The sequence below is a fragment of the Pseudomonas serboccidentalis genome, assembly GCF_028830055.1.
GTDB classification, from domain to species: Bacteria; Pseudomonadota; Gammaproteobacteria; order Pseudomonadales; family Pseudomonadaceae; genus Aquipseudomonas; species Aquipseudomonas serboccidentalis.
In genome coordinates, this window is the sequence record NZ_CP101655.1 from 5,849,816 (window position 1) to 5,892,451 (window position 42,636).

31 protein-coding genes and 2 pseudogenes are annotated in these 42,636 nt (G+C 61.2%); 18 read left to right on the top strand and 15 right to left on the bottom strand.

Translation table 11 applies throughout. The features are described from left to right. Nucleotides 1-70: 70 nt before the first annotated feature. Entirely contained in the window at nucleotides 71-589 is a 519-nt protein-coding gene (locus tag NN484_RS26650) for a GNAT family N-acetyltransferase (protein WP_274658322.1), read from the top strand. A gap of 1 nt (nucleotide 590) precedes the next feature. Here NN484_RS26650 and NN484_RS26655 read toward each other — a convergent pair whose 3' ends face one another. Further along, nucleotides 591-1,283, bottom strand: a complete 693-nt coding sequence (locus tag NN484_RS26655; protein ID WP_274658323.1) for an aspartate/glutamate racemase family protein — start codon at nucleotides 1,281-1,283, stop codon at nucleotides 591-593. A gap of 203 nt (nucleotides 1,284-1,486) precedes the next feature. Here NN484_RS26655 and NN484_RS26660 point away from each other — a divergent pair, with 203 nt between their 5' ends. Then, nucleotides 1,487-1,978, top strand: coding sequence for a hypothetical protein (locus NN484_RS26660; RefSeq protein ID WP_215500265.1), 492 nt, complete (start codon nucleotides 1,487-1,489; stop codon nucleotides 1,976-1,978). A gap of 123 nt (nucleotides 1,979-2,101) precedes the next feature. Here the strand turns inward: NN484_RS26660 and NN484_RS26665 are convergent, their stop codons facing one another. Beyond that, complete coding sequence (locus tag NN484_RS26665; protein ID WP_127646983.1) at nucleotides 2,102-2,323, bottom strand: cbb3-type cytochrome c oxidase subunit 3; 222 nt, start codon at nucleotides 2,321-2,323, stop codon at nucleotides 2,102-2,104. Nucleotides 2,324-2,338: 15 nt separating this feature from the next. Beyond that, a complete protein-coding gene (gene ccoN / locus NN484_RS26670) occupies nucleotides 2,339-3,766 on the bottom strand; it encodes a cytochrome-c oxidase, cbb3-type subunit I (RefSeq protein ID WP_127646985.1) in 1,428 nt (475 codons plus the stop codon). A 350-nt stretch (nucleotides 3,767-4,116) separates the two neighbouring features. Here ccoN and NN484_RS26675 point away from each other — a divergent pair, with 350 nt between their 5' ends. The 4 genes from NN484_RS26675 (at nucleotide 4,117) to NN484_RS26690 (ending at nucleotide 8,429) form a co-directional block, all read left to right on the top strand. Then, nucleotides 4,117-5,790, top strand: a complete 1,674-nt coding sequence (locus NN484_RS26675; RefSeq protein ID WP_215500264.1) for a nitrite/sulfite reductase — start codon at nucleotides 4,117-4,119, stop codon at nucleotides 5,788-5,790. Beyond that, nucleotides 5,787-6,266: a DUF934 domain-containing protein gene (locus NN484_RS26680; RefSeq protein WP_274658324.1), complete on the top strand. Its 480-nt coding sequence runs from the start codon at nucleotides 5,787-5,789 to the stop codon at nucleotides 6,264-6,266. The genes NN484_RS26675 and NN484_RS26680 overlap by 4 nt, the downstream gene beginning before the upstream one ends. Nucleotides 6,267-6,575: 309 nt before the next feature. Next, the gene (locus NN484_RS26685; protein ID WP_274658325.1) at nucleotides 6,576-7,550 is read left to right on the top strand and encodes a hypothetical protein; all 975 of its coding nucleotides are present in this window, start codon (nucleotides 6,576-6,578) and stop codon (nucleotides 7,548-7,550) included. Between the two features lie 201 nt (nucleotides 7,551-7,751). Then, nucleotides 7,752-8,429, top strand: coding sequence for a DUF3313 domain-containing protein (locus NN484_RS26690; protein ID WP_127646995.1), 678 nt, complete (start codon nucleotides 7,752-7,754; stop codon nucleotides 8,427-8,429). A 14-nt stretch (nucleotides 8,430-8,443) separates the two neighbouring features. Here NN484_RS26690 and NN484_RS26695 read toward each other — a convergent pair. The 6 genes and pseudogenes from NN484_RS26695 to NN484_RS26720 all read right to left on the bottom strand — a co-directional run. Continuing rightward, nucleotides 8,444-8,661 (bottom strand): annotated as a pseudogene (locus tag NN484_RS26695) (AAA family ATPase); the annotation flags it as partial. Between the two features lie 23 nt (nucleotides 8,662-8,684). After that, nucleotides 8,685-9,635: a SphA family protein gene (locus tag NN484_RS26700; RefSeq protein ID WP_274658326.1), complete on the bottom strand. Its 951-nt coding sequence runs from the start codon at nucleotides 9,633-9,635 to the stop codon at nucleotides 8,685-8,687. 12 nt (nucleotides 9,636-9,647) lie between these two features. Continuing rightward, a complete protein-coding gene (locus tag NN484_RS26705) occupies nucleotides 9,648-11,051 on the bottom strand; it encodes a DUF1254 domain-containing protein (protein WP_274658327.1) in 1,404 nt (467 codons plus the stop codon). A 12-nt stretch (nucleotides 11,052-11,063) separates the two neighbouring features. Continuing rightward, nucleotides 11,064-12,515, bottom strand: a complete 1,452-nt coding sequence (locus NN484_RS26710; RefSeq protein WP_274658328.1) for a DUF1254 domain-containing protein — start codon at nucleotides 12,513-12,515, stop codon at nucleotides 11,064-11,066. A gap of 10 nt (nucleotides 12,516-12,525) precedes the next feature. After that, nucleotides 12,526-12,903: pseudogene (locus NN484_RS26715) on the bottom strand (hypothetical protein). A gap of 304 nt (nucleotides 12,904-13,207) precedes the next feature. Beyond that, nucleotides 13,208-13,636, bottom strand: a complete 429-nt coding sequence (locus NN484_RS26720; RefSeq protein WP_127647003.1) for a YciI family protein — start codon at nucleotides 13,634-13,636, stop codon at nucleotides 13,208-13,210. 385 nt (nucleotides 13,637-14,021) lie between these two features. Here NN484_RS26720 and tpx point away from each other — a divergent pair, with 385 nt between their 5' ends. The 7 genes from tpx (at nucleotide 14,022) to NN484_RS26755 (ending at nucleotide 27,162) form a co-directional block, all read left to right on the top strand. Continuing rightward, nucleotides 14,022-14,522 (top strand): thiol peroxidase, encoded by a 501-nt coding sequence (gene tpx, locus NN484_RS26725; RefSeq protein WP_127647005.1) that lies wholly within the window; start codon nucleotides 14,022-14,024, stop codon nucleotides 14,520-14,522. Nucleotides 14,523-14,697: 175 nt separating this feature from the next. Next, complete coding sequence (locus NN484_RS26730; protein ID WP_215500254.1) at nucleotides 14,698-16,005, top strand: MdtA/MuxA family multidrug efflux RND transporter periplasmic adaptor subunit; 1,308 nt, start codon at nucleotides 14,698-14,700, stop codon at nucleotides 16,003-16,005. Further along, nucleotides 16,002-19,103, top strand: coding sequence for an MdtB/MuxB family multidrug efflux RND transporter permease subunit (locus NN484_RS26735; RefSeq protein WP_215500253.1), 3,102 nt, complete (start codon nucleotides 16,002-16,004; stop codon nucleotides 19,101-19,103). The genes NN484_RS26730 and NN484_RS26735 overlap by 4 nt, the downstream gene beginning before the upstream one ends. Nucleotides 19,104-19,245: 142 nt before the next feature. Further along, a complete protein-coding gene (locus NN484_RS26740; protein WP_127647011.1) occupies nucleotides 19,246-22,353 on the top strand; it encodes an efflux RND transporter permease subunit in 3,108 nt (1,035 codons plus the stop codon). Next, the gene (locus NN484_RS26745) at nucleotides 22,350-23,810 is read left to right on the top strand and encodes an efflux transporter outer membrane subunit (RefSeq protein WP_215500252.1); all 1,461 of its coding nucleotides are present in this window, start codon (nucleotides 22,350-22,352) and stop codon (nucleotides 23,808-23,810) included. Before NN484_RS26740 ends, NN484_RS26745 begins: the two co-directional genes overlap by 4 nt. Before the next feature lie 272 nt (nucleotides 23,811-24,082). Next, complete coding sequence (locus NN484_RS26750; protein WP_274658329.1) at nucleotides 24,083-26,164, top strand: putative bifunctional diguanylate cyclase/phosphodiesterase; 2,082 nt, start codon at nucleotides 24,083-24,085, stop codon at nucleotides 26,162-26,164. 251 nt (nucleotides 26,165-26,415) lie between these two features. Next, nucleotides 26,416-27,162, top strand: coding sequence for an SDR family oxidoreductase (locus NN484_RS26755; protein WP_127647017.1), 747 nt, complete (start codon nucleotides 26,416-26,418; stop codon nucleotides 27,160-27,162). Between the two features lie 116 nt (nucleotides 27,163-27,278). Here NN484_RS26755 and mapR read toward each other — a convergent pair whose 3' ends face one another. The 3 genes from mapR to NN484_RS26770 form a co-directional block, all read right to left on the bottom strand. Beyond that, nucleotides 27,279-28,688 carry a GntR family transcriptional regulator MpaR gene (mapR, locus tag NN484_RS26760; RefSeq protein WP_008087199.1) on the bottom strand — a complete coding sequence of 470 codons (1,410 nt, stop codon included), beginning with the start codon at nucleotides 28,686-28,688 and terminating at the stop codon, nucleotides 27,279-27,281. A gap of 108 nt (nucleotides 28,689-28,796) precedes the next feature. Then, nucleotides 28,797-30,227 carry a cytochrome c oxidase accessory protein CcoG gene (gene ccoG / locus NN484_RS26765; RefSeq protein ID WP_274658330.1) on the bottom strand — a complete coding sequence of 477 codons (1,431 nt, stop codon included), beginning with the start codon at nucleotides 30,225-30,227 and terminating at the stop codon, nucleotides 28,797-28,799. Between the two features lie 195 nt (nucleotides 30,228-30,422). Next, complete coding sequence (locus NN484_RS26770) at nucleotides 30,423-30,671, bottom strand: DUF3203 family protein (RefSeq protein ID WP_274658331.1); 249 nt, start codon at nucleotides 30,669-30,671, stop codon at nucleotides 30,423-30,425. Nucleotides 30,672-30,793: 122 nt separating this feature from the next. On the opposite strand from NN484_RS26770, the gene NN484_RS26775 reads away from it, so the two are divergent. Then, entirely contained in the window at nucleotides 30,794-31,306 is a 513-nt protein-coding gene (locus NN484_RS26775; protein ID WP_127647025.1) for an MgtC/SapB family protein, read from the top strand. Between the two features lie 102 nt (nucleotides 31,307-31,408). Here NN484_RS26775 and NN484_RS26780 read toward each other — a convergent pair whose 3' ends face one another. Beyond that, entirely contained in the window at nucleotides 31,409-31,567 is a 159-nt protein-coding gene (locus NN484_RS26780) for a hypothetical protein (protein WP_164747810.1), read from the bottom strand. A gap of 217 nt (nucleotides 31,568-31,784) precedes the next feature. Between NN484_RS26780 and NN484_RS26785 the strand changes: the two genes are divergently transcribed. The 3 genes from NN484_RS26785 to glgB all read left to right on the top strand — a co-directional run bounded on the left by NN484_RS26785 (nucleotide 31,785) and on the right by glgB (nucleotide 39,497). Then, nucleotides 31,785-33,782: an alpha-1,4-glucan--maltose-1-phosphate maltosyltransferase gene (locus NN484_RS26785; protein WP_274658332.1), complete on the top strand. Its 1,998-nt coding sequence runs from the start codon at nucleotides 31,785-31,787 to the stop codon at nucleotides 33,780-33,782. Nucleotides 33,783-33,921: 139 nt separating this feature from the next. Further along, the gene (gene treS / locus NN484_RS26790; RefSeq protein ID WP_215500247.1) at nucleotides 33,922-37,263 is read left to right on the top strand and encodes a maltose alpha-D-glucosyltransferase; all 3,342 of its coding nucleotides are present in this window, start codon (nucleotides 33,922-33,924) and stop codon (nucleotides 37,261-37,263) included. A gap of 2 nt (nucleotides 37,264-37,265) precedes the next feature. After that, nucleotides 37,266-39,497, top strand: a complete 2,232-nt coding sequence (glgB, locus tag NN484_RS26795) for a 1,4-alpha-glucan branching protein GlgB (protein ID WP_274658333.1) — start codon at nucleotides 37,266-37,268, stop codon at nucleotides 39,495-39,497. Between the two features lie 128 nt (nucleotides 39,498-39,625). Here glgB and NN484_RS26800 read toward each other — a convergent pair whose 3' ends face one another. Together NN484_RS26800 and NN484_RS26805 are read right to left on the bottom strand one after the other, a co-directional pair. Continuing rightward, complete coding sequence (locus NN484_RS26800) at nucleotides 39,626-40,696, bottom strand: autotransporter domain-containing protein (RefSeq protein ID WP_274658334.1); 1,071 nt, start codon at nucleotides 40,694-40,696, stop codon at nucleotides 39,626-39,628. A gap of 403 nt (nucleotides 40,697-41,099) precedes the next feature. Continuing rightward, complete coding sequence (locus tag NN484_RS26805; protein WP_215500244.1) at nucleotides 41,100-41,882, bottom strand: endonuclease/exonuclease/phosphatase family protein; 783 nt, start codon at nucleotides 41,880-41,882, stop codon at nucleotides 41,100-41,102. Between the two features lie 469 nt (nucleotides 41,883-42,351). Here NN484_RS26805 and NN484_RS26810 point away from each other — a divergent pair. Then, nucleotides 42,352-42,636: DUF6124 family protein (locus NN484_RS26810; protein ID WP_274658335.1), on the top strand; the 285-nt coding region annotated here is incomplete at its 3' end.

Consider the following 42,636-nt stretch of genomic DNA (forward strand, 5'->3'; position numbering starts at 1 on the left):
TACAGTTTGTATGCGTCGGACTTTGCAGTTTAGAGTGTCTGGCCACACAACGATCCAGGAAGGATCCGCCATGCCTGACCACACTCCCGCCATCAAAATCGAACGCTTCAACGAATCGCACATCGACGGCGTTACCGCGCTGTACAACGACCCGGCCGTGACCCGGCAGGTGTTGCAGATGCCGTTTCAGTCCACGGAAGTCTGGCGCCAACGGCTAATGGCGGACAACGAGCGGGCGTTGAAGCTGGTGGCGCTGCATCAGGGGCAGGTGATCGGCAATCTGGGCCTGGAAGGCTACTCGCGGATTCGCCGCAGCCACGCCGGCAGCATCGGCATGGGCGTCGCCGTGGCGTGGCAGGGCAAGGGTGTCGGCTCGACGCTGCTGGCGGCGGCGCTGGATGTCGCCGACAACTGGATGAACCTGCACCGCGTCGAGCTCACGGTCTACGCCGACAATGAAGCGGCCATCGGTTTGTACCGCAAGTTCGGCTTCGAGGACGAAGGCCTGTTTCGCGACTATGCAGTGCGCGACGGGCAATGGGTCGACACCCTGAGCATGGCCCGCCTGCGCACGCGCGGCAAAACCTGACTCAGTCGTCTAAGGCGAACGCCACCGCCGACTGCGCATGCAGTTCGGTGGTGTCGAGCAGGGGCAGGGCGCTGTGTTCGGGTTTGACCAGCAGGCCGATTTCCGTGCAACCGAGGATGATCGCCTGGGCGCCGCGTGCGGTCAGCGATTCGATCACCCGTTGATAGATTTTGCGCGACTCGTCGCTGATTACCCCGACGCACAATTCGTCGTAGATGATCCGGTGCACGTCGTTGCGCTCGGCGGCGTCCGGCACCAGCACCGTCAAGCCCTTGGCCGTCAGGCGCTGCTTGAGAAAATCCTGCTCCATGGTGAACGCGGTGCCGAGCAGGCCGACCGTGTGCGCATCGATATCCAGCGCGGCCTGTGCTGCCGGTTCGGCGATGTGCAGAAACGGGAGGCTGATCGCTGCCTGAATCTGCTCCGCCACCTTGTGCATGGTGTTGGTACACAGCACCACGCATTGCGCCCCGCCGGCCTCCAGCTTGCGCGCCGCATCCACCAGAATCGCCGCCGCCTCGTCCCAGCGCCCGGCGTGCTGGGCCTGTTCCACCGGGCCGAAGTCGACGCTGTGCATCAGCAGTTGCGCCGAACGGAGCGGGCCAAGCCGATCGCGAATCTGTTGATTGATCAGACGATAGTATTCAGCGCTGGACTCCCAGCTCATGCCGCCGATCAGGCCGATGGTGCGCATTGAAACTCCTCAGGCAATGGCCCGGGCCGGAAAGTCGGGCTCCGGCTGAGTGTCCTTCGGTTCAAAGACGGATGCCAGCGCAAACCAACTGTACCGTTGATCCTTTTGCCAAGTGTCACGGTGCCGGCGTTCGAGGATTAACGTACGCCGGCGCCTCGATCTGTCACTATCGACTATCGCAGGCTCTCCCGAGGAACGTACCGATGAACGACGTACAACAACTGGGCGAAATGCTTCGTCACTATGCCGAGAGTGAAGCGCACAAGAAGCAACTGTTCGAAACGCAGTCGCAGGCGTGGGCCAGCCGGATCACCGAGCTGTTCGGCCATATTCAGCAATGGCTGGAGCCGGTGCAGGCGCCGAACCTGCTGGAGGTGAGCCGCGAGGCTTACGTCGCGTTCGGGCCGAGCACACCGGTGGAAACCTCGACCTTCAAGACCGAGAAACTGAGCATCGTGATTGCCGGCAAACCGGTGGAATTCGTGCCGGACGTGATGGGCAGCGCCGGGCAGATTTCCCTGGCGGTGATGGGCCTGACGGCGGCGCGCTATGGCAGCATTTCGCTGGTGGGGCTGCCGAGCGGCGAGTGGCAGTGGCGCAAGACCAACGGCTTGAAGGATCCCGACACGTTTGTGTTCGATGCGGACTTTTTGGCGCAGCAGCTGCAGAGCCTGATTCCCCGCGATCGCAACTAGATCCCGAAAACACCCTCAACCCTGTAGGAGCTGCCGCAGGCTGCGATCTTTTGATCTTGTTTTTAAAAAATCAAAGGCAAAAGATCGCAGCCTGCGGCAGCTCCTACAGGGGCCGTGGTGGTTCTACATGTCGAGGTTGATCCAGCCCGGTTTTGCCTCTTCCGGCGCCACCGCATTCACGGTTTTCCCGGTCGCCAGCTCCACGCGCCGCGCCACCTCCGGATCATCGGCAAACGGCACCATGCTCGCATCATCCAGGCTTTGCGCTGTTTGATGGCGCAGGCAGTATTCGACCGCCAACCACAGAAACACCACCCCCAGCACATTCAAGAAAAGTTCGAACATCATCAGCTCCCTGACTCAGGCGATCTGCGCTTGACTGCGCGCCAGCGCCACGTCGGCCACCCGCACCGTGCGCCAGACGTTGTAGGCCATCAGCAGCATGCCGCTGAGGAAGAACACCCCGCCGGCAAAGCGCACGATGAACCCCGGATGACTGGCCTGCAGTGCTTCGACGAACGAATAGGTCAGCGTGCCGTCCTCGTTGATCGCACGCCACATCAGGCCCTGGGTGATGCCGTTGACCCACATCGAAGCGATGTACAGCACCGTGCCGATGGTCGCCAGCCAGAAGTGCAGGTTGATCAGCGGCGTGCTGTACATCTGCTCGCGGCCAAAGACCTTCGGCACCATGTGATAGGTCGCGCCGAAGGTGATCATCGCCACCCAGCCCAACGCCCCGGCGTGGACGTGGCCGATGGTCCAGTCGGTGTAGTGGGAGAGGGCGTTGACGGTCTTGATCGCCATCATCGGGCCCTCGAAGGTCGACATGCCGTAGAACGCCAGTGACAGCACCAGAAAGCGCAGGATCGGGTCGGTGCGCAACTTATGCCAGGCGCCGGACAAGGTCATCATGCCGTTGATCATCCCGCCCCAGCTTGGTGCCAGCAGAATCAGTGACATTGCCATGCCGAGTGACTGTGCCCAGTCCGGCAGCGCGGTGTAGTGCAGGTGGTGCGGGCCGGCCCAGATGTACAGGGTGATCAGCGCCCAGAAGTGCACGATCGACAACCGGTACGAATACACCGGGCGGTTGACCTGTTTCGGCACGAAGTAATACATCATCCCGAGGAACCCGGTGGTCAGGAAGAACCCCACCGCGTTGTGCCCGTACCACCACTGCACCATGGCGTCAGTGGCCCCCGAATACACCGGATAGGACTTGAACCAGTCCACCGGGATCGACAGGTGATTGACCACGTGCAGCATGGCGATCACCAGAATGAACGCGCCAAAGAACCAATTGCCGACGTAGATGTGCTTGGTCTTGCGCTGCACCACGGTGGTGAAAAACACGATGGCGTAGGCGACCCAGACCACCGCCATCCACACCGCGCCGGAGAATTCGATTTCGGCGTATTCCTTGGTGGTGGTGTAGCCCATCGGCAGGGTGATCAGCATGATCACGATCACCGATTGCCAGCCCCAGAAGGTGAAGGCCGCGAGCTTGTCGGAGTACAGCCGCACCTGGCAGGTGCGCTGTACGGCGTAGTAGCTGGCGGCGAATTGCGCACTGCCGGCAAAGCCGAAAATCACCAGACTGGTGTGCAATGGCCGCAAGCGCCCGAAGGTGGTCCAGGGCAGGTCGAGGTTCATCTGCGGCCACACCAGTTGCGAGGCGATCCATACGCCCATCGCCATGCCGACGACACCCCAGAAAACTGTCGCGATAACGAATTGGCGGACGACCTTGTAGTTATAAGCTTGTCCGATTGTTGCTGTGCTCATGGTCAGTTCATCCACGGTTGCAAAGTCTTGCCAGGCCACCCTGGTCTGGCACGAGTTGCACTGTAGGAACACCGCCAGAAACAAAACAGGCTCAGGAATCCTTCATTTGTACGGATCAGATTGAAGTGCTGCCTGCGGCGTTCTGCCGCGCCCTGATACGGTTTTTATCGTTTCAGGTGAATCTGTAACGTGCTGCGCTGTTCCGCCATAGTGCTTTTAAAATCTGTAGGAGTGAGCCTGCTCGCGATTGCGGTGTGTCAGCCAACATCCCCGTTGCCTGACACACCGCAATCGCGAGCAGGCTCACTCCTACAGCAATTGCGCACAATTTCTGATGGGGTAGCCGCTGCATGTATCAATACGATGATTACGACCGGGCACTGGTGTTCGAGCGCGTTGCGCAATTCCGCGATCAGGTCGAGCGCTTCATGGCCGGGGAGTTGAGCGAAGAGGAGTTCCTGCCGTTGCGCCTGCAGAACGGTCTGTATATGCAAAAGCACGCGTACATGCTGCGGGTGGCAATTCCCTACGGCACCCTGAGCGCCGAACAGATGCGCACCCTGGCGAGCATCGCCGCCGACTACGATCGCGGCTACGGCCACTTCACCACCCGGCAGAACCTGCAATTCAACTGGATCGAACTGAGCGAAGTGCCGGACATTCTCGAGCGCCTGGCGCAGGTCAACATGCATGCGATCCAGACCTCCGGCAACTGCGTGCGCAACATCACTACCGAGGCGTTCGCCGGGGTCGCGGCGGACGAGATGATCGACCCGCGTCCGTTGGCGGAAATCCTCCGCCAGTGGTCGACGATCAACCCGGAATTCCTCTTTCTGCCGCGCAAATTCAAGATCGCCATCTGCTCGGCGAAGCAGGATCGCGCGGCGATCATGATGCATGACATCGGCCTCTATCTTTACCCCGGGCGCGACGGACAAATGCTGCTGCGGGTGATCGTCGGCGGCGGACTGGGGCGCACACCGATTCTGGGTCTGCAGATCCGCGAAGGGTTGCCGTGGCAGCATCTGTTGTCCTACGTCGAGGCGATCTTGCGGGTCTACAATCGCCATGGCCGGCGTGACAACAAGTACAAGGCGCGGATCAAGATTCTGGTCAAGGCGCTGGGCATCGAAGCGTTCGCCCGGGAAGTCGAAGAAGAATGGCAACACCTCAAGGACGGCCCGGCGCAGTTGACCGACGCTGAGTACGAACGGGTCGCCAGTGCGTTCGTGCCGCCGATCTACCACACCCTGGCCGACACCGATCTGGACTTCGGCACGCGTCTGGCCGAGAGCCCGGCGTTCGCCCGTTGGGTCGCGCGCAACGTGCAACCGCACAAGAAACCCGGTTACACCAGCGTGGTGCTGTCGACCAAACCGGGCCTGGCTGCGCCGCCGGGGGATGTCAGCGGGGTGCAGATGCTGGCCGTCGCCGACTGGTCGGAGCGCTTTGGCTTTGGCGAGATCCGCATTGCTCATGAGCAGAATATCGTCCTGCCCGATGTGCAAAAATCCGACCTGTACGCCCTCTGGCAACTGGCCTGTGAGCAGGATCTGGGCAGCGCCAACGTCGGCCTGCTGACCGACATCATCGCCTGCCCGGGCGGCGACTTCTGCGCGCTGGCCAACGCCAAGTCGATCCCGATCGCCCAGGCGATTCAGGCGCGTTTCGACAACCTCGATTACCTGCACGATCTGGGCGACATCAGCCTGAACATCTCCGGCTGCATGAATGCCTGCGGGCACCACCACATCGGCAATATCGGCATCCTCGGCGTCGATAAGAACGGCAGCGAGTGGTACCAGATCACCCTCGGTGGCGCCCAGGGCAAAAACAGCGCACTGGGCAAAGTCATCGGCCCGTCGTTCAGCGCCGCCGAAGTGCCGCAGGTGATCGAGCGGATCATCGGCACGTTCGTGCGTTACCGCGAAAGCGAGGAGCTGTTTGTCGACACCCTGGCGCGCATTGGCCTGGAACCGTTCAAGGAACGGGTCTACCCGAAAGCACTGGAGGGGACGGCATGAACAATCTGTTGCGGTTGGAGCAGGGCGTGGCGCGGCTGGTCGAGAACGATCCGTGGTCGCTCATTCGCGCGCCGGAGCAGGGCAGGCCGCAAGGATTGCTGATTCTGCCGCTGGCGCACTGGCTGCAATCGCCGTCGACCCACGCGGTGTGGCTGGGCCCGGACGATGAGGTCGAAAGCGTGGTGCCATGGCTGGCTTCGCTGCCGTTGATTGCCCTGGACTTCCCGAGCTTTCGCGACGGCCGCGCCTACAGCCAGGCGTATCTGCTGCGCAGCCGTTTTGGCTGGGCAGGCGAGTTACGCGCGATTGGCGATGTGTTGCGTGATCAACTCAGCCACATGCGCCAATGCGGGTTCGACAGCTTTGCAGTGCGTGAGGACAAATCGGCTGAGGATGCGCTCAAGGGTTTGGCGGGGATGAGCGTGCTGTACGGCCGCTCCGTCATTGAGCCGCGCCCACTGTTCCGCAGACGCTGAGCTATTCAATGCCTGACAAATAACTTTGTGGTGAGGGGGCTTGCCCCCGTTCGGCTGCGCAGCAGTCGCAATTCTGTGCATGCTGTCTGTCTGACCTGGCGCGACAGCCTTTGTGGGGGCCGCTTCGCTGCCCAACGGGGGCGAGCCCCCTCACCACAGTATTGCGCACCGGCGTTTCAATACAGGGGAAACCCTTACATCCCACGCCATCCCCGGATTTTCCCTTGGGTCGATGCTGGCCTTTTGGTAGAGTCCCCGACGCCAGCGGGTTTTCGGCTGGACGACGGAACGAAGAAGGGAGTCTGGGTAGTGAATGCGGGCAAAAAGATTTTGGGCCTCACGGCGATGCTGTTGATGCTGACGCTGTGGGCCAGTTACTTTTATGTGATCAAGGAAAACCGCGACGGCCAGTTGGGCGGCGCCGGCGAAAGCACCGCGTGGTGCGGCACGCCGCCGTCCACCGAAGCGGCGCTGTTGGGCAAGGATCAACTGACCTTGCGCGTGACCAACAACCTGCGCGGCGAGTTCATGCTCAGCGGCTCGCTGGTGGTGTCCGAACGCACCTTCAACCGCTACGACCTCGGTCGCAATGAACTGCGTCTGCGCCTGGAACCCTTGCAGTGGTCGTACGGCGTCACGCCGATCTTTCTGGAACAGGTCAAGGTCCAGCCCCTGAGTCGCAACCTCGCGTCGCCGACCAAGAGCGCTTACGCCGAACTCGAGCCACGGCCGATCGGAGTACAGGGCCAGGTCACCGAATTCCCCTTCGACACCTATCGCTACGGCTATAAACCGGTGCTGTATTACCTCAAGGGCAGCGAGCGCATCGACCTGCGCTTCAAGAACATCACCACGCTGATGGACATGTCCAACACCTTCACGCCGATCCAGAAGTACAACCGCGTCGAGTACATCAACGAGAAAAACTCGATGATCCGCGACGAGGACTACAAGGCCTACGGCCCGCACGAATGCGCATTCAGCGTCGAGCGCAAAGGCTCGTTCAAGGTCGTGGTGCTGTTGTTGCTGCTGGTGCTGTGCCTGCCGTTGCTGCATGTGTTCTATCGTGACGAACCGGGGGTCGACTTCCTCGCCACACTGGTCGTGATTGCCGTGGTGCGCGTGGTGCTGGTGGGCCCGGTGCAGGACTTCCAGCTGTACAACATCGACTTCCTGTTCGGTGCGGCGATCCTGCTGGTGGGCTCGGTGTCGCTGATCAAGGCGATGCGCGCCAACAGTCGGCGGGAGATGGCGTTGAAGAGCGGGGCGACATCGTCCTGGTGATACCCGGCGCTTGAGTTCAACACTGACCCTGTGAGCGAGCCTGCTCGCTCTCACAAGGGATCAACGACTTTCTGGACCGGCCAACGCCGCGCCAATAATCTCCGCTGAATTTGTCTCTGCGGATCGCAATTGCCGAAGTTTTAGCTATACCTGTAGCTCCCCCTATACAAAAGTGTTCGGCCTTCTGACAGGAGTTACAGCATGAAGCTTGCAGTGATGATGGGCACACTGTGTATTGCCACCCTTGGCGTGGTCGGTTGTTCCAGCAAAACCGTCGCTCCCGATGAGTATTCCGGCTTTCTCAAGGACTACAGTCAGCTCAAGGAGGCCAAGTCCCCATCCGGTGCCGAAGTGATGCGCTGGATCGATCCGAAGGTGGACATCAACAAATTCACCAGTGTCTACATCGAGCCGACTCAGCTCTATCCGAAACCACAAGCGACCGCGAAGATCTCCCAGCAAACCCTCAATGGCATCACCTCCTACTACGATCAGGCGCTCAAGCGTGAAATCGGCAAAGAATTGCCGTTGGCCACCGGCCCCGGCCCGGGTGTGATTGTGGTGCGTGCGGCGATCACCGCCGTGAGCAGCAAGACCGAAGGTCTGCATGGGTATGAAGTGATCCCGATTGCTCTGGTAGCTGCTGCGGTCAGCACCGCGAGCGGTATCCGCGATCAGGAAACCACTCTGGCCACCGAAGCGGTATTCCTCGATGGCGCGAGCAACAAGGTCGTGGCGCAAGTGGTGCGCAAAGGCACTGGCAAACCCTTGGAAAACGAAACGCAGGCAATGAAGGCAAGCGACGTCAAGCCAGTGATCGACGGCTGGGCCAATGACTTGATGCAGATGTATCGCAAGCTGAAGTCCGAATCCCGGTAGTCCGACGGGTCTTACAGCAAGTCCGGGGCGAACTGGATCGGCTCATCTTCGCATCGAGGTGTTTGGCCAGGGCCTTGACCGTGTGGGTCTTGGCCAGCCCCGGCAGGCTTTCCAGCAGCAAGTGCCCGTTGGCCAACAGGCCGAGGTGGATCTGCCGAATGACCCGAGCCTGGCCAGGTACCGCTTCGGCGATGCTGGCTTGCAGGGCGTTGAGATCGGTGAGAGCGGTCATGGGACAGCCCTTTGTTGGCCGGTCTAGAAAAACGCCAGGGTCAGGTTGACGGCGAAACCATTGCCTTCGGGGCGATTCCTGGTGTCGAACTCCGGCACCCAACGCGCGCTGATGTTGGCCTGGGCGTCGGCGAACTTGCCGGCCCAGCCGATCACCGGACCGGCGCCCACCGAGCGGCCACGGAAGCCATTCAGTGCGTCGGCGGTCTGGCCCTTGTCGTCGGTAACCTGCTGGATATAACCGGCCGCGAGACCTGCGCTCCAGCCATTGCCAAAACCGTGGGTCCACAACGCATCGAGGGTGAAGATGTTGCCGTTGCGATAATCCGTGGTGGTGTTTTCGGTATAGAACTCCAGACCGCTGGACAGGGTGAACTCGCCACCCTTGCCATCCAGGTGGGTGAAGGCCACGGTCGGCATGAATGTGTAGTTGTTCTGCCCCGGGTTGGCCAGGCGGTTCTCGTTGTAGGCACCGGTCGGCACGTAGATCGGCAGGGAAAACGCGATGTGATTCAGTTCATCGAAGTGGTAACCGGCGGCAATCGGCGTCACCAGTGCATCGGCAAACTGAGTGCCGGAATCGCCGGTGCCGAGGGTCCGCCCACGCGGGCCGGTGATGGCCGCGTCGATGTCGGTGTACTGCAGCGGAATGCCGATCGCCGAGGCGAAGTTCCACGGACCTTTGCCGGTGTCCCAGATGCGGGTCAGATTGGTCATGGTGTAGGAGACTTTCATGTCGATCCCGGCACTGATTTCACCGGAAATCGGCGCGCCACGATTGCCTTTCAGCGAGCCGTCGTACCAGATGCTCGTCACCGATACCACCCAGCCTGGCTCCGGCGGGATGATCCCGGCGTTGGAGTAGACCTGTTGCCCGGTGATCGGCCGGCCAATACCACCCTCGGTTGCGTAGAGTTGAGTACTGCCGATCATGCACAGCGCCAACAGCGAACGCACAACACAAGGCTTGACCATCAATGGCTCCGCTTATTGTTTTGAACTGACGGGGGTGAGCTGCGGCATCCTCCATTCGCCGTTGGTCACTTCCGGTTTGGGCAGATAGAGCCGCAAGATCCCGTAGAACGGCCCGTTCGGCGCCGGCAGCCAATTGGCCTGCTGGTCCTTGCCCGGGTTCTTGTGCTGCACATACAGGGTCAGACCGCCGTCGGCATCGAGCGTCAGCCCGGGCAGCATCCGCGAGTTGATCAGGTAGCGGTTGAGCGGGTTGGCTACCAGCAATTTGCTCTTGCCGTCGTACATCGTCAGCGACCAGAACGCATCGGCCGGGGGCAGGGCACCCTTGTCGAAATGCAGGGTGTAATCGTGTTTCGAGGCGTCGACCGGTTGCCCGTCCTTGTCAACGAAGTAGCCGATGTAGTTCGCCTCTTCGGCGGAGTTGCCGAAGATACCCATATTGGCCCCGGCGTAGCGGTACAGGTAGTTGCCCTTGAGGTGATCGCGGGTGCCGAACAGGTCACCGCTGCTGAGCTTGTGCGCGTCGACCTGGTCTTTCTTGAACGCGGCGAACTCGGCCTTGGCGTCGCTGATGCCGTCTTCCAGCGCCTTGCGTTGTTGGGCGCTGAGTTTGCCCGGATCAAAGGGCTGGCCGGCACCGATGCCGATTTTGGCGAAACGCGCGAGCAGGTCTTTCTCGACGTCCTGCGGCGGCGTGAAGGCGAGCAGGAAGTTCAGGTAACGGAACAGGTCCGGGGTCTCACTCATGGTCGGCGTGGGTTTCGGCCAACTGACTTTTGGTGCCGGTGCCGGGGCTTTCTGTTTCAGGTAATGGCTGAGGGGTTCGACCTTGTAGCCTTTCTGGATCTGCTTGACCTTGCCCAGATCCTTTTCATCGAACAGCTGCGTGCGGTACAGCGCGTAAGTGATGTTGCTTTCGCTGCGCAGCAGGCGATCGATATTCACCGGTTGCTGGCCCTGCCATTCCGGCCCGGCAATCATGAAATGGCCGCCATTGTTGCCGGTACTGCGGGTGCCCAGATAAGCGAAGTTCTGCGTGTAGGCGTCGATCAACTGCACCGAGTAGTAACGGTGTTCCTCGATCGGCGGCAGGGTCAGGATCAGCGGCTCGGCGCGCAGGTCCATCCAGACGAACGAGTAGGGCGTGTCGGCATTCGGCGTGACGAAGGCGGTGTCCTTGGCGGTGAAGGCCTTGGCAGTGTTGCCGATCTGGTTGAACGGCGCCTTGAAGTTCGGGCTCTTGCGGTCGACGGCCTGGATGTAGAGGGTCTTGTACATCTCCACCACCGGGAAGCCATACAGATAGGCCTCTTTGGCAATGCCCCGGGCTTCTTCAGGGCTGGCGCTGAAATCGGCCCAGGCGCTGCAGCTCAGAGTCAGGGCAAGGCTGGTCAGTAACAGATTGCGTGTGTGCATGGCGCTTCCTTGTCATTGTGCGAGCGTGATGTCGTCGAGTTTCCAGCTCTTGTCGAAATACGCTTCGGTCGGCGCGTACAGACGGAAATAACTGAACCAGTGTTTGCCCGGCAGGGTTTGCACCCAGTTGTTTTCAAAGCCCTTGGGCGCGGTCGGGCCGAAGTACAGATCCACTGAGCCGTCGGGGTTTTTCTTCAGGTCTTGACGCGAGGACAGGTCGGCCTTGCGCTGCGGGTTATCGATCAGACAGCGGCTGGCGATGTCGTAAACGGTCATTGACCAGAACTGTTTGGCCGGCGGGTTGGCGCCAACGTGCAAGCGATAATGCTTGCCGCCGTCGAGCCAGTCGCCCTTGGCGTCGGTGTAGGCGCCGAGATAGGTCTGGCCCAGCCCTGGTGTTTTGGAAACCATGCCCTTGGTGTTGGTGACCGCCTCGTAGAACCACGCGCTGCGTTCCCACAGCTGGTCGTAATAGGCCACGCGTTGTGACGGCTCGGCGATGTTCAGCACTGTGTCCCAATGCCGGTCGGGCCAGTACTGGGCGTCGGGGAAACGCTTGGCGAAGGTGTTGGCCTTGGCGATCAATTCGCCGACCTCGACCCCTTGCTCCAATGCCTTGCGTTGCCGGGTGTTGGGGTTGAAGGGTTTGTCCTTTTCGATGCCCAGACTGGCAAGCATCGCCATGTAGAAACGGTCACGTTCATTGACCGGTTCTTTCTGGATGATCTGGTGCAGGCGTTCCCAGTAGGCAATGCCCCCCGGCTGTGTGCCCGACCACGGCTTGCCTTGCGGCGAGAGCAGGCGGGTGTCGCCCGGATTACTGCGCTGGGCGTACGGGTACATCTTGAATTTCCCGACCAGCGCCTTGCCCTTGGCCGGGTCCGGATCGAGCACGCGCAAACCTACCAGCACATTCATGGTTTCCGATTTGGCCAGGTAGTACTGGCCGGCATCCGCCGGTGGTTCGGCACCCGGTGGCAGTACCAGGTATTTACCGCCCTGGCCCTTGTCGGGGCCGGTCTGGCCCATGTCGATGATCGCCCGCTGCCAGAAATCACCGATGCCGCCAGCGGTAGGCCCCGGTGGCAACTCGATCACCAGCGGCCCGGTTTCACCCAGATCGACGAACCCGAGAATGTAAGGGGTGGTGGCATTGGCGGTGATCACCCCGAGCTTGTCTTCGTAGCTGTTGAGGATCATCAGATCGCCGCTGCGTGCACCGAGCTTGTCGCGAAACGCTTCCTGCCACTGGGCGTAGGACACCAGCGGCAAGGCCCACAGATAACTCTGGGTCGCCTGCTGGAAATCCAGTTCGGCGTACAGTTTGGCAATCGAGTCATGGGTCGGCAGCTCGCCCTCCATGGCGATCTTGCCGATGCGTGTATCGAGGTCCTGGGCGCCGACACCACAACTGGCGAACAACGTCATCAGGCTGAAACCGGCGGCGCGAAGTGCAATGTGCATTGCAATATCCTTATTTTCCAAACGTCACGTTGATGCCCGTGTACAGGGTGAATTGCGGCAGACCGTCACCCTTGCGGTCCACAGCGGCTCGATGAAGGCGTTGAGGATGTGGCTGCCGGACTTCCAGACCTTGCCCACGCCCGGGCCGATGGGTATTGCTGTAGCCATTATGCGGATCGGGGCGGGGGCTGATCGGCACGGTGGCGCGCAGCAACACGTCGTTGGTGTGGGCGTTGGAGTCGTAGAGTCGGGGCGGGTACTTGTCCTGCAGGTTCGCACCGGGTGCGATATTGCTTTTATTGGAGTCTTCGGCGTTATTCGCCTGCGCGCACGTGGCGGCCAGCAAACCGGTCAGAAAAAGAGTCTTCCCCACTCGATTGAACGTCATCCCCGATTCTCTGGTGGCTCATAGACAACTCGGCACTTGGCGGCCGTTAGGGCGTAATCCCTTCCTTATCAAGAAGGTAGGACGCGCCCGATTGACGCTAGCAGCTAATGGGGCGTTAGCCAGTGGAATGAATTAATTCTTTGGTTCTGTGTAAGGCTTCGCAGGAAGTTGTGTACTGAAGCGTTAATGCCAAGACAACGCCCCTCTGTAGGAGCTGCCGCAGGCTGCGATCTTTTGATCTTGTTTTAGTCGATCAACATCAAAAGATCGCAGCCTGCGGCAGCTCCTACAGAGGATAGTGGGGTCAGGCGTTTTTCTTCGCCTGCTCGCGAATTCGCTCCTCCTGCGCACGCGCTTCCGGGGTGAACTCGGCACCGAAGTCCTCGGCGGAAAATATCTGTCGAATCTCGATTTCTGCCTCGGTGCCCGGCATCGGGTTCGGGCAGCGCTTGACCCACTCGATGGCTTCTTCCTTCGACTTCACTTCCCAGATCCAGTAACCGGCCACCAGCTCCTTGGTCTCGATGAACGGGCCGTCGATGACCGTGCGTTTATCTCCGGAAAACCGCACGCGCGCGCCTTTGCTGCTGGGGTGCAGGCCGTCGGCGTCGATGAGGATGCCGGCCTTGACCAGTTCTTCGTTGAAATTGCCCATGGCGGTGATCAGCTCTTCGCTGGGCATGATGCCGGCTTCGGAGTCGGCGCTGGCTTTGACAAGGATCATGAATCGCATGGTGGTTGCTCCAGGGAATGGGGTGGATTCATGGTTTAGTCGAACGGGCCGCGCATGAATCGACAGGTCTTCTAAATAAAGATGCAGACCTGCGCTTTAACCAGCATCAACCCTTACGAGATGTGTCCGCCATGGGAACATGCTGCAACTATTTGTAGGCGTGAGCCTGCTCGCGATGGCGGTGTATCAGGCAACAATCAGGCGACTGACTTGACGCAATCGCGAGCAGGCTCACTCCTACAGGGGGAACGACGGCGGCTTTGTATACAATTCTCTGTTCGCTCCCCTGACAATTTCAATCAGGGCATAGGTCGTCGGACAATTTCGTGGTTAACTTCGGCCTCTTGCATGCTTTTCAACCAAAAACGCTAGAAGGACTCAAGTCATGGCTCAAGTCACCCTTAAAGGCAACCCGGTTCAAGTCAACGGCCAGTTGCCACAAGCCGGTTCCAAGGCGCCAGCCTTTTCCCTGGTTGCCGGCAATCTGTCCGACGTCACCCTGAAAGACTACGCCGGCAAGCGCAAAGTGCTGAACATCTTCCCAAGCGTCGACACCCCGACCTGCGCGACTTCGGTACGCAAGTTCAACGCTCAGGCCAACGACCTCGCCAACACCGTGGTGCTGTGCATCTCGGCTGACCTGCCATTCGCCCAGGCCCGTTTCTGCGGCGCTGAAGGCCTGGAAAACGTACAAAACCTGTCGACCCTGCGCGGCACCGAGTTCATCGAGAACTACGGTGTGGCCATCGCAGACGGCCCGCTCAAAGGCCTGACCGCCCGTGCGGTGGTGGTTCTGGACGAGAACGACAACGTTCTGCACAGCGAGCTGGTCAAGGAAATCGCTGAAGAACCCAACTACGAAGCAGCACTCGCCGTACTGAAATAAGCGCTTTTACAATTGTTAACGGCCTGGCTCTGTCCAGGCCGTTTTCATTTGTGTATCAGTGTTTTGCCTCATACCTTGAAACGTAAGTTGAAGGTAAATTGCCGGTAAAGCTGCTTTGCTTAAATCCTGCCAGTGCTTATCGTTCAGCCTCCCGTAAAAGAAGCCCACGCGCCCAATGGTTAATCACTCCATGCAATCGTCCCCTCGCAACTCCCGTCGCTGGCTGATCAGCCTGCTCGTCCTGTTGGTCATCGCCGTGCTCTGCTGGAAATTCTGGCCCGCCGGTTCGGCCCTCAAGGAGGGCGGCGAGAAAGCCGCGACCGGCCATGCCGGACGTTCGGGGGTGATGCGCCCAGGCTTCGGCGGCGCGGCCGGGCCGATTCCGGTGCGGGTGGCTGCGGCGGTCACCGGTGACTTCCCGCTGTACTACAAGGCGCTGGGCACGGTGACCGCGCTCAACACCATCAACGTGCGCAGCCGGGTCGGCGGGGAGCTGGTGAAGATCAATTTCGAGGAAGGGCAGATGGTCAAGGCCGGTGACCTGCTGGCAGAAATCGATCCGCGTCCGTACCAGAACGCCTTGCTGCAGGCTGAAGGCACCTTGCTGCAGAATCAGGCGCAGCTGAAAAACGCTCAGGTCGATGTCGAGCGTTATCGCGGCCTGTACAAGGAAGACAGTATCGCCAAGCAGACCCTGGACACCGCCGAAGCGCTGGTCGGCCAGTACCTGGGCACGGTCAAGACCAATCAGGCGGCGGTCAACGACGCCAAGCTCAATCTCGAATTCACCAAAATCCGCGCACCGATTGCCGGACGCGTCGGCCTGCGTCAGCTCGACGTCGGTAACCTGGTGGCGGCCAACGACACGACCTTCCTCGCAGTGATCACCCAGACCCAGCCCATCAGCGTGGTATTCACCCTGCCGGAAAACAACCTCGAAACCGTGCTCGCCCGCTACCACAGCGGCGCCAGACTGCCGGCCGAAGCGTGGGACCGTGGCGACACGAAAATCCAGGCCAGCGGCGTGCTGCAAAGCCTCGACAACCAGATCGACGTCGCCACCGGCACCCTGAAATTCAAAGCCCGTTACGACAACCGCGATCAAGCGCTGTTTCCCAACCAGTTCGTCAACGTCCACCTGCTGGCCGACACGCTCAAAGGCGTCGTGCTGGCCCCGTCGGCGGCGATTCAGTTTGGCACCAACGGCACCTTCGTCTACGCCCTGGACGGCGACAAGAAAGTCACCATCCGCCAATTGAAGATCGGCGCGAGCGACGGCAACAACACCGTGGTTACCGAAGGTCTGGCCGCAGGCGACCGCGTGGTGCTCGAAGGGACTGATCGTCTGAAAGAGGGCAGTGAGGTGGAAGTGGTCAACGACAGCAATGACGTGCCGACCACCCCGACCGGGCACCTGCAGGGCAAGCCTGCCGCCAATACGCCGGACGCCGCCGTGACTGACAAGGCCAAGAAGGGCGCATGAACATTTCGCGGCTGTTCATCCTCCGTCCGGTAGCCACTACCCTGAGCATGCTGGCCATTGTTCTGGCCGGCCTGATTGCCTATCGCCTGCTGCCGGTCTCGGCCTTGCCGCAGGTCGATTACCCGACCATCCGCGTCATGACCCTGTATCCCGGCGCCAGTCCGGACGTGATGACCAGCGCCGTGACCGCGCCGCTCGAGCGTCAGTTCGGGCAGATGCCGGGCCTGACGCAAATGGCCTCGACCAGTTCCGGTGGTGCGTCGGTGCTGACCCTGCGCTTCAGCCTCGACATCAACATGGACGTCGCCGAGCAGCAGGTGCAGGCCGCGATCAACGCTGCGACCAACCTGTTGCCGACCGACTTGCCGGCGCCGCCGGTGTACAACAAGGTCAACCCGGCGGACACCCCGGTGCTGACCCTGGCAATCACCTCGAAAACCATGCTGCTGCCCAAACTCAATGATCTGGTCGACACGCGCATGGCGCAGAAAATCGCCCAGATCAGCGGCGTCGGCATGGTCAGCATTGCCGGCGGTCAGCGTCAGGCGGTGCGGATCAAGGTCAACCCGGAAGCGCTGGCGGCCAACAGCCTGAACCTGGAAGACGTGCGCACCCTGATCGGCGCGTCCAACGTCAACCAGCCCAAGGGTAACTTCGACGGCCCGACCCGGGTCTCGATGCTCGATGCCAACGACCAACTGACCTCGCCCAAGGACTACGCCAACCTGATTCTTGCCTACAAGAACGGCGCGCCGTTGCGGCTCAAGGACGTGGCGGAAATTGTCGACGGCGCCGAAAACGAGCGTCTGGCCGCGTGGGCCAACCAGAATCAGGCGGTGCTGCTGAATATCCAGCGTCAGCCGGGCGCCAACGTGATTGAAGTGGTGGACCGGATCAAGGCCTTGCTGCCGAGCATCACCGACAACCTGCCGGCCGGCCTCGACGTCACCGTACTCACCGACCGGACCCAGACCATCCGCGCCTCGGTCACCGACGTGCAGCACGAACTGCTGATCGCCATCGCCCTGGTGGTGATGGTGACGTTCCTGTTTCTGCGTCGCGCCAGTGCGACGATCATTCCGTCCGTGGCGGTGCCGCTGTCGCTGATCGGTACGTTTGGCGTGATGTACCTGGCCGGGTTTTCGGTCAACAACCTGACATTGATGGCATTGACCATCGCCACCGGTTTCGTGGTCGACGATGCGATCGTGATGCTGGAGAACATTGCGCGCTTCATCGAGGAGGGCGACAGCCCGATGCAGGCCGCGCTCAAGGGCGCCAAGCAGATCGGCTTTACCCTGATTTCCCTGACCCTGTCGCTGATCGCCGTACTGATTCCGCTGCTGTTCATGGCCGATGTGGTCGGGCGACTGTTCCGCGAGTTCGCCATCACCCTGGCGGTGGCGATCCTGATTTCTCTGGTGGTCTCGCTGACGTTGACCCCGATGATGTGCGCGCGCCTGCTCAAACGTGAGCCGCAAGCCCACGAACAGGGCCGTTTCTACCGGGCCAGCGGCGCCTTCATCGACTGGATGATCGCTGCCTACGGGCGCAAGTTGCAGTGGGTGCTCAAGCACCAGCCGCTGACCCTGCTGGTGGCCATTGGCACGCTGGCGCTGACCGTGTTCCTGTACATGGTGGTGCCCAAGGGCTTCTTTCCGGTGCAGGACACCGGGGTGATCCAGGGCATTTCCGAGGCGCCGCAGTCGATTTCCTTTGCCGCCATGGGTGAGCGTCAGCAGGCGCTGGCGAAGGTGATTCTGCAAGATCCGGCGGTGGAGAGTCTGTCGTCCTACATCGGTGTCGACGGCGACAACGCTACGCTCAACAGCGGCCGTCTGCTGATCAACCTCAAATCCCACGGCGAGCGTGACCTCAGCGCCACCGAAGTGATCGCACGCCTGCAACCGCAACTGGACAAGCTGGTCGGTATCCGCCTGTTCATGCAGCCGGTGCAGGACCTGACCATCGAGGACCGGGTCAGTCGTACCCAGTATCAATTCAGTATGTCGTCGCCGGACGCCGAACTGCTCAGCCAGTGGAGCGGGCGTCTGGTCGAGGCGCTGGCGCAGCGTCCGGAACTGACCGATGTTGCCAGCGACTTGCAGGACAAGGGGTTGCAGGTCTATCTGGTGATTGATCGCGATGCGGCCTCGCGCCTCGGCGTTTCGGTGCAGAACATTACCGATGCGCTGTATGACGCGTTCGGTCAGCGGCAGATTTCCACCATCTACACCCAGGCCAGCCAGTACCGCGTGGTGCTGCAGGCGCAGGCCGGGGAGAAGATCGGCCCGCAGGCGCTGGACCAGATTCACGTCAAGACCACTGACGGCGCGCAGGTGCGTCTGTCGAGTCTGGCCCACGTCGAGGAGCGTCAGGCGCAACTGGCGATCACCCACATTGGCCAGTTCCCGGCGGTGATGATGTCGTTCAACCTCGCGCCCGGCGTGGCGCTGGGGCACGCGGTGGACATCATCGATCAGGTGCAGAAGGACATCGGCATGCCGATTGGCGTGCAGACCCAGTTCCAGGGCGCGGCCGAAGCATTCCAGGCCTCGCTGTCGAGCACCTTGCTGCTGATTCTGGCGGCGGTGGTGACCATGTACATCGTGCTCGGCGTGCTCTACGAGAGTTACATCCACCCGATCACCATTCTCTCGACCTTGCCCTCGGCGGCCGTGGGTGCCTTGCTGGCCTTGCTGCTCAGCGGCAATGACCTGGGGATGATCGCGATCATCGGCATCATCCTGCTGATCGGTATCGTCAAGAAGAACGCGATCATGATGATCGACTTCGCCCTCGACGCCGAACGCACCCAGGGCATGGCGCCGGAGCAGGCGATCTACCAGGCAGCGTTGCTGCGCTTCCGGCCGATCCTGATGACGACGCTGGCGGCATTGTTCGGTGCGGTGCCGTTGATGCTGGCCACCGGTTCCGGGGCTGAATTGCGTCAGCCGCTGGGTCTGGTAATGGTTGGTGGCCTGCTGGTGAGCCAGGTGCTGACCCTGTTTACCACGCCAGTGATCTACCTCTATTTCGACCGCCTGGGTCGGCGCTTCGGCAAGACCAATGCCGATAGCGATGAGGTGCCGGTATGACAGTTCGTACACATAACCCCTGTAGGAGTGAGCCTGCTCGCGATGAGGCCGGCACATTCAATATCAGTGGAGGCATACACACCGCTATCGCGAGCAGGCTCACTCCTACAGGGGATTGCGGTGAAGTCGGGGATCGTGGTCAATGAACCTCTCCGGTCCTTTCATCAAGCGCCCGGTCGCGACCATGCTCCTGAGCCTGGCGATCATGCTGCTCGGCGGTGTCAGCTTCGGTTTGCTGCCGGTGTCGCCCCTGCCGCAAATGGATTTCCCGGTGATCGTGGTCCAGGCCAGTCTGCCCGGCGCCAGTCCCGAGGTGATGGCGTCCACGGTGGCGACGCCGCTGGAACGCTCGTTCGGCGCGATTGCCGGCGTCAACACCATGAGCAGCCGCTCCAGCCAGGGCTCGACCCGGGTCATTCTGCAGTTTGACCTCGACCGCGACATCAACGGCGCGGCACGCGAGGTGCAGGCGGCGATCAACGCTTCGCGCAATCTGTTGCCGAGCGGGATGCGCAGCATGCCGACCTACAAGAAGGTCAATCCGTCGCAGGCGCCGATCATGGTGCTGTCGCTGACCTCGGACGTGCTGGAAAAAGGCCAGCTCTATGACCTGGCCTCGACCATCCTGTCCCAGAGCCTGTCGCAGGTGCAGGGCGTGGGCGAAGTGCAGATCGGCGGCAGTTCGTTGCCGGCGGTGCGCATCGAACTCGAACCGCAGGCGCTGAACCAGTACGGCGTGGCGCTCGACGATGTGCGCAAGACCATCGCCGGGGCCAACGTGCGCCGGCCCAAGGGCTCGGTCGAAGACGGCGAGCGCCTGTGGCAGATCCAGGCCAACGACCAGTTGGAGAAGGCCAAGGATTACGAATCGCTGATCATCCATTACAACAACGGCGCGGCCCTGCGCCTGAAGGACGTGGCCAAGGTCAGCGATGGCGTCGAAGACCGTTACAACAGCGGTTTCTTCAACGATGACGCGGCGGTGCTGCTGGTGATCAACCGCCAGGCCGGCGCCAACATCATTGAGACGGTCAACGAGATCAAGGCCCAGTTGCCGGCCCTGCAAGCGGTGCTGCCGGCCAGCGTGAAGCTGAATCTGGCGATGGACCGCTCGCCGGTGATCAAGGCCACCCTGCATGAAGCGGAAATGACCCTGCTGATCGCCGTGGCGCTGGTGATTCTGGTGGTGTTTCTGTTCCTCGGTAACTTCCGCGCCTCGCTGATTCCGACGCTGGCGGTGCCGGTGTCGCTGGTCGGCACCTTTGCGGTGATGTACCTGTATGGCTTCTCGCTGAACAACCTGTCGCTGATGGCGCTGATTCTGGCCACCGGGCTGGTGGTGGACGATGCCATCGTGGTGCTGGAGAACATTTCCCGGCACATCGACGAAGGCATCAAACCGATGCAGGCCGCGTATCTCGGGGCCAAGGAAGTCGGCTTCACCTTGCTGTCGATGAACGTGTCGCTGGTGGCGGTATTTCTGTCGATCCTGTTCATGGGCGGGATTGTCGAGAGTCTGTTCCGCGAGTTTTCCATCACGCTGGCGGCGGCGATCGTGGTGTCGCTGGTGGTCTCGCTGACCCTGACGCCGATGCTCTGTGCGCGCTGGCTCAAGCCGCACACACCGGGGCAGGAAAACCGTCTGCAACGCTGGAGCCGCAAGACCAACGACTGGATGGTCGGCAAGTACGCCACCAGCCTCGACTGGGTGCTGCGCCATCGGCGCCTGACCTTGCTCAGCCTGATCATCACGGTCGGGGTCAACGTCGCCCTGTACGTGGTCGTGCCCAAGACGTTCATGCCGCAGCAGGACACCGGTCAGTTGATCGGTTTCGTGCGCGGCGACGACGGCCTGTCGTTCAACGTGATGCAGCCGAAAATGGAAACCTTCCGCCGCGCCGTGCTCAAGGACGAAGCGGTGGAAAGCGTGGCCGGGTTCATCGGTGGCACCAACGGCACCAATAACGCCTTCATGCTGGTGCGCCTGAAGCCGATCAAGGAGCGCAACCTGTCGGCGCAGAAGGTCATCGAGCGGCTGCGCAAGGAAATGCCCAAGGTGCCCGGCGCCCAGTTGATGCTGATGGCGGACCAGGACCTGCAGTTCGGCGGTGGCCGCGAGCAGACCACCTCGCAATACAGCTACATCCTGCAGAGCGGTGATCTGGGGGCGTTGCGCGAGTGGTATCCGAAAGTGGTCACCGCGCTGCGCGCACTGCCTGAACTGACGGCCATCGATGCCCGCGAAGGGCGCGGTGCGCAGCAGGTGACGCTGATTGTCGACCGCGATCAGGCCAAGCGCCTCGGCGTCGACATGAACATGGTCACGGCGGTGCTGAACAACGCCTACAGCCAGCGGCAAATCTCGACCATCTACGACAGCCTGAACCAGTATCAGGTGGTGATGGAGGTCAATCCGAAGTACGCGCAGGATCCGGTGACCCTCAAGCAAGTGCAGGTGATCACCGCTGATGGCGCACGGATTCCGCTGTCGACCATCGCCCACTACGAAAACAGCCTGGAAGACGACCGGGTCAGCCACGAAGGCCAGTTCGCCTCCGAAAGCATCGCCTTCGACATGGCCGAAGGGGTGACAGTGGAGCAGGGCAGCGCCGCGATCGAGCGGGCGATTGCCAAGGTCGGTTTGCCGGAAGAGGTGATTGCGAAAATGGCCGGCACCGCCGACGCCTTTGCCGCGACCCAGAAGAGTCAGCCATTCATGATCCTCGGCGCGCTGCTGGCGGTGTATCTGGTGCTCGGGGTGCTCTATGAAAGCTACATTCACCCGCTGACGATTCTTTCGACGTTGCCGTCGGCCGGGGTCGGTGCGTTGCTGTCGATCTATGCGCTGGGCGGCGAGTTCAGCCTGATCTCGTTGCTCGGGCTGTTCCTGCTGATCGGTGTGGTGAAGAAAAACGCGATCCTGATGATCGACCTGGCGCTGCAACTGGAGCGCCATCAGGGCCTGTCGCCGCTGGAGTCGATCCGCAGCGCCTGCCTGCAACGACTGCGGCCGATTCTGATGACTACCCTGGCGGCGATTCTCGGTGCCTTGCCGTTGCTGCTCAGCCGGGCCGAGGGCGCAGAGATGCGCCAGCCGCTGGGCCTGACCATCATCGGCGGGCTGATCTTCAGCCAGGTGCTGACCCTTTACACCACCCCGGTGGTTTACCTCTATCTCGACAAGCTGCGCCACCGCTTCAACAAGTGGCGTGGCGTGCGTACTGACGCTGCTCTGGAAACTCCGCTATGACTGACCGTTCGCTTATCAATCTGGCCACTGTGCGGGGCTCGCGTCTGTTGAGTCTGTCGCTGTGCGTGGCGATGCTCAGTGCCTGCGCCGTCGGCCCGGACTATCAGCGCCCGCAGACCGCCGAAATCGCGCAATACAAAGAGGCCAAGGGCTGGCGTCAGGCCAACCCCAGCGACTCGCTGGCCCGCGGCGCCTGGTGGGAGCTGTATGGCGATCAGCAACTCAACGCACTGGTCGAGAAACTCAACAGCGCCAACCAGACCGTCGCCCAGTCCGAGGCTCAGTACCGTCAGGCCCAGGCTTTGGTACGCAGTGCCCGCGGGGCGTTTTACCCGAGTGTCGACCTGAGCGTGGGCAAGACCCGCTCCAGCCAGGGCACTGGTAGTAGCAGTTCGAGCCTGAGCAGTTCTTCCAGCGGCATTCGCGACACCTACAATGCGCAGTTGGGCGTGAGTTGGGAGGCGGACATCTGGGGCAAGTTGCGTCGGGGACTTGAGGCCGACGAAGCCAGCGCCCAGGCCAGTTTTGCCGATCTGGCGGCGATGCGTCTGAGCCAGCAATCGGAACTGGTGCAGAATTACCTGCAATTGCGCGTGATCGATCAACAGAAACGCTTGCTCGAGTCGACGGTGGCGGCTTACGAAAAATCGCTGCAAATGACCCAGAACCAGTACCGCGCAGGGATCTCCGGACGTGATGCGGTAGCGCAGGCGCAGACCCAGCTGAAAAGCACCCAGGGCGATCTGGTGGACCTGATCTGGCAGCGGGCGCAATTCGAAAACGCTATCGCGGTGCTCACCGGACAGGCACCGGCCGAGTTCAGCATCGCCGAGACCCAGAACATTCCGAACCTGCCGCAGATTCCGTTGAACCTGCCGTCGCAGTTGCTGGAACGGCGTCCGGACATCGCTTCGGCGGAACGCTCGGTGATCGCCGCCAACGCCAACATCGGTGTGGCAAAAGCGGCGTACTACCCGGACCTGACCCTGAGCATGAGCGGCGGTTACAGCAGCAGTACATCAAAAAACCTCCTGACGCTGCCCAACCGTTTCTGGTCGGTTGGCCCGAAACTGGACTTGCCGATCTTCGATGGCGGGATCCGTTCCGCCGAAGTCGATCGCACCGAGGCGGTGTATGACCAGACCGTCGCCAAGTATCGCCAGACCGTGCTCGACGGTTTCCGCGAGGTGGAAAACTATCTGGTGCAATTGAAGGTGTATGAGAACGAGGCGGTGGTGCGTCAAGAAGCGCTGGACGCCGCGCGCGACTCGTTGCGCCTGACCCAGAACCAGTACAAGGCCGGGTTGATCGCCTACCTCGACGTGGTGGTGGTGCAGGCCACGGCGCTGAGCAACGAGCGCACCGTCCTCAACATTCTGCAGAACCGCTTGATTGCCAGCGTGCAGTTGATCGCGGCGCTGGGCGGTGGCTGGGATGGGCAAGTGCCTGCCGAATAAACTGTGTAGGAGCTGCGGCACGCTGCGATCCTTTGATCTTGATCTTCAAAAGCAAAGTCAAAAGATCGCAGCGTGCCGCAGCTCCTACAGGGTATTTGAGTAGCCTGTGAAGGCTGTTTCAGAGCCTTGCAGAGCGATCAAACAAGCGTTTCATCGGCTTGATGGCAAAATGATTACTTTGTCAGTGCGTTCTTCTGCGCAATCAGTACAATCGCCGCATTTTCCCGGCCGAGAATGGACGCAGTACGGCGCGGGTGGCTGCGAGAATCCCCATGCTCATCGGTAATTATTCCTTCACTCTGGTTTTCATTTCGCTGTGCGTGGCGATTCTGGCGTCGTATACGGCGCTTGATCTGACCGGGCGCATCGCCACCGCCCGTGGGCGCGCAGTGCATTTCTGGACCGCGGGCGGCGCACTGGCGATGGGCGTCGGCGTGTGGTCGATGCACTTTATCGGCATGCTCGCGTTCAAACTGCCGATCACCCTCGGTTACGACACTTCGATCACCGCGTTGTCGCTGTTGATCGCGGTGCTGTCCTGCGGGTTTGCCCTGTGGTTGGTCAGCCAGCCGAAGCTACCGATTCTGCAATTGGCGTTTGGCGCCTTGATCATGGGCGCCGGGATCAGCACGATGCATTACACCGGCATGGCAGCGTTGCGCATGACCCCGGGGATCGATTACGACCCGACGCTGTTCGGCGCGTCACTGCTGATCGCGATCGGGGCCTCGGCGGCAGCCTTGTGGATTGCTTTTCGCTTGCGCCAGCACTCGCCTTATGTACGCCTGATTCGCGGTGGCGCGGCGGTGATCATGGGCATTGCCATCGTCGGCATGCACTACACCGGCATGGCTGCTGCGCAGTTTCCCGATGGCAGTTTCTGCGGCGCAACGCTCAACGGGCTGAAGGGCAACGGCCTCGACAGTCTGGTGCTGATCACCACGCTGGCGGTGTTGTCGATCGCCTTGCTGACGTCGATCCTCGATGCTCGCCTCGAAACGCGTACGGCCGATCTGGCGCATTCGCTGACCCTGGCCAACCGCGAGCTGACCCAACTGGCGCTGCACGACACCTTGACCGGCCTGCCGAACCGCATGCTGCTGGACGACCGGATCAATCAGGCGATGAATAAAGTCGAGGAGCAGGGTGGGTGTTTTGCGCTGATGTTCATCGATCTGGACGGTTTCAAACCGGTCAACGATGCTTTCGGTCATCACATGGGAGACCAGTTGCTGCGCGAAGTCGGGGCCCGTCTGCGCGAGGACTTGCGCAGTCAGGACACGCTGGCACGGATCGGCGGCGATGAATTCGTGCTGTTGGTGCGTCTGAACGAACCCAACGATGCCCTGAGCCTGGCTGCCCGCCAGGTCGGCTTGATCGGCCAGTCGTTTCGGGTGGCCGAACACGATTTGCAGATTTCCGCCAGTGTCGGCATCGCCTTGTACCCCGGCAATGGTCAGAGTGCTCAGGAGCTGTTGAGGAACGCCGACGCGGCGATGTATCACGCCAAGGGCGGCGGCAAAAACGGTTACAGTTTTTTCGACGCATCGATGAACAACAACGCGCGCAAGCAACTGCAACTGTTGCAAGACCTGCGTGCGGCGCTGGAGCACAATCAGTTCTGCCTGCATTACCAACCCAAGTTCGATGCCGCCAACGGCCGTCCGGTTGGCGCCGAAGCGCTCCTGCGCTGGCAGCACCCGACCCAGGGCATGTTGCTGCCGGACAAGTTCATCGATCTGGCGGAGAAGACCGGCGTGATCATCGCCATCGGCGAATGGGTGCTCAACGAGGCCTGCCGGCAGATGCGCGAATGGTACGTGCTCGGCTACACCGAGTGGCGCATCGCGGTGAACCTGTCGGCGCTGCAGTTCTGCCACGCGGGGCTGGTGCAGAGCGTGGCCAAGGCGCTGGCGACGCACCATTTGCCGGCCAACAGCCTGACCCTGGAAATCACTGAAACCACCGCCATGAGCGACGCCGATGCGAGCATGACCGTGTTGCAGGAGTTGTCGGACATGGGCGTCGACCTGTCGATCGACGACTTCGGCACCGGCTATTCGAGCCTGATGTACCTCAAGCGGTTGCCGGCCAACGAGCTGAAGATTGATCGTGGGTTTGTCCGGGATCTGGAGCATGACAGCGACGATGCGGCGATTGTCTCGGCGATTGTCGCGTTGGGGCAGGCGCTTGGATTGCGCATTGTTGCTGAAGGTGTCGAGACCGGTGTGCAGCAGGCGTTTCTGACTGAACTGGGGTGTGATTCTTTGCAGGGTTATCTGCTGGGGCATCCGATGCCAGCGGAAAAATTCATGCAGGATATTGCGCGGGTTGAGCAACAGGCGGTGGTCTGACTCCACACTGAGCCGAGGCCAGAAAAATCTGTGGCGAGGGAGCTTGCTCCCGTTGGGTCGCGAAGCTACCCCTCTTTTAAAACATGGGCCTGCTGCGCAGGCCAGCGGGAGCAAGCTCCCTAGCCACAAAGGCACTGCAACGTCGAAACTGCGTGAGCGCTCAAGCCTTTGACACAGCCCATGCAAAACCCGTGAATGACGGTTATTCTTCCACCCGACTGTTACGTGTGCATTTTGGGGGAAGGGCCAGCATGGATAAAGTCATTGTGATCACCGGCGGCGGGCGCGGAATCGGCGCCGCTACGGCGCTGTTGGCTGCCGGGCAGGGCTATCGGATCTGCATCAACTATCAGTCGGATGAACAGGCCGCACAAAGTGTGCTGGAGCAAGTGCGGGCGCTGGGGGCGCAAGCCATTGCCGTGCGCGCCGATGTCAGTATCGAAGACGAAGTGATCGCGCTGTTTCACCGGGTCGACACCGAACTCGGTCGGGTCACCGCGCTGGTGAACAACGCCGGCACCGTTGGACACAAATCGCGGGTCGAGGAAATGTCCGAATTCCGCATCCTCAAAATCATGAAAACCAACGTATTGGCGCCGATCCTCTGCGCCAAGCACGCGATCCTGCGCATGTCGCCCAAACACGGCGGGCAGGGCGGCAGCATCGTCAACGTGTCGTCGGTCGCCGCACGTCTGGGGTCGCCCAACGAATACGTCGACTACGCCGCCTCCAAAGGCGCGCTCGACACCTTCACCATCGGTTTGTCCAAGGAAGTGGCGGGTGAGGGAATTCGCGTTAATGCGGTGCGTCCGGGCTACATCTACACCGATTTCCATGCGTTGAGCGGCGATCCGGATCGGGTCAGCAAACTCGAGTCGGCGATCCCGATGGCCCGGGGCGGCCGGCCGGATGAGGTGGCGGAGGCGATTGTCTGGTTGCTGTCGGACAAGGCTTCATATGCGACGGGGACGTTCATTGATCTGGGCGGCGGCCGTTAATTCAACGGTGTCTGGACAGGCCACATCGCGAGCAGGCTCACTCCTACAGGTGAACGCATTTCAAATGCAGGAGTGAGCCTGCTCGCGATAGCGCTAGTTCAAACAACACAGAACGGTCAGAACGACCGCACAATCCGCCCCAACGTTTCCATCGCCTTCTCTGAATCCTCGGTCCACGGGCTGCCGTAATTCAAGCGGATACAGTTCCTGAACCGCTGGGTCGGTGAGAAGATCGGCCCCGGCGCAATGCTGATGCCTTGCGCCAATGCCATCTGAAACAACTTCAATGAATCCATCTGCGGCGGCAGTTCCAGCCACAGGAAATAGCCGCCCGCCGGCTGACTGACCCGGGTCTGCGCCGGGAAGTAGCGGGCGATCGCTGCGAGCATCGCGCTTTGCTGTTCTTCCAGGGCGTAGCGCAGTTTGCGCAGGTGGCGATCGTAGCCGCCGTGTTGCAGGTAGTCGGCGATTGCCGCTTGCGCTGGCATCGAGGCGCACAGCGAGGTCATCAGTTTCAGTCGTTCGATTTTCTGCGCATAGCGCCCGGCGGCGACCCAGCCGATGCGGTAGCCGGGGGCCAGGCTCTTGGCGAACGAACCGCAGTGCATCACCAGCCCTTCGGTGTCGAAGGCCTTGGCCGGTTTCGGCGCTTGCTGGCCGTAATAGAGTTCGGCATAGACGTCGTCTTCGATCAGCGGCACCTGATGCCGGCGCAGCAGTTCAACCAGTTCCTGTTTCTTCGCCTCGGGCATGGTCGCGCCCATCGGGTTCTGGAAACTGGTCATGCACCAGCAGGCCTTGATCGGGTGCCGTTCCAGCGTCTGCGCGAGCACGCCAAGGTCGATGCCGTCACGCGGGTGCACGGGGATTTCCACGGCTTTGAGTTTCAGTCGCTCCAGTACTTGCAGGCTGGCGTAGAACGCCGGGGCTTCGATGGCCACCAGATCACCCGGTTCGGTCACGGCTTGCAGGCACAGGTTCAGCGCTTCGAGGGCGCCGTTGGTGATCAGCAGTTCCTCCATCGGCAGCATCAGCCCGCCGACCATGTAACGCAGGGCAATTTGCCGGCGCAGTTGCGGGTTGCCCGGCGACATGTCGGTGACCACCATGCGCGGATCCATCTCCCGTGCCGCGCTGGCCAGCGAGCGCGACAGGCGTTGCAGCGGGAACAGGGTCGGGCTGGGGAATGCGGAGCCGAAGGGCACGGTGCTCGGGTCCTTGATCGATTCGAGGACCGAGAACACCAGTTCGCTGACATCGACTTCGGTGGAATCGTTGACGTGGCTGCTGATCACCGGCTCCGAAAACGGACTCGGCGCGTGGGTGTTGACGAAGTAGCCGGAGCGCGGCCGGGCACGGATCAGGCCGCGACGTTCCAGCAGGTAATAGGCCTGGAACACCGTGGACGGGCTGACGCCGTAGGTCTGGCTGGCGTAGCGCACCGACGGCACCCGCTGCCCGGGGCCGAGGACGCCGGAGCGGATCAGTTCAGCGATGTCGTCGGCGAATTTTTCGTAGCGTTTCATCGGTTGCCCGGTTAGTAAGTGATTCGTGAGTATGCATTGTGGCGAGGGGGCAAGCCCCCTCGCCACAGGTATTGCGTCGTCAGTGAAAGAGGACTGCATCTTAAAGGCTCAGCGATTCATCGGCGCCACAAACCTGCTTTTTGCCACGCTATAAACCTCAGGCTCGTCGCTGTCGGCAATCTTGAAACTCAAGGTCTGCGAGCTGCTGGCCGGGCGTTCCGTGGTCATCGCCACCGACACCGGCACATCGACAATCTCACCCGGCGCCAGGCTCAGTTCGGTTTTGCCCTGCAACTGGAAACCCTCGCCATCCACCAGGCTGAGGTTGTAGGCCTGGCGTTGCTGGGTCTTGTTGATGACCTTGAGGGTGTAGATGTTCTCGATCTGGCCCTGACCGTTCTCACGGAACAGCCCGCGATCCTTGGTCACGTCCAGCGAGACCATTGGCCGTTCGACCAAGGCCAGCGCCAGCGCGCCGATCATCACCAGCAGCACCGCAACGTAACCGATCAGCCGTGGCCGCAGCAGGTGCGTCTTGCCGCCCTGCAATTCGCGCTCGGAACTGTAGCGAATCAGGCCACGCGGGTAGTTCATTTTGTCCATGATCGAGTCGCAGGCGTCGATGCACGCGGCGCAGCCGATGCATTCCATTTGCAGGCCGTCGCGGATGTCGATGCCGGTCGGGCAGACCTGTACGCACAACTGGCAATCGATGCAATCGCCCAGTCCGGCTTCGGCAGGCTTCACATCGCGTTTGCGCGGGCCACGGTTTTCGCCACGGGCCACGTCGTAGGAAATCGCCAGGGTGTCCTTGTCGAACATCACGCTCTGGAACCGCGCATACGGACACATGTGGATGCACACCGCTTCGCGCAGCCAACCGGCATTGATGTAGGTGGCGGCGGTGAAGAACAGCACCCAGAACAGGCTGACGCCGCCGATTTGCAGAGTGAACAGTTCTTCAGCCAGCGGACGAATCGGCGTGAAATAGCCAACGAAGGTCAGCCCGGTCATCACGCTGATCGCCAGCCACAGCGTGTGCTTGGCCGCGCGCCGGGCCAGTTTGTTCAGGCCCCACGGCGCCGCTTGCAGTTTGATGCGCTGGTTGCGCTCGCCTTCGGTGACCTTCTCGCACCACATGAAAATCCACGTCCACGAGCTCTGCGGGCAGGTGTAACCGCACCAGACGCGGCCCGCAAACACGGTGATGGCGAACAGACCGAACGCAGCAATGATCAACAGCGCCGAGAGCAGGATGAAATCCTGTGGCCAGAACGTCGCGCCGAAGATGTGGAATTTGCTTTCGGCCAGGTCCCACAGCACTGCCTGACGGCCACCCCAGTTCAACCACACGGTGCCGAAAAACAGCAAAAACAGAAACCCCGCGCCGCTCATGCGCAGGGTGCGGAACAGGCCGGTGAAGCTGCGGGTGTGGATGTGATTGTCGGTGGAGCCGGCCTTCGCCTTCATCGGGCGACCAGGCACATTTTTTATGGTGGGGCTTGCTTCTACGGTTCGGACGGGGATTTGTTCGCTCATGGTCGTTCGCTCATCAGCCTCCATCAGGCGGATGAACTATGAGCGCCGATCTGTTTGCATAACAGACTCAGCTATTTGAATAAAAAGCGTATCAGATGGCTTTCTGCGCCCGCCCTGCGACAACTTGAAGCAGCCCGCAGACGCCGGCGCAAACGCCTATCGCAGGCGTCTGCGCCGGGTGTTGATCAGGGTCAGTCAAATCACCGAATCACTCTCGTCAGCCTTCAGGTGCTTACGTCCGTCCTTGGCACCTGCGACGGTCAATCCATCGGCTTCGGCTTCGGTGACGTAAACGCGCCGGCCTTCGATTTCCACGAACGACATGGATTTTTCACTATCTGTTTTGACTTCCAGGGTGTCGCAGATGCGAATTTCCTCGCCATTTTCGACGGTGAAAAAACACACTTTTGATTCGGGATTGGATTCATCGATTCGAACGGGCATGAGGCTGTCCTTTTTCGGGGGTATCTACAGGGTTAGGACGCAGCGCCGGGTGATCGTTCGACGCAACCGATTAATGGTCGGCGCTGTCCATCGACTAACCACGTATAAGAAGGGATGGAGCGATGGACGCCTGGTGGCATGAAGTGTGGGTAACGCTGCAAGCGGAGTTCGCCGACATCGGCGATGCGTCGCAACTGACGCGCATCACCGTGCGCCTGCTGATGGCGGCGGTGCTCGGCGGGATTCTGGGTTTCGAACGCGAGCACAAGGGCAAGGCCGCCGGGGTGCGCACGCACATGCTGGTGGCGCTGGGGGCCGCACTGTTTGTGCTGGTGCCGCAGACCTCCGGGGCCGAATCCGATGCCATGAGCCGGGTGCTGCAGGGGGTGATCGCCGGGATCGGTTTTCTCGGCGCCGGGACGATCCTGAAGAATCAGGAGGGCGATGAAGGGCATGTCAAAGGGCTGACCACGGCGGCGGGATTGTGGATGACGGCGGCGATCGGCGTGGCGGCCGGGTTGGGCAAAGAGGCGACGGCGCTGCTCAGCACGTTGCTGGCGCTGGGAATTTTCAGCGTGATGCCACGGGTCGTCCGGCTGTTCGAGAAAGACGACGAGAAAAACCAACACCTGTAACACACCGCACACACCCTGTAGGAGCTGCCGAAGGCTGCGATTTTTTGATCTTGAAAAGCAAAGATCGCAGCCTTCGGCAGCTCCTACAGAGGGGCGCGCTGCTTAGACGATGACCGGGGGCATTGTTGTCGGTGGCTCTTCCTTCGGCGGCGGCGTGGTGCCTGGCGGTTCTTCGTCGGGAATCGGTGGCGGCTCGGTCTCGGGCAGGGTGGGTTTGTCGATGTTCGGATCAGGCGTTTCCGCCGGGATCGGGATGTTCATCTGTAGACCTCCGTGTGGCACATGGCGTGAGAAGTGCTTAAGTGGATTGACCACCTCGTGGCGATTTCGATCCGCTTTTTTGCCCAGGCAAATCCCTGTGAACTTTTCCCCGCGCCGGTCGCTCGGAACCTAAGTGAGTTCATGTCGGGGCCGGTGCCTCTTTGTGAACGCGGATCCGGCACAAGAGCGTCCTTGGGGCGTAAAGGAGAGATGCTCGATGTCTGCTGAAAAACCTTCAGAGCAGAGCTACAACCCGCACATGCCGCTGTCGCAAGCATTGTTGCTGCCGCGCATCGTGATCGAAAACACCATGCCGACCCTTGATGGCGGGCAGTTTGCCGTCAAGTCGATCGTCGATCGTGAAGTGATCGTCACCAGCAAGGTCTTTGCCGACGGCCACGACAAACTGGCCGTGCGCATCCGCTGGCGCGCGGAGGGCGAAGAGACCTGGCAAAGCGAGGTCATGCAGGAGTTGGGCAATAACAGCTGGGAAGGGCGTTTTCGTCCCGAGCGTCCGGGGCGCTATCTGTATTGCGTCGAGGCCTGGATCGACCACTTCGCCAGTTTCCAGTACGAACTGGAGAAAAAGCACAACGCAGCCGTCCCGGTTTCACTGGAACTGCAGGAAGGCCGGAGCATGGTGCTACAGGCTGCCGAGCGCAGCGATGGGCAGCTCAGCGAACAACTCGCGGCGCTGCATCACGAACTGTCCGGCCTGCTTGAAACCGAGCAGGTGGCGTTGTTTCTGCACCGGCGCAGTGCGCAATTGATGGCGCAGGCCGATCACCGCGCCTACCTGAGCCTGAGCGCCGAATTCCCGATGGATGTCGAACGGGAACTGGCCGAGTTCGCCAGTTGGTACGAGCTGTTTCCCCGCTCGATCACCGACGATCCCAACCGCCACGGCACCTTTAACGACGTGCATGCACGGTTGCCGATGATTCAGGACATGGGCTTTGACGTGTTGTATTTCACCCCGATCCATCCGATCGGTCGCGCTCACCGAAAGGGTCGCAATAATTCCCTGACGGCCGGGCCGGATGATCCGGGCAGCCCTTATGCCATCGGCAGCGAGGAGGGTGGCCATGAGGCGATTCACTCGCAGCTCGGGACCCGCGAAGATTTTCGTCGACTGGTGGCGGCCGCCGCCGAGCACGGCCTGGAAATCGCCCTCGATTTCGCCATCCAGTGTTCTCAGGATCACCCGTGGCTCAAGCAGCACCCGGGTTGGTTCAACTGGCGGCCGGACGGCACGATCAAATACGCGGAGAACCCGCCGAAGAAGTATCAGGACATCGTCAATGTCGACTTCTATGCGCCGGACGCGATCCCCAGCCTGTGGGTCGAACTGCGTGACATCGTGGTCGGCTGGGTCGAGGAAGGCGTGAAGATGTTTCGCGTCGACAATCCGCACACCAAGCCGCTGCCGTTCTGGCAATGGCTGATCGCCGATGTGCGGGCGCTGCACCCGCAAGTGATCTTCCTCGCCGAAGCCTTCACCACGCCGGCGATGATGGCGCGCCTCGGCAAGGTCGGTTACAGCCAGAGCTACACCTATTTCACCTGGCGCAATACCAAGGACGAGCTGGCGACGTATTTCACCGAGCTCAATCAATCGCCGTGGCGCGAGTGCTATCGGCCGAACTTCTTCGTCAATACGCCGGACATCAACCCGGCGTTCCTGCATGAATCCGGGCGCCCGGGGTTTCTCATCCGCGCGGCGCTGGCAACCATGGGCTCGGGTCTGTGGGGCATGTATTCAGGATATGAACTGTGCGAATCGGCACCGGTGCCGGGCAAGGAGGAATACCTCGATTCGGAAAAGTACGAGATCCGTGTTCGCGACTTCAATGCACCGGGCAACATCATTGCCGAAATCGCCCAGCTCAACCGCATCCGCCGGCAGAACCCGGCGCTGCACACGCACCTGGGGCTGAAGGTCTACAACGCCTGGAACGACAACATTCTGTACTTCGGCAAGCGCAGCTTCGACGGCAGCAACTTCATCCTGGTGGCGGTGAGCCTTGATCCGCACAACGTGCAGGAGGCGAACTTCGAGTTGCCGCTGTGGGAAATGGGCCTGCCGGACGACGCGACGACCCACGGCGAGGATTTGATGAACGGGCATCGCTGGGACTGGCATGGCAAATATCAGTTCATGCGCATTGACCCGGCGTATCAGCCGTTCGGGATCTGGCGGATTACGGCCGCCTAAAGCATTGCACAACTCCTCCTCTGTAGGAGCTGCCGAAGGCTGCGATCTTTTGCCTTTGATTTTTAAAAGCAAGATCAAAAGATCGCAGCCTTCGGCAGCTCCTACACAGGAATCGAACAGAATTTTTCAGGAGTTTCACATGGCGAAGAAACCCAAGGCAGCCACCTTCATCAAAGACCCGCTCTGGTACAAGGATGCGGTGATTTATCAGGTTCACGTCAAATCCTTTTTCGACTCCAACAACGACGGGATCGGCGACTTTCCCGGGCTGATCGCCAAACTCGATTACATCGCCGAACTCGGCGTCAACACCATCTGGCTGCTGCCGTTCTACCCCTCGCCACGCCGCGACGACGGTTACGACATCGCTGAATACCGTGGCGTGCACAGCGACTATGGGACGATGGCCGATGCCAGGCGTTTTATCGCCGAGGCGCACAAGCGTGGTTTGCGGGTGATCACCGAACTGGTCATCAACCACACCTCCGACCAGCACCCGTGGTTCCAGCGTGCGCGCAAGGCCAAACCCGGCTCGGCGGCGCGGGACTTTTACGTGTGGTCGGATGACGACCAGAAATACGACGGCACCCGGATCATTTTTCTCGACACCGAAAAGTCCAACTGGACCTGGGATCCGGTTGCCGGCCAGTACTTCTGGCACCGTTTCTATTCGCACCAGCCCGACCTGAATTTCGACAACCCGCAGGTGATGAAAGCGGTGCTGTCGGTGATGCGCTACTGGCTGGACATGGGCATCGACGGCCTGCGCCTCGACGCCATTCCGTACCTGATCGAGCGCGACGGCACCAACAACGAAAACCTGCCGGAGACCCACGACGTCCTCAAGCAGATCCGTGCCGAAATCGACGCTAATTACCCCGACCGCATGCTGCTGGCCGAGGCCAACCAATGGCCGGAAGACACCCAGCTGTACTTCGGCGACACCGATGCCGCCGGCGTCAATGGTGACGAATGCCACATGGCGTTTCACTTTCCGCTGATGCCGCGCATGTACATGGCGCTGGCGCAGGAAGACCGCTTCCCGATCACCGACATTTTGCGCCAGACCCCGGAAATTCCCGCCAATTGCCAGTGGGCAATCTTCCTGCGCAACCACGACGAGTTGACGCTGGAGATGGTCACCGACAAGGAGCGCGACTACCTGTGGAACTACTACGCCGCAGACCGCCGCGCGCGGATCAATCTCGGCATTCGTCGGCGTCTGGCGCCGTTGATGGAGCGTGACCGCCGCCGGGTCGAACTGCTCAACAGCCTGCTGCTGTCGATGCCCGGCACGCCGACCCTGTATTACGGCGATGAAATCGGCATGGGCGACAACATCTACCTCGGCGACCGCGATGGCGTGCGGACCCCGATGCAATGGTCGATCGACCGCAACGGCGGTTTCTCCCGCGCCGACCCGGCGAGCCTGGTGCTGCCGCCGATCATGGACCCGCAATACGGCTATCTGTCGGTCAACGTCGAAACCCAGGCCGGCGACCCGCATTCGCTGCTCAACTGGACCCGACGCATGCTCGCCGTGCGCAAGCAGTCCAAGGCCTTCGGGCGCGGTACGCTGAAGATGCTCTCGCCGAGCAACCGGCGGATTCTGGCCTACACCCGTGAATTCACCGACGTCGACGGCAAGCACGAGATCATCCTCTGCGTGGCCAACGTGTCGCGCAGCGCGCAAGCGGCGGAGCTCGATCTGTCGGCGTATGTCGGCATGGTCCCGGTGGAGATGCTCGGCGGTAACGCGTTCCCGCCGATCGGCCAGTTGAATTTCCTCCTGACCCTGGCGCCGTACGGTTTCTACTGGTTCGCTCTGGCCACGGAAAACCAGATGCCGAGCTGGCACGTGGAACCGGCGCAGAGCCTGCCGGACTTCACCACGCTGGTGCTGAAAAAACGCATGGAAGAACTGCTCGAAGCGCCAACCCGCAACACCCTGGAGCAGGGCATCTTGCCGAGCTGGTTGCAGAATCGCCGCTGGTTCGCCGGTAAGGACGCGGCCATCGAACAAGTGCATCTGGCTTACGGTGTGCGTTTCGGCGATGCGCAGCATCCCGTGTTGCTCAGTGAGGTCGAGGTCACCAGCGCCGGGCAGACCAGCCGTTATCAACTGCCGTTCGGCTTCATCTCCGAAGATCAGGTCGGCCCGGCACTGCCGCAGCAGCTGGCGTTGTCCCGGGTCCGGCGTGGCCGCCAGGTCGGGCTGATCACCGACGCGTTCAGCCTTGAAGCGTTCGTCCGCGCGGTGCTTGAGGGCATGCAGAACAACACCGTGCTGAATTCCGAAGAAGGCGAGATTCGTTTCGCGCCGACCGCGCAGCTGGAGAAGCTTGGCCTCGGCGCCGAATCGGAAGTGCGCTATCTGTCGGCCGAGCAATCGAACAGCTCGGTGGTGATCGGCAACAGCCTGGTGCTGAAGCTGATCCGCAAAGTCGCCTCCGGTGTGCACCCGGAACTGGAAATGAGCGCCTACCTGACCGAGGCCGGTTTCCAGAACATCTCGCCACTGCTGGGCTCGGTGATCCGCCGCGATGCCAACGGCGAAGACAACCTGCTGATGATCGCCCAAGGCTACCTGAGCAATCAGGGCGATGCCTGGGAGTGGACGCAGAACAACCTCGAACGGGCGCTGCGCGATGAGCTGGCCGACGCCATGTCCGAGCAGGAGCAGCATTACAACGCCCTCGGTGAACTGAAGGACTTTGCCGGCATGCTCGGCCAGCGTCTGGGGGAAATGCACCAGATGCTGGCGGCGCCGAACGACAACCCGGACTTCGCTCCGCAAACCACCAGTGCCAAGGACGCGTTAGCCACTGGCAAGGACGTTGCGGCGCAGGTCGAGCATGCGCTGAAGCTGCTCAAGCAGCATCAGGGCCAGTTGGGCGCGGCGGATCAGAAACGGGTCACACGCCTGCTGGACAACAAAAAGGTCATCCTCGGTCATGTGCAGGACCTGGCGAAACAGGCTGTCGGCGGGTTGCGCATTCGCGTCCACGGTGACCTGCATCTGGGCCAGGTGCTGGTGATCAAGGGCGATGCCTACCTGATCGATTTCGAGGGTGAGCCGGCGCGGCCGCTGCACGAACGGCGCGGCAAACACAGTCCGTACAAGGACGTCAGCGGGGTGTTGCGTTCCTTCGATTACGCCGCAGCGATGACCATCAACGTACACAACGTCGATCACAGTCCGGAGTCGGAAGCGGCGCGGCATCGCGTCGCCGAGCGCTACTTGCGTGAGGCGCGTGAAGCATTTGTGCAGGCATATCGCCGGGCGGCAGCTAGTCTTGATCATGCCTGGCAGGATCCTGCGGGTGCCGACGCTGCGCTTGCGCTGTTCGGCCTGGAGAAGGCGGCCTATGAAGTGGCCTATGAAGCCGAAAATCGCCCCACGTGGCTGCCCGTGCCGTTGCACGGTTTGTATGGGTTATTGACGGGGCTTAAACCCTTTTCCGATCTTGGTGGAGAGTAGTCATGAGTTTCTCGAACAAGGAACAGGGTCACGCCAAAGAGGCATTGTTGCCGGCGGCGCAGGACATCGACGCCCTGGTGCGCGCCGAACACCACGACCCGTTTTCCATTCTCGGCCCGCACGGCGATGGTGCTGGCGGGCAATTCATCCGTGCCTATCTGCCCGGTGCGTTGAAGGTTGAAGTGCTGGACAAGGACAGCGGTGAAGAACGCGGCGAACTGACCGCCACCGAAACCCCAGGACTGTTTGTCGGGCACTTCGCCCAGGCGCGGCCGTATCTGCTGCGCACGCGCTGGGCCGGGGGCGAGCAGGTGGCGGAAGATCCCTACAGATTTGGCCAGTTGCTGGGGGAAATGGACCTGTATCTGTTCGCCGAAGGCAATCACCGCGACCTCAGCAGCTGCCTCGGCGCGCAACTGACCACGGTCGATGGTGTCGACGGTGTACGTTTTGCCGTGTGGGCGCCGAATGCCCGACGCGTTTCGGTGGTCGGCGATTTCAACGTGTGGGACGGTCGCCGCCATCCGATGCGCCTGCGGCATCCGTCCGGGGTCTGGGAGCTGTTCATTCCGCGCCTGCAAGCGGGCGAGTTGTACAAGTACGAGATCCTCGGCGCCCACGGCATCCTGCCGCTGAAGGCTGACCCGATGGCGCTGGCCACCAGCCTGCCACCGGACACCGCGTCGAAAGTCGCCGCGCCGCTGCAGATCAACTGGCAAGATCAGGACTGGATGAGCAGCCGTCGCGAGCGGCAACAGCATTCGCAGCCACTGTCGATCTACGAGCTGCACGCCGGATCGTGGCAGTGCGAGCTCGACGATCTGGGCGAAGTCGCCCGTCAGTACACTTGGCCGGAGCTGGCCGAACGGCTGATTCCTTACGTCAAGGAACTGGGGTTCACCCACATCGAGCTGATGCCGATCATGGAACACCCGTTCGGTGGTTCGTGGGGCTATCAATTGCTCTCGCAATTCGCTCCGAGTGCGCGTTACGGCACACCGGAGCAGTTCGGCGATTTCGTCAACGCCTGTCACCGCGCCGATATCGGGGTGATTCTCGACTGGGTGCCGGCGCATTTCCCCACCGATACCCACGGTTTGGCGCAGTTCGACGGCACGGCGTTGTACGAGTACGGCAATCCGCTGGAAGGTTTCCATCAGGACTGGGACACGCTGATCTACAACCTCGGACGCACCGAGGTGCACGGCTACATGCTGGCGTCGGCGCTGCACTGGCTGAAGCATTTTCACGTCGATGGCCTGCGGGTCGACGCGGTGGCCTCGATGCTCTATCGCGACTATTCGCGCAAGGCCGGCGAATGGGTGCCGAACCGCCACGGTGGCCGGGAAAACCTCGAAGCCATCGATTTCCTGCGGCACTTGAATGACGTCGTCGAGCTGGAAGCCCCGGGGGCGCTGGTGATCGCCGAAGAATCCACGGCATGGCCGGGCGTCAGCCAGAGTACCCAGCAGGGCGGCCTCGGTTTTGCCTACAAATGGAACATGGGCTGGATGCACGACTCGCTGCACTACATCCAGCAGGATCCGGTGTACCGCGCACACCACCACAACGAACTGAGTTTTGGCCTGGTTTACGCCTGGTCCGAGCGCTTCATCCTGCCCATTTCCCACGACGAAGTGGTGCACGGCAAGCATTCGCTGATCGACAAGATGCCCGGCGATCGCTGGCAGAAGTTCGCCAACCTGCGCGCCTACCTGAGCTTCATGTGGACCCATCCGGGCAAGAAGCTGTTGTTCATGGGCTGCGAGTTCGGCCAGTGGCGCGAGTGGAATCACGATCAGCAACTGGACTGGTACCTGCTGCAATACTCCGAGCACAAAGGCGTGCAGAAACTGGTCGGCGACCTCAATCGTCTGTACCGCGACGAACCGGCGCTGCACGATCAGGACGATGCGCCGCAGGGTTTCCAGTGGCTGATTGGCGATGACGCGATCAACAGCGTGTATGCGTGGCTGCGCTGGAGCAAGGACGGCAAACCGGTGCTGGTGGTGGCTAACTTCACCCCGGTGCCGCGCCAGTCGTACCGCGTTGGCGTGCCGTTTGCCGGGCGCTGGACCGAGTTGCTCAACAGCGATGCCGACACCTATGCCGGCTCCAACTATGGCAATGGCGGCGGGGCGTTCACCGAAGAGGTGCCGAGCCATGGGCAGGGGCTGTCGCTGGAACTGAACCTGCCGCCGCTGGCGGTGTTGATTCTCAAGCCGGAGGGCTGACAGACACCGCTAACCCGGTGGGAGTGAGCTTGCTCGCGAAGGCGATATGTCAGTCAACGATGATGTTGAATGTTCAGCCGCTTTCGCGAGCAAGCTCGCTCCCACAGTGATCCTGGGTGATCCGAAAATCACCAGCGCATCCGCACCCCCACGCTGCCAATCAACCCGTTCAAATCATTGTCATCCACATCACTGCTGTAATCGGCGCTGACATACAGGCTGACGACAGGCGTTACTCGCGCCACCAGCCCCAGCCCTAACTCGACCGTCGACGATTTGCGGCTGCTGCTGATCTTGTCGACCTGATCCAGGGTCACCGTGTTGCCGGTGTAGACCGTGTGCCAGAGGTTGGTGCGCACGTAGGGTTCTACCGGCAGACCGTTCAAATCGTAACTGCCTTTGAGGCGCGCGCCGACGCGGCCGCTCCACGCCGACAGATCGGTTGATGAAGCATTGCCGGAACCTGCGTACGGTGTGTCGAGGGTGATGCGTTGGTTGATCAGTTGCGCCTGGGGTTCGACCACCCAGTTCTCGCTCAGGCCGATCGGGTAGCCACCCTCGACCGAGAAAGTCATCGCGCTGCCTTCGGTGGCTTGGCGTGCGCCTTGGCCGTTGCGGCTGAAACCGCTGACCCGGCCACCGCTGGCCGTCAGATCGACATGCCAGCCCTTGTCGCCGGTCAGGCGATAATAGGCGCCGAGGCTCTGGCCTTGCAGGTTGAGGGTGTCGGTGCTCGGGTCGGCGAGGGCGCGGCTGTTGAGCAGCCCGCCGCTGTTGGCCTGGATCTGGTTGCGCCCGCCAATCAGGCCGATGGTCTGGGTGTGGCCGCCGGAGGTTTGCACGGTGAGCACCGCCGGGCCTTTGAAGTCGCCGCTGCCGGGCGTGGCAAAACTTGGCGAAAGCACGTCGGTTTGCGCCTGCCAGGCGTTTTGCCCGTACAACTGATCCCAGGCCGCCGGCGCCAGGTCTTCGGTGATCAGGTTGACGCCTTGCAGGTCGGGGCGTGGACTCAAACGCTGTGGCTCGGGGGTGATCACGGTCGCCGGCAGGATCAGAACGGGCACATCCTGGCGATACCAGGGGGTGGTTTCATCCGTTGCAAGACCGGCTTGCGCCTCCATGGATGAGCACAGCAGGATCGAACTCGACACTGTGCAGAACGTCACTTTGATCTCTTGTGGGGTGAATGAGCTTTTCATGGAGGTCTACCTTGCAAGCGCATGCGGGATCTCTTTTCTGGCGTCTCTCCTACCCCGAACGAGGGGCGACCGAATGGAGCGGGGCGAACCGCGGTCGCTCGATTTCGCGAGTGCCGGAAGGGTCGCCCCGGACAGTGATTCCGGGGGTAGTAAGGTAGAGATAAGAAGAGTGAGGCTGTTGCGTCAAGAAACTGATCGATGAGCGGTAAGGTTTAATCAGAAGCTGCAACCTTTTGTTTTGCTGTAGATATCTAAGTTGTTGTTTGCAGGGGTAAACGCCGCGCTGTCAGCGAGACAGAACGGTTACCTGCCAGGCTACTGGTCTGGCGTCTGATGCGGATTCGCCTGTTCGACACCGAGGCTCGCCGTTCATTGCTGTCAATATCGCTACAGAAGTCGGTGCTTACAGATGCACCTCAACCGCCAGCGGCAGATGATCCGACAGATGCGTCCACGGCTTGTTGCCGAGGATCTGCGGGTCGTGGCTGGTGGCGTTGCGCAGGTAAATGCGGTCCAGGCGCAGCAGCGGGAAACGTGCCGGGTAGGTCTTGGCCGGACGGCCGTGGTGGCGCTCGAAGGCTTCGTGCAGGTAGTCGCGGCGGGCGAGGGCGACGTTGCCCTGCAGTTGCCAGTCGTTGAAGTCACCGGCAATGATCACCGGCGCATCGTCGGGCAGCGATTCGAGCAACTGGCAGAGCAGTTGCAACTGCAGTTGGCGGTGGCTTTCCAGCAGACTCAGGTGCACGCAGATCGCGTGCACCTCGGCGTGTCCCGGCACGTCCAGTACACAGTGCAGCAGGCCTCGGCGCTCGGGGCCGGTGATCGACACGTCGAGGTTGCGGTATTCGCGGATCGGGTACTTCGACAGCAGGGCATTGCCGTGGTGTCCATCGGGATAGACCGCATTGCGCCCGTAGGCGAAATCGCTCCACATGCTGTCGGCGAGAAATTCGTACTGCGAGGTTTGCGGCCATTCGTTGTAGCGATTGGAATGTCGCTCGTGTTCGCCCACCACTTCCTGGAGAAACACCAGATCGGCCGAGGTACTGCGCACCGCTTCGCGCAGTTCCGGCAGGATGAAGCGCCGGTTGAGGGCAGTGAAGCCCTTGTGGGTATTGACCGTCAGCACGCGCAGGCGGTGAATGACGGGGGCGTCGACGGCGTGACGCTTGGGATCGCTGGACACGTTCACTCCTCTGAAAAACAGGCTTCCTGTTCATGCGACTGGTCTGTGGGCGGGCAGTTCCTTCCAGATGCCTCAGTCCAATACAACCGGGCAAACCTTGGAAATAAACGCAAACCCGCAACCACGTTTAAAGTACACGAACCGTTACGCCATAACGGCTACAACGCCTTGCGCCGTTACCTACGCGTACGCCAGAATCCACCGGCTTACACGGCTATGGGCCGGGCTATATCGTTTCCCTGTCACTGAACATCAGTGATCGGGTTTGGTAGCCCGTTTCGGTACGACCGTATGGCATCACCTTATGCAGCCTCTTTCTTGCGGCTCAGCTATATATGGTGGACATGCGTGGGGCTCATTCGTGAGCGCCGGGTTCCGTATCGACCGGTCTACCAACCCGCGCATGGCCACCACCCATCGTTTGGTAGCGAGGGTGATGGCTCCTGTTTCTCGATACGGAGCTTCATCTATGTTCAAAGCCACACCCAACCCCCCAGACGCCGACCCGATCCCATACGACCCGGCCCTCGACCCGCAGAAGATAAAAGAAGCGACCGACCGCGCCATCAAGTTCTACCTCAACCCCGGCGCACTGAAGATATCGATCCCTTCAACCCCGTCACGCAAATCGAACAGAATCTTCCTCATCGACCCGACCGTTGACGAAGAAACTCTACTGGTCGAAGCCTGCGAATCACTAGCCGCCGCCAGCGACATGGCCCGCGATATCGGCAGCGCGCTCGACGACTCACAC

What these genes read in the sequence shown, in the direction of transcription:
- treS (WP_215500247.1), top strand. Translation starts at nt 33,922, where the DNA reads ATGGCGAAGAAACCCAAGGCAGCCACCTTCATCAAAGACCCGCTCTGG.
- NN484_RS26770 (WP_274658331.1), bottom strand. Translation starts at nt 30,671, where the DNA reads ATGCCCGTTCGAATCGATGAATCCAATCCCGAATCAAAAGTGTGTTTT.
- NN484_RS26700 (WP_274658326.1), bottom strand. Translation starts at nt 9,635, where the DNA reads ATGGTCAAGCCTTGTGTTGTGCGTTCGCTGTTGGCGCTGTGCATGATC.
- NN484_RS26710 (WP_274658328.1), bottom strand. Translation starts at nt 12,515, where the DNA reads ATGCACATTGCACTTCGCGCCGCCGGTTTCAGCCTGATGACGTTGTTC.
- NN484_RS26745 (WP_215500252.1), top strand. Translation starts at nt 22,350, where the DNA reads ATGACTGACCGTTCGCTTATCAATCTGGCCACTGTGCGGGGCTCGCGT.
- NN484_RS26800 (WP_274658334.1), bottom strand. Translation starts at nt 40,696, where the DNA reads ATGAAAAGCTCATTCACCCCACAAGAGATCAAAGTGACGTTCTGCACA.
- NN484_RS26690 (WP_127646995.1), top strand. Translation starts at nt 7,752, where the DNA reads ATGAAGCTTGCAGTGATGATGGGCACACTGTGTATTGCCACCCTTGGC.
- NN484_RS26650 (WP_274658322.1), top strand. Translation starts at nt 71, where the DNA reads ATGCCTGACCACACTCCCGCCATCAAAATCGAACGCTTCAACGAATCG.
- NN484_RS26785 (WP_274658332.1), top strand. Translation starts at nt 31,785, where the DNA reads ATGTCTGCTGAAAAACCTTCAGAGCAGAGCTACAACCCGCACATGCCG.
- NN484_RS26665 (WP_127646983.1), bottom strand. Translation starts at nt 2,323, where the DNA reads ATGTTCGAACTTTTCTTGAATGTGCTGGGGGTGGTGTTTCTGTGGTTG.
- NN484_RS26775 (WP_127647025.1), top strand. Translation starts at nt 30,794, where the DNA reads ATGGACGCCTGGTGGCATGAAGTGTGGGTAACGCTGCAAGCGGAGTTC.
- mapR (WP_008087199.1), bottom strand. Translation starts at nt 28,688, where the DNA reads ATGAAACGCTACGAAAAATTCGCCGACGACATCGCTGAACTGATCCGC.
- NN484_RS26750 (WP_274658329.1), top strand. Translation starts at nt 24,083, where the DNA reads ATGCTCATCGGTAATTATTCCTTCACTCTGGTTTTCATTTCGCTGTGC.
- NN484_RS26735 (WP_215500253.1), top strand. Translation starts at nt 16,002, where the DNA reads ATGAACATTTCGCGGCTGTTCATCCTCCGTCCGGTAGCCACTACCCTG.
- NN484_RS26720 (WP_127647003.1), bottom strand. Translation starts at nt 13,636, where the DNA reads ATGCGATTCATGATCCTTGTCAAAGCCAGCGCCGACTCCGAAGCCGGC.
- ccoG (WP_274658330.1), bottom strand. Translation starts at nt 30,227, where the DNA reads ATGAGCGAACAAATCCCCGTCCGAACCGTAGAAGCAAGCCCCACCATA.
- NN484_RS26740 (WP_127647011.1), top strand. Translation starts at nt 19,246, where the DNA reads ATGAACCTCTCCGGTCCTTTCATCAAGCGCCCGGTCGCGACCATGCTC.
- NN484_RS26780 (WP_164747810.1), bottom strand. Translation starts at nt 31,567, where the DNA reads ATGAACATCCCGATCCCGGCGGAAACGCCTGATCCGAACATCGACAAA.
- NN484_RS26705 (WP_274658327.1), bottom strand. Translation starts at nt 11,051, where the DNA reads ATGCACACACGCAATCTGTTACTGACCAGCCTTGCCCTGACTCTGAGC.
- glgB (WP_274658333.1), top strand. Translation starts at nt 37,266, where the DNA reads ATGAGTTTCTCGAACAAGGAACAGGGTCACGCCAAAGAGGCATTGTTG.
- NN484_RS26675 (WP_215500264.1), top strand. Translation starts at nt 4,117, where the DNA reads ATGTATCAATACGATGATTACGACCGGGCACTGGTGTTCGAGCGCGTT.
- NN484_RS26730 (WP_215500254.1), top strand. Translation starts at nt 14,698, where the DNA reads ATGGTTAATCACTCCATGCAATCGTCCCCTCGCAACTCCCGTCGCTGG.
- NN484_RS26680 (WP_274658324.1), top strand. Translation starts at nt 5,787, where the DNA reads ATGAACAATCTGTTGCGGTTGGAGCAGGGCGTGGCGCGGCTGGTCGAG.
- ccoN (WP_127646985.1), bottom strand. Translation starts at nt 3,766, where the DNA reads ATGAGCACAGCAACAATCGGACAAGCTTATAACTACAAGGTCGTCCGC.
- NN484_RS26755 (WP_127647017.1), top strand. Translation starts at nt 26,416, where the DNA reads ATGGATAAAGTCATTGTGATCACCGGCGGCGGGCGCGGAATCGGCGCC.
- NN484_RS26660 (WP_215500265.1), top strand. Translation starts at nt 1,487, where the DNA reads ATGAACGACGTACAACAACTGGGCGAAATGCTTCGTCACTATGCCGAG.
- NN484_RS26655 (WP_274658323.1), bottom strand. Translation starts at nt 1,283, where the DNA reads ATGCGCACCATCGGCCTGATCGGCGGCATGAGCTGGGAGTCCAGCGCT.
- tpx (WP_127647005.1), top strand. Translation starts at nt 14,022, where the DNA reads ATGGCTCAAGTCACCCTTAAAGGCAACCCGGTTCAAGTCAACGGCCAG.